Origin of the sequence: Solitalea koreensis (assembly GCF_900182575.1) — a bacterium.
Taxonomy (GTDB): domain Bacteria; phylum Bacteroidota; class Bacteroidia; order Sphingobacteriales; family Sphingobacteriaceae; genus Solitalea; species Solitalea koreensis.
Genome location: NZ_FXSZ01000011.1, coordinates 1 through 57,671, shown reverse-complemented (window position 1 = coordinate 57,671; position 57,671 = coordinate 1). Strand labels below are relative to the sequence as shown.

Below are 57,671 nucleotides of genomic sequence, written 5' to 3'. Positions count from 1 at the left end.
AGAGACTGCAAAATAACCGGTTACCTGGTAACCCCATGAGCCGAAAAAAGGATGCTCCATAACCGGCATAAACTCTACATGCGTAAAGCCCATTTCTTTAACGTATGCACAGAGATCATCTGCAATTTCTCGGTAAGAAAGAAAGCGTTCAGGTTTTTGTGGGTCACGTTTCCATGATCCGAAATGAATTTCGTAAACTGAAATCGGACGATCAAGCGCATTTGTTTGCCAACGGTTTTGCATCCAGTTGGTATCGTCCCATTCAAAAAAAGTATCCCAAACAATAGATGAAGTACGTGGTGGCTCTTCCCAAAACAAGGCATATGGATCACCTTTTTCAAAGGATTCTCCAGAGGAAGAGTGAATAAAATACTTATAAACCTCTCCCCTTGCTACATTTGGAATAAATCCCTCCCAAATACCTGATGAGTCCCAACGGACCAATAAAGGATGTGCATCTCTGTTCCATGTATTAAAATTTCCTATTACGGAAACAAATGTTGCGTTTGGCGCCCATACTGAAAAGTAAGTTCCAATGACGCCATCAAGCTCCATTACATGTGAACCAAATTTTTCATACAATTTAAAATGCTTACCTGCTTTGAAAAGATCGACATCAAAATCACTGAAACGACTAAATGGCTTTACAGAAGTACTTAAGATAGACGGCATTTGAAAAGATTAGGTGCGTTCAACGTAAATATAATAAGAATGAGCATTGATTTTGAAAAAATCTATTCCGCTTATAATCAACAGCATTGAACGCACCCTATTTGCTATAGCTTCACACTTTCCAGGGTATGGGCAACTGTCTTCCTCTTTTCAGTTAAATACCTACGAATCGGATTATCGTAAACCGTCATTGTTAGATACGCCATGCCAATCAATAGAATCATTCCTACGCTAATAATGAGGGTCAGCTGAGTGGTGTTAGGTTTATTACTGGTAAAATAATTAAAAAACATCCACATTACGGCATAATGGGTCATGTACAGCGGATACGATATTTTTCCTGAAAAAACACAAAGCTTTTTAAGACCTTGTGATGGATCCGTGCCCGCACTAAATGCAATTAATAATGGAAAATAAAACAGTACAACGATTGGTTCTGTCAGCCAGTTCCATTTTTCAGAAAAAGGCATTACAAATGCTAAACTCAACAATATCGACAGCCCTGCAAAACCGATCTTACTTTTAATAATCCAATTAAAACGATAAATCAGCAGACCTGCTAAAAATGAATAGGCAACACGAATACTGCCATCCCAAAAGCTATCTTTACCCCATCCTCCCATTACGTTTCCTGAACGGTGAGCTACAAAACACAATGCTCCTGCCGACACTACTGCTAATAAAAACAAGGTACGACGACTTAGTCGGCAAAGTATAAGCGCGTAAACGATGTTCGCTATATATTCCCAAAATAATGACCAGGCTGGCGCATTCAAACTGAACAGGTTGAAAAAACGATCGGTCATTACCGGATAAGGAATAAGAAAAACAGAACAAAGAAAGATTAGTATCAATTGGCCTGCTCCGTATAATTCAGGATGACCGCCAAAAGGATCAAACAGAAAAGTTAATAAACCTAATACCGAACCAAAAATAACCAAGGGATGTAATCTTATTATCCTTGACTTAAAAAATTCCTTCACACCCATTTCCACAAGACGGTCATCATAGGCATATCCAATGACAAAGCCCGACAAACAGAAGAAAAAATCGACAGCCAAAAAACCATGCGCAATGAAATTCTTGCTAGGAACATAGGCAATCTCCATGAAATGAAAAAGCACAACGCCTATGGCAGCTATACCTCTTAATCCATCAAGGATATCAAAATGTTGTTTTGTCTTTAAAACGTCGGTGTTTATTTTATGCATAACTTAAATTTCCAAACTATCGCTTCTCAATGTACATTACAGCAGAGTCTTCGATGTATTTTTCAGGCTTGAAAGATGAATTAAAATTCTTTCTTACAGCACTTAATGACTTACCTAATCCTTTGGTCATTGTTGTAAATTCTGGAGTAAATTTACTGTCGTCAGAATACAGTTCGATTAGTTGTTCATATTGAGAAATATTAGTTAACATTCTGTTGGTTAATTGACCAAATCTTAACCTTAAGGATTGAACTTTATACATGTACGTTTCAACCTGCCCCATCCATTTTCCATTTGTCTTGGAGTCAGTATCAAGCGCTGCAAACTTATCGATAATTATTTTCCTGCACTCATTTTTATATTTATCTCTTTCATTATCAAGCGTCGCATTTAAATAACGGTTTTGGTATGATTCCAAGGTGATACCATAGTAGTTAAATTGTTCTTTTAACAATCCATCATTTTCAATTTGCAATTGGTCCAGTTCTTTGTTTATTAGGTTCCACTCATGGTCAATAATCGCTTTCTGATTATCAAACTGACTTGTTGCATTTAAAAGCCTTAACATTAAAGGTGTTTTGTTAACCAATTCTTTGTTCTTGCGCCCCATTGTTGAAATAATGGAGCTAATGCCATATGAGGCGGTCTGAGTTATTGATCCATATAACGGCACCTTACTTGCCGGATTGCATATAAGTGAAATTGAATTATTAATTAATTGTAACATCTGGTCATTTTTATCCTGAGCAGTATACCATTTATCGTACTCGGTTTTCCAGCTATTAAAACTTGAATACTTTTGAAGATTGCTTACATTACCAAGCTGATTAAAAAACTCTCGTGAACTAACAAATAATGCAGCCGGTTGCAGATCGCGTTGAATACTCAGCAGCTCGGTAAAGGCCAATTGTCCGTTAAGACTAAGCTTGGTTTTGGGAGCTTCTTCTAAAATTTTAAGCCTGCCACTCACTGCCGACTGTAGATCTTCTATAGTTTTTAATTTTTCTTTTGTTTTACTATCGTCAATTGATGAAAGTTTCTCCTTTAATCGTTTAACCTCATCTTCATTCAGTTTCAGCTTATCTCCAAGTTCCTTTAATTGCTTGTCTCTTTCAATTTTAATCTGATCAGAAATACTATTATTAGTTGAATCGGTTTGTCCAAAAGAGAGGTTCACTGCCAGTAATAACAGCGTGAAGGTGGTAAGTATTTTTGACATTTAAATTTGTTTTTTATTTAAAAAAGGAATCATTTTGAAAACTTTTAAAAGACTCTGTTTCTCTAAATCACCATGGAATGAACAGTCTTCATCCGCCGAGGTGAAAATATAGTAGTTATGTTGTATTTGCAAGTTGCATCTCGTCTCCAGAACAAGAATAGCATTCAACGGCTTTTGATTCAAGTTTTTGAGTAAATTGAGTTTCATTTATTCACCTTTAAACCCAAAGGAGGCAATTATGAAATTTATGTTAAGCTGGCGTGTTCACCCACCTATTTGTGAATCCGAGGATGCTCAGGCATTAGCAAATTGGGCACTTACTTGGAACCACGTGCTTGACATCAAAACTGTCCCTGTTTTGAACGATGAAGAAGCAAGAGTTGTGGGCAGAAATAAAATAACATCCATTTAAACAATTTAAACAATGATAAAAAATGGCACAAATACATAACCTTATGCTTGTGTCATTTTTTTATTCCCCTGGTTCGTCAACTCCTATTTAATGGAAAACTATTTTGAATTGAGTACAAATCTCGGCGTCTATCCGTAAGTGTTCGGACTGAACCCGTGTAATGTAAATCTTTTAGTAAATCAAGATCAACATCCACAATTAAAGTCATTTCGGTATTAGGAGTAGCTTCTGACTTAATAGAATCATGCGGAAATGCAAAATCTGAAGGAGTGAATACAGCTGACCGTGCATATTGAATATCCATATTATGAACCTTTGGAAGATTCCCGACACTGCCTGCAATGGCTACGAAACATTCGTTTTCAATAGCACGAGCCATAGAACAATGCCTTACACGGATATAGCCGCTTTGGGTATCGGTAGAAAAAGGAACAAATAAAATTTTCATACCTTCATCAGCAAGAATTCTGGAAAGCTCCGGAAATTCAACATCATAGCATATCAGAATTCCAATTTTACCACAATCTGTATCATACGTTTTAAGCAGATTCCCCCCTGACATTCCCCAGGAATTTTTTTCGTCGGGTGTTACATGGAGTTTTTCATATTGTTCTGTCATTCCATTTCTATGACATAGGAAACCGATATTTAAGAGTTTCCCATCGCGGATAGATGGCATACTGCCCGTAATAATATTAGCATTGTATTTTATTGCCAATTCAACAAATTTTTCCTTTAGGATTTCGGTATAATCAGCAAGTTTACGAACCGCATCAGCGGCAAGTAAATGGTTATATTCGGCCATCAGCGGAGCATGAAAATATTCGGGGAATAAAATAAAGTCACTTTCATATCCCGAAGCTGCATCAACGAAAAACTCTATTTGTTCGCAAACCGCATCAAAATCTTTAAAAGAACGCATTTGCCATTGGATTAATCCGAGGCGAACATTTGATTTTTTATTTCCTATGAGTTTTTGTTTTGGCTCGTAGTAAATATTGTTCCATTCAATGAGAGCTGCATAATCGAGCGATTCTTTATCGCCCGGCATGTAATCTTTAAGAATTTTCCTGACATGAAAACCATTTGATAACTGAAAGGTTAGCGTTGGGTCGTATATTTCTTTTGATTTTACCTTTTCTATATATTCTTTAGTTGAGTGTGTGGCTGCATACTGGATAAAGTTGGGGATTCGCCCTCCTGCAATGATGGCTTTAAGATTCAGTTGCTCACATAATTCCTTTCTTACATTGTAAAGCCGCCTTGCTAACCGTTTTCCTCGATAATCTGGTTGAATGAAAACTTCAATACCATAGAGCACATTCCCTTGTGGGTCATGTGTTGAAAAAGAATAGTTGCCTGTAATTTGTTCGTAACTGTGTTTGTCGCCAAAACGATCGTAATCAACAATAATTGATAACGCACAACCAACGACCTTATCATTTACCTTAACGCAAATCTGCCCTTCAGGGAAAATGGTCAGTAATTTTTTAATTCGTTCCTCTTTCCAGTATGAACCCCATTGCGCATACGCCTTGAGCATACTTTCTTTCAATTCGTAATAATCTTCAATGCGAAGATTAACAATTTCAATTTTTAAATTTTCCATAAGAATTATTTAATCAGCATGCCTTTTAAACGGGAATGAGAAAATAAAAAATTCAAAAACGTTTCAACTTTTTTTAATATTCAGAAACTTTGTCCACCTCAAAGTGTCTCATCGCTTCACCCTCCTTTAACTTATAGGAAATCTGTCTTGTTTTTCCTGTCTTTTGAGAACCGTTACTCGTTTCTTCAAAAAGCGGAAATCGTTGAACTAAGGATGTTTCAACGATGGTAAATTCATCTTGTCCACGATAACCTTTATTAAGCTTACTATTTTCAGCAATGGGAGGAAAATAGATTTGACTCATCGATTTTTTATTATTTACGGAAAATCCATAGACAGCACCCGATTGATGGTCATCCTCCATTTTAGTGAATACCAAAACTTCAGGAGAGCCATCTGCATTCAAGTCTTCCACCTCTGCATTAATAACTTGGCCCTTAGTTTCTAATGTCTCGGCACGATTAACTTTTTGCAAACCAAAAGGAGCAACAGTTAACAGATTTCTCCCATTCCTATTGACAGATGAAATATTAAATCCAATATCTTGTAACATTAGTATTTTACTAAAGAGCGTTTTGTCAACTTGGGTAGAATCTATAGCTTCATTAATCTTTTTGTAGTTTCCCCCTAAGGATGCACCTCCTGAGCAATAAAAGAATAGAATTCCGTCGTCCTCGGGAAATTCGGAGGCAATGGAAAGCATATTATTCTCTATTTTGAATAAAACGCCTTTTCCATTTGAAACTGATTTATATGTTTTATCATCTTGTTTTTGCGCAATGGCATCAAAGGTGCAAGTAGGTTTTTTTTTATCCACTCTAGAACGTACTTTTATTTTTATCATTTCATTGCCTAAATCACTCACCGATACGGCTACCCAATCGTATCCCTCATTCCTTTTCTCATAACCATCAGAAACGTAGTTCCCCAAAATGGTTGTCTCCGGCTTTACCGCCTTTTTAAGCTCAATTTCATTAGCGGTTTTGTTTTTTGAGGCATTTTTGCATCCAATTAAGATGCTTAATCCCAAAAGTGTTACCAACGAATATTTTTTAAGTAACAGCATAATTATTTTAGACCTTTTTATCACAAAAACGAATAAATTCTTAAATTTTCAGGTTAAAAAATGCAAACACCTCTTATAAAAATAAACAAAAAAGTGCGGTGTTTAAAGCTACACTTGCTTGTTCATCAATTCTCAAAAGCTTGTTTTTCCCTTTGATTAACTCATAAGTGATAAAACACGAAAGTGATTTTATTGCTTTTTATTTAAAAGATTACTTTTGCACGTATTATGATAATCCTACTCATTTTATGTCGATTGTCCGCATCAATTTATAGTCTTTAAAATCAAAGGATAATTCCTAAAAACATGATTTCTGTTTTTTTGAGGCTTTTTCTGTAGAAGGAACAGCTTCATAATTTTAATGTGTTTTCTCAGAGAAGCACTATTATTTATTTCAACTATGAAAAATATATTTAATTTATTCGATTTATCACAAAAAGTAAATTATAAAACTGAGGTTTTAGCGGGTTTAACCGTAGCTATGACCATGATACCGGAATCATTGTCTTTTGCAATTTTGGCAGGATTACCTCCTTTAGTGGGGTTGTATGGGGCTTTTATAATGGGATTAGTTACAGCTGTTTTTGGCGGCCGTCCTGGGTTAATATCAGGAGGAGCGGGTGCAACTGTAATTGTTTTAATAGCATTGATGAAATCTCATGGAATTGAATATGTTTTTGGAGCTATTGCCTTAGCCGGAATTATACAGATAGCTGTAGGATTGCTAAAACTTGGAAAATTCATTCGACTAGTTCCACAACCAGTCATGTATGGTTTTGTGAATGGATTGGCCATTATTGTTTTCATGTCTCAACTAGAGCAATTTAAAACTATAGTAAACGGCCAAGCCGAATGGCTCCAAGGTACCCCTCTTTTAATAATGGCTTGTTTAGTAGCATTGACCATCGCCATTGTGGTGTTATTACCTAAAATCACTAAGGTTATACCCTCTTCATTGGTTGCCATTATTATTGTTTTTGCAATTGTTTTATTTTTTAATATTGACACTAAACAAGTTAAAGACATTGCTTCTGTAAGTGGGGGCTTACCTCCGTTTCATATTCCTAATTTCCCGTTGAATTTAGAAACATTACAAGTCATCTTTCCTTTTGCTTTGATAATGGCAGCTGTAGGATTAACAGAAGGTTTATTAACATTGAACCTCGTTGATGAAATCACTGGAACTAAAGGAAACAGCAATAGAGAATGCCTTGCACAAGGTGGGGCAAACTTATTGAATGGCTTTTTCTTTGGAATGGGAGGATGCCCGATGATTGCACAAACTTTGGTAAATCTTTCCGCTGGTTCAAGAGCAAGGCTTGCAGGAATTGTGGCAGCCTTAACTATTTTATTAATCATTTTGATTGGCGCGCCTGTAATCGAAAAGCTTCCTATGGCTGCACTAACAGGGGTAATGATTATGGTTGCGATTGGTACTTTTGAATGGACAAGTTTAAGAATTTTTAAACGCATGCCTAAATCGGATATTTTTGTAATGATTGCGGTTACCTTGATTACGGTTTTTCTGCATAATCTGGCTTTAGCAGTACTAATTGGTGTTATTATATCGGCATTAGTTTTTGCCTGGGATAATGCTAAACGTATTAGAGCAAGAAAGTATACTGATGAGAATGGCGTAAAACATTATGAGATTTATGGACCCTTATTTTTTGGTTCTACAGCTGGTTTTTCCGAAAAATTTGACGTTTTAAACGATCCTAATGTAGTTATTATTGATTTTGCTGAAAGTCGTGTTGTTGATATGTCGGCTATTGAGGCTTTAAATGCAATAACCCACCGTTATCATAAAATAGGCAAGAAAGTTCATTTGAAACATTTAAGTAAGGATTGTGTTGGGTTGCTTAAAAATGCTGAAGCGATTATAGATGTAAATATTATAGAAGATCCAACTTATAAATTAGTTGTAAATGAAGTTTAATAAAAATGGCATTTGAGTTCACAATGCTATATTTTTAAAACTCTAAGTTTTCAACAACATTCATCAAATTAAAAATCCTCTGAGCATTGTACGAACAATTTTCAGAGGATTTTTATTAAAATGATCAGTGTAACAACCTACCTATTTTAGCTGCATATTTGTACTCTTCAGTTAAATAAAGAATTCCTCTTATCAATTAACGAAGAAATGTCAATATTAAATTGCGTAAGCTGTCTTTTCTGCAGGTAAACCGTATTTAACTCAGTAATGAACTTGTCCATTTCTTCTGCAATCAGATGCAGTTTTGAAGAAATCTCTTTAATTTCTGTCTCACTAAGCGCATTATCGTTAATGAGATTGGTCATACCCATCATGGAAGAAATAGGTCGGCGAAGAACATGCCCAATATCAAAAATGATCTGCTCAATGGAAGCAATATAATCTACCAGAGGGGTTATATCGCTTGTTGCTCCGTACCAAATCACTTTTCCATTTTTATCTTTTTCCGGAACAGCTTGCATCCACCGCCATCTGATGTGCCCGTCAACAATTATCCTATATTGACAACTAATTATAGACTGAGTCCGATAGGCCTCTTTCATGGCATCATTAAATTTAGCTTTATCATCCTCATGAAATATTTCTCTTAATTTCTCAGGCTGTTCGGAAAGATCCTCTAAATTATAAGGATGATTAAAGGTATCTGTCCCTCGGTTCATAAAGAGTATTTTGGTATATCCGCTTTCTTCTATTTCAAACATGTAAGTATTACCTGGAACCTGACTGGTAATTTTTTTTATTAATCGTTCGCTTTGTTTAATTTTTTCCTCTGCCGCTTTGCGCTCCGTAATATCATAGTTAATAGAAAGGTGCTGATAAACGTTTCCATCATCATCCAAAAATGGAATAACGGAAGTGTCTACCCAATATAAGGTACCATCCTTGGCTTTATTGCAGAATTCTCCTCGGTATGGTTTACCATTTTGCATGGCAATATGTAACGATGCGAAATATTCTGGGGAGTGAATTCCAGAATCAGTAATACTCCAATTCTGGCTTAATAATTCTTCAGGGCTGTACTTACTAGCTTTACAAAAATTATCGTTTACAAAGGTAAAAGTATCATCGGCCCCAGTAATGCTTACACCAGAAGCAATATCTAATGCATATTTATAGTCTTTAAGTTCAGCACTGCGCTCCCTCCGCTCCAGATCAATTTTGAGCATTTCTACTAACATATTGATAAGGCTGCGCTCCTCTTGCAAAAACGGGCCTTCATCAAGTTCAGCCATTGGTTGCAGATACACCACCTCAATACCCACTTTTGTTCCGTTAGTGGTTTTCATTTCGGCACTCTGGGAGTATTCAGAGGGCTCATAGTTATGTGTAACGTATTCTGTTTCAGCAATCCATACGCGGGCCGCCGTAATATCAGGATACTGCCAACCCGCAGGAAGAACTTCCGCTATTTCACGAAACAGTTTTTTAGGCGGAGTATCTTCATCTTGCAAAATACGGCTTATCGCATAGAGCGTTTTCAATTCTTTTACCCGCTCACCAAGGTCGTAAAGTGTTTTGTCTTTTACCTTTTCAGCTTCCTCTCGTTTTAACATTTCACGTTGCATAGCAAGTAAGCCGGTACGCAGGTGATTAGTCGCATAGTATTGTAAGGCAAGGATAGTACCGAAAGGAATAACTGCTCCTATCCATCGGGTTATAGGGTTGTGTATAACTGAAGGAGCTGGTAATTGCCCAATTAACTGCATGTAAGCCATCCAAAAATCTACTCCCATCGTCAATAAACCGATAGCCAGTCCTCCTCTCCAACCCAATAAAAATCCGGCGGTGAGTATTACACTCATTTGCGACATAATTCCCGGCGCAAATATGCCACCGGCAGAATAATTTGGGATGGTGATATATAACCACAGCATTATTATGAACGACCAGCTGGCCAGACGTGTGTAGCCAAAACGGTTTAAGCTAATGTTAAAAACAGCTATGAAAATTGAAAGGCTAAGAAAGGTGAGCCACCGCAACCATGCTTGAGGGAGAAAGTAGAATCCTGCAGCAACTATTAACCCTGTTACGACTGACCATATGATGGTCAGCATATATGCCATGTAGCGTTGGAAGTCTTTTTCCTTGTCAGGCAGAGAGAAGAAATTGCTCATAAAAGTCGTTTTAACAAGCGGCGCTTGCTAAGGCGCGAAGAAGATCACGTTTCAGAGTCCGCGGCGATGAAATAGATTAATTAAGTTTAGGAACAAAGTTACATTTTACAGAGGCTTTATTCTTCATTTTCATCATTAATCCTTTTTTTCGAAAAAAAATTAGCCTATTGGAATTTTACTACTATTTAAAGAAAGCCATTTGTCAAAACTCTGCAATTCAGGATTTAGCTCTTTAGAATATTCAACATTGCGTATCCCATTAAAATCCTCATTAAAATCTCTTTTAAACTGAAACATATTCCCTAAATCATCGGCACCCGGGAATCCAAAGCTGCGGAACAATTCAGGAGTTATATTATTATACATAACATTTATGCCCAAGGCCTTGGAAAGCTTTGCCGCCATATCTTTTCCATTTAATTGTTCGCCAACGATGCCAATTGTTTTTCCAAGGGTTTCAGTTCCTTTTTTAAAAATACCATACGCACATTTGCCAATATCTTCAGCAGCCATCCCACTTAATTTTTTGTCGTCCATTGGAAAAGTGATATAGTAATTCCCATCTTCGGCTTTTTTGGGCTCCATTCCAAAATGGATAAAATTATCCCAGTAGAAGGAGGTCCGTAAAAACGTTACTGGTAAGCCTGCCTCTTTAAAAACCACATCTGAAGCACCCTTACCATCAAAATGAGGCACTTTGTATTTACCCTGCAATGTTGGCATCCTGTCATCATCCAAGGGTACCCAATTTCTGGTATCTTCTAAAGTTGACCAAATGATATGTTGCAGATTTGAATCTTTAGCGGCATTTACAAAATTGACTACTTCCTGTTGTTCCTTTTCGGCAGAATAATGCTCCCAAAAAAAGGTAACAAAGTAAGCTCCGTAAGCACCTTCCAATGTTTTTTTGATACTTGCAACATCATCTATATCCGCTGCGACAACTTCTGCTCCTAATTGTTCCAATGCTTTTGCTTTTTCTGAATTAGTATTTCTGGTAACAGCCCGTACTTTGAAACCGCTGTTTTTATCCGCCAGAATTGCTCTGACAAGGCCGCCACCTTGTGCCCCGGTAGCCCCAAATACCGTGATTATTCTTTTATTTTCCATATTGATTTCAATTAAAGCTTTTAATAAAAAACCATTGCTATGGAGATAATACTTTCTCCTTAAACGAATAAAGTAAAATTGCTAAACAGAAATTAATAAGATTCAAGGTGCACACTTACTCACACTTAAGCCAATAACGCAAAAAGGCATTAATCTGTTTTTCAAATATTTGAGATAAAAACCATAAACCGATTGAACATAGAAAATATTTTTCCTTCAATCTATTATTCCTGTAGCATCTAGCTTTTAATATCGATCGTATGAAAATCTCTGGAGGTTTTAAAAGAGAGCCGGTTTTTGCTATCGACACTGTATTGTTTCAGTTCATTTCCATCTACCATAATTCTACCCGCTCTAAACGGTAAACCATAAATAAAATGATGATACTTATCGTATTGTGGGCTGTATAACCCTTCGATTCTTTGCTTCATTATAAAAGTAGAATTCGTACCGTTTACATTAAATCGTTTCTCCAAAAAAACTCCTTGTTGGTAGCCAAAACCATCGCCTTCGTCTTCGTATACTACCGATTCAGCCGGTTTGTCGCTGAAATAAGTTTTGAGTGTAAGTGCTTCAAAATCGATCTCATTTACATATTGCATCACCGGATACAAAGGAATCACTGAACCCGCTTTAATAAAAACAGGCATGGAATCAATTGGCGTTGGCACTACATGCTCCTTACCTCCATCCATTTTTTCATTTGTAAAGAAATTATACCAATTTCCTTTGGGCAGATACACTTTTCTTGAATTTACTCCCGGTTCAAGCACAGGACAGATCAATATTTTATCACCGAAAGAAAATTCATCTTCCCGAAAATGATTAATCTGATTGTCTTGTTCGAGCATTACCACCGGCCGTAAAACCGGAAGTTGATGGCGCTGATGTTGCCAAAATGCAGTATACAGGTAAGGTAATAACTGATAGCGAAGTTCAATAAATCGACGGCATATCTTTTCATATTCTTCGCCAAATGACCAAGGCTCACGTTCTTTGGTATCGCCTGCTGAATGAGCACGCATCAGAGGTGAAAAAACGCCCAGTTGAATCCAGCGTGTAAATAATTCACCATCCGGTTCGCCGGTAAAACCTCCTATATCGGCCCCACAAAACGAAATACCCGAAATACTCAAACGCTGACACATGATGTTATTCAGTTTCAAGTGTTCCCAGGTAGCTATATTATCACCAGTCCAAACTGAGGCATAGCGCTGAACACCTGAATATCCGGCACGTGTAATGGTAAATGGGCGCTTATTTCTCTGCTGCTTCTTAAGCCCTTGAAAAGTAGCGCGAACCATTTGCATTCCATAAATATTGTGTGCCTTACGGTGTGAACCCCGATAATGATCAAAATTATGACGAACATCATCAGGGAAAGTTCCACTGCCAAATACGGCAGGTTCGTTCATATCGTTCCAAATACCATCAACTCCTGCTTCTACCAACTCTTTAAACAAACCGCCCCACCAATCACGGACTTTGGGATTCGTAAAATCAGGGAATTGACAACGGCCAGGCCATACGTTTCCTTCCATAAAATAATCGTCGCATCGTCGGCAGAAGTAATTGTGTTCCTTCCCTTCTTTATATACCCAATAATTTTCATCCACCTTAATACCCGGATCAATGATGACTACAGTTTTAAATCCCATGGCTTCTAATTCCTGCATCATTCCTTTGGGATCAGGAAAGTAGCGCTTGTCCCAAGTGAAACAACGGTATCCATCCATATAATCAATATCCAGGTAGATGGCATCACATGGAATTTTTTTCTCACGGAAGGTATCGGCGAGGTTTTTCACTTTTGCTTCCGGATAATAACTCCACCTGCACTGATGATAACCCAATGCCCACATGGGGGGCATTTCGTGGGTACCGGTAAGACAATGATAACGCTTTACCACATCGATCATCTGCGGACCATGTATATAGTAGTAGTTCAACTCACCTCCATCGGCCCAAAAACTTACCCGATTGGATTTTTCATGTGCAAAATCAAAATGCGTACGAAAGGTATTATCGAAAAAAATACCATAGCTGATCCCTTCATTGAGTCCAATATAGAACGGAATACTTCGATATAATGGATCCTGGTTTCTGGAAAAAGCATAAGTATCGGTATTCCAAAGATTAAGTCGTTTGCCTCTTAAATTGAAATTTGTGGGTTTATCACCTAAGGCAAAGAAGTTTTCATGCGGATTACAGATTTTACTACAATACACGTAATACCCCCCAAAATCCGCATTTTCTTCATAATGCATGGATTTATCATCGGCACTGATTACACGATCCTGATTATCAACAAATGAGATTAAAAAATTTTCTTTGCAAACAACACAACTAACCATGGTAGTGGAAACCTTGTAAACCTCATTGTTTTCAAAAAAATCGATATGTGAAATCCGATGATCAAACGGACTTATTGCATAGGAGAAATCAGCTAGAAAAACACTTTGTGGAGCCATTCGCACACGAATGATTTCATCACTTAATACCTGAATTTGAACTGTTGCGGTTCCATCAGTAAAGTAAAAATTTTTACCTTCAACTTTATGATTTATTACTGCCTTTAAATATTGTTTGGTAATTGGAGGAGCTGAAATTATTGGATTATTTAGAAATTGAGGTTTCAAGTCGTCACTAACTTCGGGTTTGTTCCCCGATAAATTATTGCTTTGCTTTGCCAGGGTATCTTTTTCCTTTTTCATGTACATTCTCCTTAAATAACTGTTTTACAATTTAATAGTAAAAAATCATTATTTGTAATTTGTTTGAAATGGAAAGCAGAATCTTAAAACCACTTAGCGTAAATGCCAGAAACTTTTTTCTTTAGAAATGACAGAAGACAAAACCTAATTAAACGCAATTTGTTCATCCAATTTAGAAACCTCTTCCTAACTATGAATACTCAATCAATCCTACTAACCTCTTTTACTGGAAAACCGATCGCAACCGATCTTCGTTTTCTACCTAATAAAATCAAAAAGCCAATTTTGGTATTTTCGCATGGGTTCAAGGGTTTTAAAGACTGGGGGCATTTTCCCATTATAGCCGAACGTTTTGCCAGGGAAGGTTTTTTTGTGGTTTCGTTCAATTTTTCTCACAATGGCACCTCACCTTTACAACTACAAGATTTTGCCGATGCTGAAGCTTTCGGCAACAATAACTATTCAATCCAATTGGATGATCTTGGAGTTGTATTAAACTTTATACTCAACAGTAAAGATTATGAAGATGAAGTGGATGGGCAAAAACTTTACTTGTGGGGACACAGTATAGGTGCAGGTATTTCACTACTTAAAGCTGCAGAAGATTCACGGGTGAAGAAAGTGCTGGCTTGGGCATCCGTTGGAAATACGTTGAAACGGGTGACCATGTACGATCCACAAGAATGGAAAAGCAAAGGAGTGACTTATATTACCAATGCTCGTACCGGGCAGCAATTACCAATATATTACCAGTTTTATACTGATTTCTTTGAGCATCAGCAGCGATTGGATTTGGAGGAAGCTGCCTCAAGAATAAATGTGCCCGTGCAGTTTATTCATGGCAACGAGGATGAAGCGGTTAGCATTGCTGAAGTAACCGGTCTTCATGAAAAACTTCCAATGAGTAACCTAAAAATAATCACAGAAGCTGGTCATACATTCGGCGGCAAACATCCCTGGAATAGCGTAGCGCTCCCTAAGCATACGGAAGAAGCATTGGCTTTGAGTTTGGAATTTTTAAAAAAGTAATTAGGCATTTTTTAAAATCTCAATATCGAGTTTATCCATTTTGAGCATTGCTTGCATTACTCTTTTTGATTTCTCAGGATCTTTATGACGCATCAATTCACTGAGTGCGACAGGAACAATTTGCCATGATAAACCGAATTTATCTTTCAACCAACCACATCTTGATTTTTCTCCCCCTTCTGAAAGCTTATCCCAATACACATCAACTTCGGTTTGTGTTTCACAATTCACCACAAACGATATAGCCTCAGTAAACTTAAACATTGGACCACCATTAAGTGCGATATAATCTTGTCCGAACAGTTGAAAAGTAGCGGTCATTACTGAGCCTTTCGGCCCAGGACCTGCATCTCCATAGCGCGAAACGCTTACAATTTTTGCATCTTTAAAAATGGAGATATAAAAATTCACCGCTTCTTCGGCATTGTTAGCAAACCATAAGAATGGGGTGATTTTTTGCATACTTTTTTCCATGACTACAGAATTACTGATAAGTGAGATGTGTTTAACTTTAAATTGATTTATCAAAATCGATCAACAGGTCACTTAGTTAAGGCTTCGGAATTTCTTCAACGAGCATTACATCTCCAATTTTATCATAGTACGTGCAGGTCATTTGAATCATATCAACTATCCACTTATCAACTCCCAACGCTGCTGACTGCCTGCAAAAGGTAAAATAATCCGTTTCTCCTTGTTGATGATTTTTCAAATTGTCTTTGAATTTTTCAAGTTCACTCTTTTCAGCAATATTCAAAGTGGGGTAGCTGGAATTCGATTGAACCCTGTAATTATTTTCTCCAACATACTCGGTATGCCCATCTTCAACATGAGTACTGTAATGGATGACACCCAATTTGATAAGATTTTGAACATAGCTTGGAAAGTCAGCGCCCGTTTTAACTTTCGAATGCGCTTCTTTAATTTGATCAATTGTAAACATAGTATAACTCTCAAAGGCTTATGATAAAATTACTAAAAAAGGATCAATTGAACAGATATTAGCTATCGCAAAGAAACTTAAAAGTCTTCGACTCTCCGCTCAGACTGACAGCAATTAGGAAGATTATAGTAAATTAGCGAAAAGAATTTACAACAATATGCAACAGATTGCAACATTCTTAATGTTTAGTGGAAATGCAGAGGAGGCTATGAATTTTTACATCTCCCTATTCGAGAACTCTTCTATCAATAATATTTTACGTTATGGTGCTAATGAAATGGGTAAAGAAGGAAGTGTTAAGCTTGCTGCTTTCTCCTTAAACGGACAAGAATTCTTGTGTATAGATAGCATTATAAAACATGATTTTACCTTTACCCCGGCCATGTCTATCCATGTAACCTTTAATAAAGAAGCAGATCTTGACCATGTATTTAGTGAGCTGACAAAAGGCGGCCATATCTTGATGCCCTTAAATGTTTATCCGTTTAGCGAGAAATACGCTTGGTGCTCTGATAAATTCGGAGTTTCATGGCAATTGAATCTAAAAAAATCATAATATACTAATACAACTCTCCTAGGCATCAACAATATCTGGTATATTCTTCTCTTTAGTTTTATAAAACCAAATAAAAGAAGTTACGACCAATACGATATTGCTTACCAAAAGAATATTAAAAAAAGGCCTGTTTATAAATAAAAAGGTCCCGGCTATCCCGAATATCAACCTATAACATTCGAACTTAAGCAACGATTTTCGTTGTTCCAGAAGAGCGCCGCAGGTGGTTAATGTGAACAGCACAAATACACTGGCAAAAACCAATTGAGCAAGGGTTAATTTGCTATAGGTAAATAAAAGCGTGCTGGCTAAACCAAGGGCTAAAACAAACTGAAACAGAATATAAAACAGAGCCCTTTTATTATACTCCGGATTGTACTTTTTATAAGAAGCCAAATCAATTTCAGGGGCGTATTGCATACCACCCAAGTATTCGGGAAGCCATCCCGGAGGCTTAATAAATAGTGCCAATGTATCTTTTACATTTTTTGATTTCTTTGCCACAGTAAATAAATCAAACCAATAATGAAAATTTGCCCAGGTTGGATCCCAACTGGCTAATGGTTTGGTGATGCCATATACTACTTCCTCTTCTTCTTTTTGAAAGGTCCCAAACATACGATCCCAAATAATTAAGGAGCCGGCGTGATTTTTATCAATGTATTTTGGATTGGATCCATGATGAACACGGTGGTGTGATGGTGTATTAAAGATCCATTCCAAGGGTCCCATTTTATTGATCATGCGTGTATGTATCCAGAATTGATACAAGGTATTAAATGAACTTACTGTTAACATCATAATCGGTTCAAAACCAACAAAAGCCAATGGTAAAAAAAACACCCATGAAAATCCTCCCTGAAACCATGACTGCCGTAAGGCTACAGTAAGATTATATTCCTCTGATTGATGATGTACAATGTGCGCCGCCCAAAGCGCATTCACTTCATGGCTCATCCGATGAAACCAGTAGTAAAAGAAATCAACACTCAGAAAAAGTAAAATCCAGGTTAAGAATGAATTATGGAATACATAAACTTTCCAATGGTTGAAAATATAGAGGTATCCAAAAAAAGTTACTGTTTTCAAGAAAAGCCCTATCAACTGTGACCCTATTCCTTGACTTAGGTTGGCCAATGAATCATTCAACCGGTAATAAGCCAACTTTTTGTAGAATGTGTAAGCCAATTCAACTCCAATCAGAATGAAGAAAACGGGTATAGAAAGAGCGATATAATCTATCTTCATACAACAAAATTTTAAAGCGAAACATTGTAAAAAAAAAAGCACCATACAAACTGCATGGTGCTTTTACTAATTACTTTTCATCAGCAATTATTTCAAAAATTGATCAAATAAAATGCTCACGTAGTAAACCCCTCCCATTTGAGGGTTACCGAATGAGGTTCTGTAGTATTTGTTCATGATGTTTGAACCACCCATTTTAAACATGGTTTTCATGGAAGGAACTTTATAGCTAACCATTGCATCAACTGATCCAAAAGCGGGCACATCACCTGTTGCAAACGATGAAGACCAATTGAAAGCATCTTGCCAGCGGTAAGAAATGTTAAAGCCGGTATTTTTGAATACTTCTTTGCTGCCAAAATTCAAGTTATAACGAACTTTAGGTGTATTGTAGCTTGTTTCTAATGCGTCTTGGCCTCCCTTTAATTCATTAAATGAAACGTTGCCACCAATTGAATATTTAGAAATCATATAGTCCAAACCTAAGGCCCATCCTTGTGAATTAACTTTAGCCGGATTATTTACTACGGTTGAGAAGGTTTTACCTGTAGCAATACCAGCAGGAGTTCCATCTGACGATTGAACCAAATTCAAAGTGGAAATAAAGTTTTTGTATGAATTGTAATAGTAATAGAAATCAACCAATAGTTTTCTGTTGATTAGACCCTTGTAGCCAATTTCATATGCTTTTACACTTTCCGGGCTAAACTCAGTGAAAGTATATTTTTGTAATACTGCAGGATCACCCGTTTTTTGGAATTCAATTAAACTTGCTTGCGTGTATCCCTTATTGGTTCTCAAGTTATATTTATCAAGAATCACCGGTAAACCACCAATTAAACGTGTATTTGCACGAATTAACAGATCAATAAATTGATTTTGTGTAGTTGGGTTACGGAAACCTGTTTGATAAGAAACACGGAAATTATGATCATTGGCAACAGTATAGACTGCTGAAACTCGCGGCGTAAAGCTTCCTTTAAAGTTTTCGTTTTTATCATACCTGATGCCTGCCGTAAGTTTCAACTTATCATTTAACACCTTTTTACCCATCTGAGCAAAAGCACCATACTCTTTAATGTCAATACTTTGGGCAGCATCGTCGAAAATAGTACCGTCAGAATTAAGATCATATACCTTGTAAGAAGCACCTGTCAACAATTCAGCAAACTTAACTTGCTCAGTAAAGTTGTACATCCCTTCCGTCTGGTATAAGTTGGTTTTATCGTTGAATTTAGCACCAAAAGCAGGCCCAATGGTTCTTGCGGTAATTTGATCTTTTAAGGTATTGAATGTTTCAGAACCAGGGGCCGGACGATTTTTATCAGCCGTTGCTCTTGCTATATTAAATGCATCCTCATCAGATTTACCTGCTAATTTTGCTTGAAAAAAAGCTCCTGTATAAGTTGGGAACCAAGGTGCCACTGATGGTCGTTCCGGATCTGGTGCACTTGGACTCCATGATTCGTTAATAATTGAGGCCAAAGCAGTGGCATTGTAAGCCTCTCCTGAACGTTCTTGGGTAGTGTATCCTCTCAAATAAAAATTAGAACCTTTTAATTCCAGTTTATATTGACCAAGGCTGAAATTTCTTAATGAATAACGGTCAGAGCCTGTATATACAGATGTACCTGTTCCCCAGTTTGCCTGTGCAATCGCCTCAACCGAGCTATTGAGTCTGTAATGTAATGCGCCGCTGAACTTGTAACTCTTGGTATCAAAATCTACTAAATCACTTTCCTGATATCCTGTTCTTGAAACTGATTGATTAGGAAAAAAGTTAATCGTTGGAACCGGACCTCCCGGAGTAGAAATTGTGGCAGGCAATACATTTGCGGCAATCATGCCTTTTGCCACATCTTTCAAATTTGCATTGATCTCATCTCCATACACATTTACACCATCATAGTTAGGATCAGAATTTCTATCACCAGATTTCATGGTTTCAGTTAAACGGTCAATATTTCTATTATCTTGAGCTTTCCAATCGGTAGCTTGAAGTAACGAAGCGTTGATTTTAAAAGCCAACTTATTATTAAATGCTTTTGCATAACGTACGTTCATCTCATAAAGAGGACTGCGGTCATTTTCATATCCATCAGTATGATTCATACCCAATTTAGCTGAGTAACTTAATCCTTGAGATGTGAATGGGCTTTTACTAGTCATCAACAACGTACCATTGGTACCTCCCGATCCATAAAGTGCTGATGATGCCCCCGGCAATAATTCAACACTTTGTACATCAAGCTCAGAAACACCCACGATGTTACCGACAGAAAAATTTAAACCAGGAGCCTGGTTATCCATACCATCAATAAATTGGTTGAAACGCTCATTACCGTTTGCATTGAAACCTCGTGTGTTAATCGATTTAAAAGTTAAGGATTGTGCACTCATCTCCACACCTTTCATATTAGCTAAAGCATCGTAGAATGAAGGACCTGCAGTAGCTTGAACCGCAGCCGCTCCCATTTTCTCAATTGAAACCGGTGATTCAAGGATTTTTTCTTCCACCCTTGATGCAGCAACAACTACCTCCTGACCAAGAATAGCCTCTGCTTCCATTGCAATACTCAGACCAATTTGGCTACCACTAATTACGATTTCTTGAGGTTTATAACCTATATAGGCAACTGTAATGGTAAATGCACTCGTCGTATTCGTTTTTAAGCTAAAATTACCTTTTATATCAGTAGTGGTTCCTGTCACCTTCCCTTTCACATTGATACTCACTCCCGGGAGTGGCTCATTTGTCAACTTGTCTTTCACATTACCACTAATCGTCACAGCGTTTTGTGCGAAAGCTGAAAACTGAAAAACAATCATCAGCAAAAGTACTGCTGTCCATAATTTGGAGTAAAATTGTTTCATACATTGTTAAGTTTAGTAATAAATTAATTGGTTCCTGAAATCCAAGTTATTTAAAAATATCCTAATTAGTTTTTTTTCTGCACGCATAAAACATTTCTTTTTTTCCACATTTGAACATCTGTTTTAAAACATACTTATGCAATGAATTGAATAGATATAATTCAATCTTTATTGTTTTTTGGAACAAAAAAGCATACTTATTTAGTTCCTTAAAAAAATCATATTATTAATTACATTAGTAATATAAACCTAAAACGCATGAAGATATTTAGAGTACTTTTTACTTTCATTTTAAGTGCTGCTGCTTTTTATGCCCTCAACAATAAACAGGGTGTGATACCTCCTCTTGGCAAGTTTCTAAGTCCTTATCAGGGTTACCTGCAAAATGCCGAAAGGAAAAAAGTAACAGCCGAAGCAACGCTACAAATAGATGGTCTTACTTCAGAAGTTACCATTTTGTATGATAACAACATGGTTCCCCACATTTTTGCACAGAATGATCACGATGCTTATTATGCTCAAGGATACGTAACGGCCAAGGATCGATTATGGCAAATGGATTTTCAAACTCGTTTTGCATCAGGACGTATTTCTGAAGTTATTGGCGGTCGCGCCATCGAACTCGATCGTTACAAACGCAGAATTGGAATGGGGTACGGGGCTGAACATTCTTTAAAAGGGATGATGAAAGATCCTAAAATCAAAGCTGAAGTAGAAGCCTATACCGAAGGAATTAATGCTTATATCAAAAGTTTGAACCGCAATACTTATCCTCTTGAATTCAAAATTCTGGATTATAAACCTGAACCATGGACAAACTTAAAATGTGCACTGCTACTAAAACAAATGACAGCAACTCTTGCGGGCAGTTCAGAGGATTTCTACATGACTAACATTTTAAGAAAATATGGCCCACAGGTGGTTAAAGATCTTTTCAGAGATTATCCATTTCGAGAAGATCCAATTATACCTGTAGGCACCCAATGGGCTTTTAATCCTATTAAAGCTCCCGAAGTTCCACAAAGCTTTATTGCCCAAATGACCGATACGCTTACAGCACAAGAGAAAATTGAAGGAATAGGTAGTAACAACTGGGCGGTTTCCGGAAAAAAAACGGCTACCGGTATGCCGATTTTAGCAAATGACCCTCACCTTGATCTTACCTTACCTTCTATTTGGTATCAAGTTCAACTGGTTACTCCTCAATTAAATGTATATGGTGTTTCATTACCTGGAGCTCCCGGTGTTATTGTTGGTTTTAATAGAGATGTAAGCTGGGGTGTAACAAATGTGGATGCCGATGTTCTCGACTTCTACCAGATTAAATTTAAAGACAATAAAAAAAATGAGTATTGGTGGAATAACAGATGGAACCCCGTAAAAAAACGCATTGAAACAATTGCGGTTCGCGATGGAAAAACCATTACAGACACGGTTATTTATACCCATCACGGCCCGGTTGTCTATGTAGAGAATGCGCAAAAACCAGGTGCTTCATTTGCTGAACAAGTTCCAGTTGGCCATGCTATGCGTTGGGTGGCTCATGATGAATCGGATGAGTTGGCTACATTTTACACTTTAAATCGTGCAAAAAACTATGCTGATTATCGTGAAGCGTTAACACATTATAGCGCACCGGCTCAAAACTTTGTTTTTGCCAGCAATCAAAACGATATTGCTATTACCCCCAATGGCAAGTTTCCGCTTAAATGGAAAGAGCAAGGTAAATTTGTAATGGATGGAACGGATCCTGCAAATGACTGGCAAGGCTGGATTCCCGCTAATCAAAACCCAACTATTAAAAACCCTGAACGTGGTTTTGTAAGTTCAGCTAATCAATCAAGCACGGATACGAGTTATCCCTACTATTTAAACTGGGAGTTTGCTCCTTATGAACGAGCGGCCCGTATAAATCGACGTTTGTCGGAAATGACAAAAATCACAGTTGATAGCATGCGTTTGCTCCAATATGATAACTACAGTGTGAATGCAGAAAACATATTGCCAACCCTCATTTCACTTGTCGACCAACACAAATTAGATACTGAACAGAAAAAAGCATTTGACGTGGTAAGCCAATGGAATAAATTCTATAATGCCACTGAAATTGGCGCTACAATATTTGACCTTTGGTACTTGAATCTTCGTGATGCAATATGGGCCGATGATTTTGGAGGCCAAGAACCTCTAATGCGTTATCCATCTCGTGATAGAACTGTAGAGATTATTCTTCACGAGCAAAATTCAAAATGGATTGACAATGTTAATACTTCGAAAAAAGAAACTTTGACCGATTTAGTTAATCAATCTTTTAAATCAACTATTGATAGTTTGACCCATCAAAACGGTGCTCAAGGAAAAAAATGGGAATGGGGTTATATTAAAAACACAACAGTTCCGCACTTAGCAAAAATTAACGGTTTTGGAAGCAAGCATTTGTTTAATGGCGGAAGCAAAGGTTCCATAGATGCAATGAACCAGCATAACGGCCCTTCATGGCGCATGGTTGTACAGTTAGGGCAAAAAGTAAAAGCATACGGTGTGTACCCCGGTGGTCAATCAGGTAATCCCGGCAGTTACTACTATGACAACATGATCAACACCTGGTCAGAAGGCAAACTAAATGAACTTGTATTCTTACAAAATGCAGGTGAAGCCGACAGCCGTATTATTTCCAAATTGAAACTAAAAAAATAGTCCCTGGTCAATAATTAAAATAGAGATACTGCTTATTTTTTTAACTCTTAACTCTTAAAACATGTTATTCATACTCATATTAATCATCGCAACTATAGCCCAATTTTTTCTGCCTTGGTGGGTAATTATGCTGGTTCCTTTCTTACTTACCCTTTGGAAAGGGGAAAAAGGGAATCATTCGTTTTTTGCAGGATTTGTGGCCATTTTTATAAGTTGGCTTATTTACAGTTTAATTTTACACTTTAGAACCGATGGCATTTTAACAGGCAAAATAGCCGAAATGATGATGATCAAATCTCCCATGCTGCTGATTTTTGCAGGTTCACTTATTGGCGGTTTAGCAGGAGGAATAGCCGCTATCACCGGAACTTACCTGAAACAACTTTTGCTGGAGCGAATATAAACTCAGGATTCAATACTAAGAATAGCTAATTCCATTTGCAGGAATTAGCTATTTTTGTTTTTATAGATAATCGAACCGTTTTTTAATTTCAACTTTTTGATAACTAAATTAAATACTACCAATAACTATTCACCAATAACTAATAACCAATATTGAAACCCTCGGCAGAACACATCTTTTCAATACGTACTGAACAAGAATTTGAACAAATGGCTTTAGCTATTTTTAGGTATCAGGCTAAAAACAACTTGGTTTACAAGGAATACCTTGAGCATCTGCGTAAAGATGCAAACACAATACTTTCGATTTATGAAATACCTTTTCTGCCGATCAGTCTGTTCAAATCACATAAAATTATTTCAGGAGAAGATAAAGCGGAAATCATTTTTACGAGTTCGGGTACAACCGGCATGGTTCAAAGCCGCCATTATGTTACTGATCAACAGGTTTACTTAGATAGTTTCGTTAAGGCATTTGAGTTTTTTTATGGAGATCCTAAAGAATTTTGCTTTCTAGCCTTACTCCCATCGTATTTGGAACGCGAAGGTTCTTCACTTATTTTGATGGTTGAAGAATTGATTAAACTTTCAAATCATCCTAAAAGTGGCTTTTTTCTGTATGAACATGAACAGCTAAAACAAACCCTTGAAGAACTGGAAAGCAAACAGCAAAAAACCATTTTAATTGGAGTAACCTATGCCCTTCTTGATTTCATAGAAGAATTCAATATGCAGTTGAAACACACCACTGTAATGGAAACTGGCGGAATGAAAGGTAAACGAAAAGAAATGGTGCGTGAAGAGCTTCATCAGCAGTTAAAATCAGGACTGGGTGTTGATGCTATCCATTCAGAGTATGGAATGACCGAACTTCTTTCTCAAGCTTATTCAAAAGGAGAGGGTGTTTTTGAATGCCCTCCTTGGATGAAAATTATTACTCGCGATACGAATGACCCGTTAAGCCTAATTCTAACTCAACAATCTGGCGGAATAAATATCATCGATTTGGCAAATATTAATTCATGCTCATTTCTTGCCACTCAAGATTTGGGAAGAGTCTTTGAAAACAGATCTTTTGAAATTTTAGGTCGATTCGATAACAGTGATATCAGAGGATGTAACTTATTGGTTCAATAATTCCTCATAATAAACTCTTGGGCATTTAACGACATAAAACGATTTACAATTTCTTCAGGACGCGTTTTATTGAATTCATTTTTAAGACTTCGCATTCCATCTGCTGCATAATTATAAACGTGCATTAACAAATGAGCCTCCATGTATCGAAACTCCTCTGCAGTCCAATAACCTTTAATTGGATCAACTACCCCATCATAGTCAGAACCTATACACTGCACATCCCATGCGAATAATCCATGACCATCCAATACTTCAGCAATGTGTTCAATTTGCCTCCACACTAAGCGGGCACAATTATAAAGATTTTCTTTCCTTGAAATTCTCCTGCTGTTAGCATCTATTTCTGATTTGCTTGCAATTCGTCTCCCATCAAATTGAACTCCAAACAACCCACGACTTTTGGCTATTGCAACTAACTCATCATCATAAAAATTGATTTCGTCATTATAAAATAAGTGTTTATTTCGTTCATTTCCGCAAACCGCACCATGACTTACCACAATCGGAATATTTTCAGTTTCATATTCGGTTTCTAGCAAATGGAAATATTCCCTTCTAGATTGTGGACTCATATGCTTTACATCCACGACAATACGTTTACCTTTTCTATTATCAAGCAACTCTCGCAATACTTTATGCCCCAATTCTGAAATACCTGCACCCAGCATATAACTCTGATCGCAAATTTTCCCGGCTATTCCATTAAAACTCCTGGCATGGCCGCAGAGTTCATTATAAAAATGGTGGGCAAAGGTGATATACAGAGGGCGATGAGGCCAATTTTTTACGTCTTGTACGCGTTGCAAAACTTTAACTTCATCGCATTTATTTACCTGAGGGTCAATTCCACATCCAAAAGAATGGCCGCCTTCAAACGTAATTAAAACTACAATCGTAAAAATATCTGAATCTTCCTGGTTCAAGAGACTTTCCACTTCCGATGAAGAACCTGCAATAATATATCGGTATTTTCGTCCGGCTATACACACGATCTGGCCATCCAATTGGCGCAAAAACTCATACTCGCCTTTTAAGTCGTCGTAGTAATCTGTAACATTTTGAACGAAGTTTACCCGCTCTTGACTAACACCAGTCAGAAGTTTACTAATTAAATCGGCTATTACTTTTTTCAACCTATTTTTAAAAAGATATTTCTCCATTGGATATAAGGAAACGAAAATCAATCCTACTTTACCATGGACTAATGAGGAGAAATTGGTTTGTGAAAAGGGAGTAAGACCGATGAGAATATTCAAAAATTTGCTAAATAAATTCGGCGGATCGTAGTACCAAATACTGTTTTTATGATTATGATTAATGCTGTTTCCTCCATTAGCAAGACCGAAGCTACGACCGTATGGTTTTAGAGTGGGATGACAATGTATATCAACATAAAAGTTTCTCATAGCATAGATTTAAAAACATACTAATTTACTGAAAATCAAAAACTTTATCCAGATCACAAGCCCAATCAGATCTAAAAAAAGTAAAAAAAAACGCCGAATGAGATACTCATTCGGCGTTATATATTTTGGAACTATTTGAATTATTCAGCAATAATCAGGTAGTAATTTTTCTTTCCTTTTTGTGCCACTATAAATTTATCATTGATCAAATAATCAGCATTTATAGTATCTTCTATTGCTCCGACTTTAGCTTTATTTATACTTACCCCACCACCTTGGATCATCTTCTTGGCTTCGCTTTTTGAAGGAAAGACCCGTGTACGTTCGCCTAACAAATCAACTACATTAATTCCGTTTCCTACTTCAGCTTTTGCAACCTGAAAATGTTCTACTCCGTCAAAAATTTCTAACAAATCATTTTCGGCCATTCCATTTAAAAATTCAACCGATCCATTTCCAAATAAAAACTCAGAGCTTTTAACTGCTGTTTCGTATTCAGCTTCAGAGTGTACGCGAATGGTAATGTCTTTAGCCAATGCTTTTTGAAGAACACGTAAATGAGGAGCCTGATCATGTTCAACTTCCAAGGCCTCTATCTCTTCTTTTGTTTTTAATGTAAAAATTCTGATCCAGGTTTTGGCATCCGCATCGCTGGTGTTTAACCAAAACTGGTAAAACTTATAAGGAGAAGTGCGAGCCGGATCTAACCAAACTGCACCGCTTTCAGTTTTTCCAAATTTAGTACCGTCGGCTTTTTTTATTAATTGTGTGGTTAATGCAAATGCAGTTCCGCCATCTTTCCTGCGAATCAGTTCAGTACCGGTAACAATATTGCCCCATTGATCAGAACCTCCCATTTGCAAAAAGCATCCTTTATGTTTCCATAAATAGTAAAAGTCATAACCTTGCACCAATTGATAACTGAATTCAGTAAACGACATACCGGTGTCTCCTTCTAGCCGTCTTCTCACTGAATCCTTAGCCATCATATAGTTAACTGTAAGGTGTTTACCTACATCACGAATAAAATCAAGGAAACTGAACTGTTTGAACCAATCATAGTTGTTAACCATTTCAGCACTGTTCGCACCACAGTCGAAATCAAGAAACTTCTCCAACTGCCTTTTGATACATTCCTGGTTATGCGTTAATATATCCGATGAAAGTAAATTACGTTCTTCTGATTTGCCAGAAGGATCACCAACCATTCCGGTAGCACCACCAACCAAAGCATACGGTTTATGGCCAGCTGCTTGAAAATGGATGAGTGTCATGATTTGGGTTAAATGACCAACATGCAATGAATCGGCAGTGGGGTCAAAACCAATATAACCTGCAATCACACCTTCATTGAGTTTCTCTTCAGTACCGGGCATAATATCATGCAACATGCCACGCCAGCGTAATTCTTCTACGAAATTCATTCTTTTTTATAGTAAACTGTTAACTTGCCTAGTATTGTATTCAAATGTGAATTTCAAAGATAGAAAAATTAAGGGTTTTGAGTTAAGTTCGTTGTAGCTGATCCGTATGCTTTCAACAGAAATAATTATCTTTTGTGTAATCTTTTAAATTAATCTACGTTATCCTATTTAATGAATTTTCTCTCTCACTTTTACTTTGACCAACAATCGGCCGATCCAAACTTTGTTTTAGGACTCGTCCTTCCTGATCTTGCAAAAAATTTTGACAAAACCTGGAACATTCACCCACATCTCGTTGAAGATCAGTTACTAAAAAATAAAAAATTAAAATCTGTTTATTTAGGTTGGCAACGACATTTATTGGTCGACAAGCTGTTTCACTCCTCCCCTTTTTTTGAAGAAAAGACAGCGGAACTCAAGAAGTTGATAACTCCATTAATGGAAGATTCACCGGTTAGACCTTTCATTCTTGCACATATTGCATTGGAGCTGTTGCTCGATAATTTATTAATTGATACGGAAAAAGTAGAAGTAGCTGATTTTTACCGCAATCTTGAATCGGCTGACCGGGATAATATTGTTCAATTTCTTGCTATCAATTCAATTGAACAGCCTCAAACCTTTTTTAACTTCTTCGATAAATTTAATGAACATAAATATTTGTATAGCTACACTGATCTCGATAAACTGGTGTATGCCCTAAACCGAATTTGCTATCGAATATGGAAAAGTGATTTTTCAGAAGAAGCCACCATACACCTGCAAAAAACTCTAAATCAATATAAAAATACTCTTAAACCTGACTTTATGAGCATTTTCAAAAATATCCAATCACAACTTTAGTGGGTATTTCACTAATTTAGCCCTCTATGTCGCCACAAGAAGCAAAAAAACTTATAGAAAGTTTAACCTCCGAACTTCAACAGCACAACTACAATTATTATGTGCTGGCCATGCCTAGTATTTCTGATTTGGAGTTCGATCAAATGCTAAAACAGCTTTCTGAACTTGAAAAAGAATTCCCTGAGTATCAAGACCCCAATTCACCTACGTTAAAAGTAGGAGGCGAAATCACCAAGTCGTTCAAAACCGTGAAGCATAAATATCCAATGCTTTCACTCGGAAATACTTATTCAGAACAAGATCTTATTGATTTTGACACCAGGGTGCGCAAAGCTATAGGTGATGATTTTGAATATGTATGTGAGCTTAAATTTGATGGGCTTTCCATGAGTTTAACTTACAACAACGGTAAACTATCGCAAGCTGTAACCAGAGGTGACGGAACAAAAGGAGATGATGTAACGACCAATATTAAAACCATTAAAACCATTCCGCATAAGCTTAAAGGAATGGGCTACCCTGAAGAATTTGAAATTCGTGGAGAAGTTTTCATGCATCGCGCTGCTTTTGAAAAGCTCAATGCCGAACGCGAAGAAAACGGAGAGCAACCATTTGCCAATCCACGAAATTTTGCATCGGGAACCGTAAAAATGCAAGATTCAGGCGAAGTTGCCAAACGTCCGTTGGATTGCTTTCTTTATTTTCTTTACGGAAATAATCTACCATTTAAAACTCACTGGGAAAGTTTACAAGCTGTCAAAAGCTGGGGTTTTAAAGTTTCTGAACACATAAGGCTCTGCTCCAATATCAACGAGGTTTTAGATTTCATTCATGATTTCGACAATGAACGCTTCAAGCTTTCGTTCGATATCGACGGAATTGTAATTAAAGTAAATAACTACGCCCAGCAACAGGAATTAGGTTTTACGGCTAAATCGCCACGCTGGGCAATATCATATAAATACAAAGCTCAGGAAGTTGAAACCCGATTACTTTCGATTACCTATCAGGTTGGAAGAACCGGGGCGGTAACCCCTGTTGCCAATCTTCAGCCTGTTCAACTTGCCGGAACTACTGTAAAGCGTGCTACACTACATAATGCTAATGAAATAGAACGTTTGGATGTGCGCGAAGGCGACACCGTATTGGTAGAAAAAGGCGGGGAAATCATACCGAAAATCATAAGTGTAAATTTAGATAAGCGCCCGGCTGGTTTACATAAAACCGTTTACATTCAAAATTGCCCTGAATGCGGAACGGAATTAATCCGTAAAGCAGGAGAAGTAGCCTGGTATTGCCCGAATGATATTAGTTGTCCTCCCCAAATTGTGGGTAAAATGCAGCATTTCACAAGTCGCAAGGCTATGAATATTGACAGCCTTGGTGATGAAACCATTGTTCAATTATTTAATTCAGGCTTGCTTCGTACCATAGCCGATATTTATTCTTTAAGCGATAAAAAAACTGAACTACTGCTGCTTGACCGAATGGGCCAACGATCTGTAAACAACCTAATTGCAGGAATTGAAGCATCAAAAAATAATCCTTTTGAAAAAGTGTTATTTGGATTAGGGATACGATATGTTGGTGAAACGGTTGCCAAAAAGTTAGTTCAACATTTTAAAAACATTGACCGTCTTATTGCCGCAAATACAGAAGAATTAGTTGCTGTAAATGAAATTGGAACCAGAATTGCCGAGAGTGTTATTGACTATTTTGCAGAACCCGCTCATATTTATCAAATTGAACAATTAAAAGCTGCAGGCTTACAATTTGAAATAGAAGAAAAAGAAATTGTTTTTGAAAGTGATAAACTGGAGGGCAAAACATTTCTTATTTCTGGTGTATTTGCTCAATTCGGGCGAGCAGAACTAAAAGACTTAATAGAGGCTAATGGTGGAAAAATAGTAAGCAGTATTTCTGCTAAACTAAATTTTCTTGTTGCAGGAGATAATATGGGTCCGGCTAAACTCAAAAAAGCTACGGACCTGAGTATTCCTATTATTACCGACAATGAATTACTTGAAATGTTAAAATGAATTTAATCTATAACACTCGCATCAGCTTTGGGCGAAGAAATTTACAAAAGCTTACAGTAAAGCATAGAATCAATACTCAAATTGTTCCATTTAATGAGGCGAAAAACATTATTCTTCTTTTTAGTACCGAGCAGGTTCATGAAATCAAACAAATCAAAAATTTGGTAAATGAACTCACTGCACAAAATAAGAATGTAAAAACAATCGGGTTTGTTGATCAAAACAATTTAGCGGAGTTTAAAGCCGAAGCCCATAATTTAAACTATATCACTATTGAGCATTTGAACTTTAACTTAACTATTAAAGAAGAGGTATTAAAGGCATATAAACAAGAATACGATATCCTTATTAACCTTTCTGCTAAAAACGAACTACAACTTAGCTTAATCGCTGCCAAACTAGACGCTAAATTTAAAATAGGAAGGTATGATTCGGAACGAAGTTTTGTTTACGATTTTATGATTGATAGCAAAAAAGACTCAAGTATTTATAATTTTGTAACCGAACTGAAACATTATCTTTCAGTATTAGAACATGATTGAAAATTTAAAAGGAACGGGAGTTGCATTAGTAACCCCTTTTAATGCTGATAACAGCATTGATTTTAATGGTTTAAAAAAAGTAGTTGAACACGTAATTGACGGCGGTGTTGAATACCTTGTTCCGCTGGGAACCACTGGAGAGACAGCAACTCTTAATAAAGAAGAAAAGAAAAAAGTATTTGATTTTATACTTGAAACCAATGCCGGCCGCACTCCTGTAGTGGCAGGAATTGGAGGCAATAATACTTACGAAACAATTGAAACACTGAAAAACTTTAATCCAGACGGTTTTTCTGCCATTCTTTCAGTAAGTCCATATTATAATAAACCTAATCAGGAAGGAATTTATCAGCATTATACCGCGCTTGCCGACAATTCACCACTTCCAGTTATTCTTTATAATGTTCCTGGACGCACTGGTTCCAACCTAACTGCTGAAACAACTCTTCGTTTAGCAGAACACAAAAACATTATTGGTATAAAAGAAGCTTCCGGCAATTTTGATCAGTTTATGCAGATCATTAAACACAAGCCCAATGACTTTCTTTTCATATCAGGTGATGATGGCATTACATTACCAATGATTGCAGCTGGAGCTAACGGAGTAATATCTGTAATTGGTAACGCATTCCCTAAAGATTTTTCAGCAATGGTTCGTTTGTGTTTAAAAGGTGATTTTGCAACAGCACGTCCGCTACATTATAAATTGATCGACATTGTAAATATGTTATTTACAGAAGGTAGCCCGGGAGGAGTTAAAGCCTTTTTAAAAGAACTGGGTATTTGTGGTGATACAGTTCGGTTACCACTTGCCAATGTAAGCAATAATCTTTACCAGCAAATTGCCGAAACGGTGAAAGCTTATTAAAACAAAGCGGCCATTTTCATAAAGAAAATGGCCGCTTTGTTTAATGTTCTACTGATTACTTTTGAACAGCATTATTTTTAGCCTCTTGAATTTCAAGACGAATTTCTTGAGCAAGAGTTTTTAAATCTTGCATGCCTTTACGTACACGAGTACCCGCTGCATTGTTTCCTTTGTTGTAAAACTTGTCAGCATCTTCTTGTAAGTCTGCTAACATAGCTTTGAATTCATTAAATTTTTTCATTTTGAAATACTCCTTCTAATATTATTTAATAAACGATTAGGTTAATTACATAGCTAATGTAAATTCTTTTTCATCTAAAAGCAAACTTTTAAATCACAAAAAACAGGGTTAAAACACTATTTTATCCACATTTTAACATCAACTTCTCATTTTAAAAACATATTCTATCTAATTTTTTAGTGTAAAAGATACACTATACACTTATTTATCAGTACATTTTAACTAACTGATTTAAAATAAATTAAATAATTAGTATACTAATAAAACTATGGGTAAAGTGTCAAAAAAAGGTCATTTATACCTCAGGTTAAGTATATTCCTGATTGAGCACTTAACTTTGCACACCATATTTTATTAAAAATGAACCGAAAATCTCTTCAAAATATTGACGATATAAAACTTCTTGTTGACACTTTTTACGGTCGAATCCAGAACAATAAGCTTCTGGGGCCCATTTTCAACGAGAAAATTCAAGACCGATGGCCTTCACACATGAATACCATGTATTCATTTTGGAATACAGTACTCTTTTCAGAAATCGGTTATTCTGGAAGCCCGTTTCCCAAACATGCCTCTTTACCCATTACTAAAGAACATTTTGATGAGTGGACACTTCTATTCAAAAAAGTAGTAACAGAACTCTTTGAAGGTGAAAAAGCAGATGAAGCGATTTGGCGTGCTGAGCGAATGGCTGAAATGTTTAATTTCAAAATTGAAAGTATTCGTTCAAGTGGATTCCCCCCAATCGTTTAAAGCATGCAGAAAGCTAAAATTATTGCTCCAATCATTATAACCTTTGTTTGGATCGGATTTATCTGCTCAATTAGCTTTATGGAAGCGCCTGTGAAATTCACAGCTCCACATCTTAGCCTTCAGGTTGGCGTAGAAATAGGTCGTCAGGTTTTTAAAGCATTGAACAAAACTGAACTCATTTTCGCGCTATGTAGTCTTGGATTGATGCTAGGTAATCGCTTGAAAAGCCCAATTACCATTTCATTCGGAACTGTCCTACTTATTCTTTCACTACAAACGTTCTGGTTATTACCTCAATTGCATCAACGTGTTCAAATTATCATTAATGGAGGAAAACCAGAACCTTCGCAGTTACATATTATCTATATTATTTTAGATTTTATAAAAATAATTGCGCTCTTCTATCTTGGATGCTTTCAGTTAGCTCAATATAAGCGCAACTCTTTTAATTAAATTTTATCAGTCATCTCAAACTCTAAAGTTCCACCATTCATTATCTCAGCATAATTGATATAAAGTCGAGGCAAAACCTTTCCATTTAATTTAATTGATTTAATGTAAATATTTTTACCGCTTACATTACGAGCTTTAATTGTAAACGTCTTTCCATTTTCCAGATTAAGAGTCACTTGATCAAACAATGGACTTCCGAAATAAAACTTACCATCAGCAGGATTTACCGGATAAATCCCCATCGAACTTAATACATACCAACCCGACATTTGTCCGCAGTCTTCATTTCCACAAATTCCAGCAGGGGATGCATTATACATTTCACGCATAATTCGATTGGTTAACTCCTGTGTTTTCCAAGGTTTATCTACAAAATCATAGAGATAACTAGTATGATGACCGGGTTCATTTCCATGGGCATATTGACCTATCATACCTGAAATATCATTTGATGCATGCTCTCCGGTTACTTTTGAGTCTTCATTAAAAAACTTAGTTAATTTCTGATCAAAAGCTTCTTTTCCACCCAATAAATTCACTAAAGTATCTGCACTTTGAGGAACCAGCCATAAATACTGCCAAGCATTACCTTCAATATAATCGCCGTGCTCATGGTCAGAATATTTAGGGTCAAATGGGCCTTTTCCTGATCCTTTCCATTGGCCATTCGCCAGTTTTGCTCTAAAAAAACCTGTTTGTTTGTCAAATACATTTTTGTAACTCTGCTCCCGTAAGCTAAAGGTTTTATAATCATCCTCTTTCCCCAATTTCTTAGCCATCTGAGCAATACACCAGTCATCAATTGCATATTCCAACATTTTAGAAATTGAAAACACTTCCTGATCAGCAGGAATATAGTTAAGTTCACGCAATTGTTTTAAACCATTCTTATTTTGCAAAGCACTTTTCTTCATCGCTTCAAAAACATCATTCCAATTCACATCTTTTGCAAGGCCTTTGAAATAAGCATCTGCCAAAATTGGTACAGCATGATAACCAATCATGCAATTGGTTTCATTATTAGCAAGTGGCCAAACAGGCAACAATCCACTTTCTTTATAAAATGCTAAAAAAGAACGAACAAAGTCTTCCGTTCTTTCAGGTTGTGTAATGGTAAACAGCGGATGATTAGCTCGGTAAGTATCCCAAAGTGAAAAGGTAGAATGGTTAACAAAAGATTTATCAGTATGAGTCTTCCTATCGGCACCGCGATAACGACCATCAACATCGCTAAAAATGGTTGGTGCTAACATACTGTGGAAACACGCTGTATAAAAAATAGTTTTTAGACTATCTGTTGGCGTTTGAACTGAAATCTTTTGAAGCTGTTTTTCCCATTTATCATTAGCAGATTTTCTAACGGCTTCAAAATTCCAACCTTTAATTTCAGTTGTCAGATTTTTTAAAGCTCCATCCACATCAACCGAAGAAATACCAACCTTAACTAATAACTCATGGTGATCAGCAGTATTAAAAAATAACACCCCTTTTGCTTTTTGACCTTTAACCTCTTTTGCATTTGAGCTCAAAACATCACCTGCAAAAAGCATTGTTTTTATAATTGGTTTTGAAAATTTTGCAGCAAAAAACACTACTTGATTTTCAGCCCAGCCTTTTGAACGCCTATATCCCGTTATTAAGCTATCATTTTCAATTTTAAGATAAGTATCTGTAGGGCTATCCCAACCAATTCCATGAAACAGATCAATAATAACATGGGCACTATCGGTTTTAGGAAATGTATACTTTTGAAATCCTGCACGCTCAGTGGCAGTAAGTTCAACTTTAATATTATCATCCTTTAACAAAACCGAATAATAACCAGGTTTTGCGACCTCATCTTTATGTGAAAATCTGGCCCGATAGCCGCTTTCAGGATTTGCTTTCGAACCTTCAGTTATTTGTACTCTTCCTACCCCCGGCATGAACATTACATCACCCATATCGCCAATTCCAGTACCACTTAAATGTGTATGACTAAAGCCTACAATAGAACTATCACTATAATTATAACCGGAGCACCAATCCCAACCATCATTACCCGTATCAGGCCCCAATTGCACCATGCCAAAAGGAACAGTTGCATAAGGACTTGTATGCCCGTGTGCAGCTGTGCCAATAAAAGGATCAACAAATAGAGTTAGATTACTTTTTTTATTTGTTATTTTTTGACTATTACATCTGGTAACTGAAACTGAAACTAAACCAACTAATAGGATAAATATGCTTTTATTTGAACAGAACATTATTTTTTAATTAACTTTCAACAAATCAGGGTTTTCATTCATTAATTTGATGATCAATTCACCAAATAGGGTGTTTGCCCATGCAAACCATTTACGAGTAAATTTATTAGCGTTATCCTTATTAAAGGACTCATGCATAAATCCTGTTCCACCATCGGTATCTCGTAATGTTTTCACGCACCATCTTATTTCCTCATCGCTTGTACTTGTCAGCGCACGCATAATTATACTCATGGGCCAAATATAATCAGGACCAACATGAGGTCCACCTATACCTTCGGCAATTTTACCTTTAAAGAAGAAAGGATTATCCTCGCTCCAAATTAGCTTCCGGGTATTCAGGTAAATTGGATCATCGACTTTACAACATCCTAAATAAGGCAAAGCCAGTAAGCTAGGGACATTGGCATCATCCATACAAACAAAATTACCAAAACCATCTACTTCAAAAGCATACACTTTTCCATATTTAGGATGATTAACTATACCGTACTCATTAATTGCCGTTTCCACTTCATTGGCTAAGTTTTTACACTTTAATGCGAAAGCATCATCTTTATAAATAACTTCAGACATTTCAGCCAATTGTTTCAATGAAACTACAGCAAACAAGTTGGAAGGAATAAGGAATGGAAAAATAGTCGCATCATCAGATGGTCGGAAAATTGAAACGATTAACCCAACAGGTTTAATTGGAGCTCCATAACCAGCTCCTGCAACGGTATCACTTTGCCATCCGGTTACACGTTGAAACTTATAGGGTCCTTTGCTATGCTTTCGTTGTTGAGTGATCATTGTAGCATATACCAACTCCATCGCCTTTTTCCATTGAGCATCAAACGGTGTTGTGTCACCTGTAGTTTTCCAATATCCATAGGCTAAACGAATAGGATAACAAAGCGAATCAAGTTCATATTTACGTTCATGAAGCTCAGGCTTCATATCGGTTAGATCCTTCTCCCATTCACTTCCTTTCGGGCCATCATTAAAGGCATTTGCGTACGGATCAATCAACAAGCATTTTATTTGTCGGTTAATAACACCTGCTAATAACTCCTGCAGCTTTTTATCCTTCTTGGCCAAAGGTAAATATGGCCAAACCTGAGCAGAGGAATCACGTAACCACATCGCTTCAATATCTCCTGTAATAACAAATGTATCAGGTTTACCATCTATACTTTTAAACTGAACAGTAGTATCAAGTGTGTTGGGGAAACAGTTTTCGAAAAGCCACGCTAATTTCCGATCATTAAGTTTTGAACGCATGCTCTTAACCAACGATTCAACCGCATTACTTACAAAATGACGATTAGCAATTAATGGGCGCTTACTAATAAAATCGTCAGTAAATGCATACACTTTATTAACACCCAAACTTAATCCGGCTAATGCCATTCCAGAAACTTTGATAAACTCTCTTCGTGTTGACATACTTCTTTAGTCTACTAATATAACTGGGCTTATTCTATATTCCTATTCTGAACTAAATTTAAAGTAAAAGACAAGGAAAGTAAAAGCAAACCCGAATGAAGTATTATTGGTATTCTACCGAATTTACATCAACCTTAAATAACTTTCAAATGTATACTATTACTATATAAACAACTCTGAAGAAAATAAAAAAGTGCCTACTGTTAAGCAGACACTTTATGTTTAATTTAGGTAGATGATGAAGAGATCGAGAGTGGATTTGAACCACTATATAAAGTCTTGCGGACTTTTGCCTAACCGTTCGGCCACCCGATCATGTTTTTCAATTTTAGAAGGAGGTCGAGAGTGGATTGAACCACTATATAAAGTTTTGCTGAATTTTGCCTAACCGTTCGGCCACCCGATCGTATTTTGTTATATATCAACACATTTACAAATCTTAAGCCAAAAGCTTAAAACTAGTATAGCTCACTTCAAATACTAACCCTTTCAACATTCCATTAATAAATTGTCAAGTATTGTATACAAGATGCAGCATTAAAGTATACAAGCAAAAAGGCCCAGATTATTAACCCGGGCCTTTTTTTCTTGTATTTAATAGAATTTAACGAGGCGCAGCAAACTCTTCAGCTGAGGCATATTCACCAAGTGCTAATTTTTCTTTCACTTCACTGAATGCTTTTAATGTTCTTTCTACATCAGCCATACTATGTGCTGCAGTTGGAATCAAGCGTAACATCAAAACTCCTTTAGGAATCACAGGATAGGTTACAATAGAACAGAAAATCGAATAATTTTCACGTAAATCCATGATCATATTGGTTGCTTCTGTAAGTGATCCGTCCATAAATACAGGAGTTACAGGAGAATTTGTTTTACCAATATTAAAGCCTAACTCTTTAAGTCCACCTTGTAAAGCATTAACTACTTTCCAAAGGTTCTCCTTAAGTTCCGGCTGAGACTTAAGCAATTCCAAACGCTTACGTAAACCTATTACCATTGGCATTGGCAATGCCTTAGCAAAAGTTTGTGAACGCATATTGTAACGTAAGAACTCAACAATTTGCTCAGTTGAAGAAACAAATGCTCCAATACCTGCCAAAGATTTGGCAAACGTTCCAAAGTATACGTCAACGCCATCAATTACGTCTTGTTCTTCGTGAGTACCGGCTCCGGTTTTCCCCATAGTACCTAAACCATGTGCATCATCAACCAATAAACGGAAATTGTATTTTTTCTTCAGTTCAACGACACCTTTAAGATCACCTTGCACACCGGACATACCAAAAACACCTTCAGTAATTACTAAGATTGCACCTGGAGTACCTTCAATAAGTTTTTCAGCACGCTGCAATTGTTTCTCAAGACTTTCCATATCGTTATGAGTATACACATAACGTTTACCTTGATGCAAACGAACACCATCGATAATACATGCATGAGATTCAGCATCATAAACGATTACATCATGACGATCAACAAGCGTATCGATAATTGACACCATACCCTGATACCCATAGTTAAGTAAAAAGGTATCTTCTTTGCCAACGAACTCTGACAATTCTTTTTCTAATGCTTCATGATTACTTGAGTTACCCGACATCATACGTGCACCCATAGGTAATGCCAAACCGAAATCAGCTGCACCTTGAGCATCCGCTTTACGAACTTCAGGATGATTAGCCAAGCCCAGGTAATTATTTAAACTCCACACCAAATGTTCTTTGCCACGAAATTTCATGTACGGACCGATCTCTCCTTCCAATTTTGGGAAAGCAAAGTATCCATGCGCCCACTTTGAGTGCTGCCCTATCGGGCCACGTTTCTCCTTGATCTTTTCAAAAATATCCACAGTTTGTATCTTTTATGATTTATATTCTATTAGGACTAGCAAAATAAAGGTTAATTCGCGATTTATCAAAGATTAAGTTTTAACGACCTAAACATTTACCTAATTAATAGGATTAAAGCGCTGCTCCAGTACCGCCGCCTCCCTAAACATTTACCTAATTAATAGGGTGTTTCCAATAAACAAAAAAGGATTCTTCATATGTATTAGAGAATCCTTTTCTGTTTAATAAATAATAAATATCTAATCTACATTATCATGAAGAAATGAGTTATTAGCTCTTAATTCGGCACCATTTTCATCATTTGAAAGGGTGAAACGAGAGATATGAGATTCAGATGAATGTGGTGTTTCTTTCAGTTTCATATTCTTACGAACATAGGCAGGAACATTTTCCAACTCCTGAAGGCCATTCGTGCTATTGATACGAATACTTAAATCTTTTAATTTCATGATCCGCTCACGAGAACGCTGAAGCTGTTGTTTCATTTCTTCATCTTCATCAATCTCGTCAGAACCACCGATTAAGTTAGAAACAATTACTTCTTTCTCAGTTGGCTCTACAAAGGTTTTTTCTATTCGCGTCACCCTATTAGTTGGCTCAACTAACTTATTTTCACGCGTTTCAACGCCAAATAAATCAAAAATACTTACCTGATTCACAGGAGCAACAGACGCTGTTTTTGCAGGTTCAACAGTTGGTCCCACAATTTTTAATGTAGGTTCAACGGATGGTTTATTTTGAACATTTTCAACTGGCAATTCTTCTTGAACAGAAAGTACGGTTACCTTTTTTTCCGGATGAGTATTTTCCGGTTTTACCTCTACTGTTGGTTTAATTGATTCACGTTCTGAACGTGTTTGAAAACCTGTAGCAATTAAAGTAACAGCAATGCCGTCACCAAGAGATTCGTCAGTACAATTACCCCAAATAATATCGGCAGTAAGCCCAGCTTCATCCTGAATATAATCGGTAATTTCAGAAACTTCATCCATCAATACTTCTTTTTTCCCAGAAGTAATGTTTAACAGAATAAACCGTGCACCTTCAATTTCATTATCATTCAACAATGGAGAAGCAAGCGCTCCTACAACAGCTCTCCGCGCCCGATTTTCTCCTTCGGCAGCACATGAACCCATAATGGCTACACCGCTATCCTTCATCACCGTTTTAACATCTTCAAAATCCACGTTGATGTATCCAGGAACGGTAATAATTTCAGCAATACCTTTTGCGGCAGTTGTTAAAATATCATCGGCCTCACCAAATGCATTTGTCAAAGTAAGGTTACCGAATATTTGACGTAGTTTATCATTTGAAATCACCAATAAGGTATCTACATGGCGCTTTAACTCATTCAATCCTTCATCAGCCTGTAATTTACGGCGTTTACCTTCAAAAGCGAAAGGAGTAGTAACGATACCTACTGTAAGTATTCCCATTTCCTTTGCAGCTTTAGCAATTATAGGACTTGCACCAGTACCTGTACCGCCCCCCATACCTGCTGTAATGAACACCATTTTGGTAGTGCTGCCCAACATGTCTTTTATTTGCTCCACATTTTCAATGGCAGAGTTTTTTCCAACTTCAGGAAGTGAGCCAGCTCCGCGACCTTCCGTTAGGCTGGATCCAAGCTGTACTTTATTAGGAATAGGACTAAGCTCTAAAGCTTGAGCATCTGTATTGCAAATGATGAAGTCGACGCCTTTTATCCCTTGTTTATACATGTGATTCACGGCATTTCCACCTCCACCACCAACACCAATTACTTTGATAATTGATGATTTTTCTTTATACATTTCAAATTCCATCAGCTATATATTTAGATCGCTTTTAATTTTATTTAGCTTGTTACTTTTATACTTTTCGGCTGCTAAAAATACGCCGTTTTCTTCTTCAGAACAGCACATTGTTGATAAACCCCATCATTGTTGATAATTATTGACATTTTCCAACGCATTAGCAACAAAATGTTGCTCAAATTTCTATCTATTTAAGAAAATCTTTATCGTCAATGTCTTCTTTAATGAAGTCTTTTGCCTTATTTAAAAATTTATGAAACCACTTTTCACGCTCAGGTAATGACTGTTGGTGTCTTTCTACAGAAACTTCTTCACCCCTCACTTTTCTCTCTTCTAATGCTTGAATACCTTTTATCACCAAGCCAATACCGGTAGCAAACATTGGACTTTTAATATCAGCCGATTGCGACTTCGCGATATGTTCAGTTGGATAACCAATGCGAGCATCCATCCCTGTTACAAACTCAACAAGTTGAGGTAAATGTTTCAATTGAGCGCCACCACCGGTAAGAACAACACCTGTAGTCAATTTCTTTTCATAACCAGAGCATTTAATTTCATAATACACATGTTCCATGATTTCTTCCATACGTGCCTGAATGATGTACGCGAGGTTTTTCACCGAAACTTCTTTAGGTGCACGTCCTTTTAAACCAGGTATAGAGATGATCTCGTTATCAGCATTTTCATCTGCCAAGGTTGAACCGAACCGAACTTTCAATAGTTCAGCTTGAGCACGAAGAATTTGCAATCCTTCCACTATATCGTCAGTAATGATATTTCCACCGAATGGAATCACAGCAGTATGGCGAATAATTCCTTTATGAAAAATAGCCACATCAGTAGTTCCACCGCCTATATCAACTAGTACAACACCAGCATCTTTTTCATCCGGATCCAACACCGCTTCGGCTGAAGCAAGCGGCTCCAGAATTATATCATCATAACCTAAACTCGCTTTGGTTACGCATTTAATAATATTCTGAACAGAAGTTACCTGTCCGGTAATGATATGAAAGTTTGCCCCCATACGCACACCCGACATACCCACAGGATCAAAGATTCCAGGCTCATTATCAACCACATATTCTTGAGGAAGAACGTGGATAATTTCTTCTCCCGGATTCATTGCCAACTTATGCATATCAGCAATTAATCGATCAACATCAGCATGGCTTATCTCGTCATTATTATTATTACGAGTGAGCATCCCTTGGTGCTGATGACTTTTAATATGCTGACCAGCAATACCAACATTCACCACATTGATCTCGGCATTCGATTTTAATTCAGCCATTTCGATAGCTTCACGAATACCGCGAACCGTTTTTTCAATATTTGTCACAGTACCACGACTCACACCGGGTGAATCGGCTTTACCAACGCCTAAAACCTCAATTTTCCCGTGTTCGGTTTTACGACCTACAATGGCGCAGATTTTAGTAGTACCAATGTCTAATCCAACAACTATTTCTGAGTTTTCCATAACTAATTAATTCTATTGCCGACTGTTTTTATTGAATGGATGATGTTATTACTGTATTTGTTTGTTGTATTGTTGTATCACGTACACCAATAATTTGATTGGCGTATTTGATATTGATTATTTTATAAGTATCCCATCCCATCCTTGGGAGTGCTTTTTTATAAAAGGTAAGCAGATTATTTAATCTTGATTCTAAATCATCTACATTCCCTAATACTATTTTACTATCACCTACCCTGGGAATCAACACTATTTCATGAGCGTCATTTACATACATCTCAGCTATTTGCGATTTCCAGAATTCATCTTTATTATCTTCAACAAATTGAGTCAGAACGAAAAGTTCTTTAGCTACATTTGTTTTCAATGTATCATTTAAAGAAGGCATTTCAGTGATATTACCATTTGCGACTAACACACGCGGTGAAAAATTAGGCGAAAGTGGCATTTTAAATCCATTTTTATCTACATAAAAACTCTGATTTGCTGCATTTATAATGCGCAAAATTGGTTCACGCTGTACTACCTTCACATTCACTATTCCGTCCAGGTCGATAAAAATATCTGCTCGTTGTATATAAGGATTTCGTTCCAATGCCGTTTCTATCTGTTCAACCGGAATATCATTAATGGGCTTTGAAACAAATTTTGGAAGAATCCGATTCATTATGGCAAGCACTTCACCCTTTTCTACCAAAAAATTCCTTTTGCCATCAATGCTTATCTTAACACCTTTGCAACGAACCTTTTCTTGTTTGGCAGAAACAAAACTCAATAGCACAATGACTCCTAGAAGACACGTTGCCCATGTCGCCACTATTAAAATTCGTTTCCAATTAATTCGTTTTAAAAAGTTCATCATTTAACAGTTTAAGGATTTTACTTTTCCTCTAACATTTTTTTTAATGGTTGCACCAGTGTATCAATATCTCCTGCTCCCACGGTAACTAAAACTTCTATATTGGTTTTACTGATCAAATCAACCAGATTAGCTTTTGAGCATAATTGTTTATTGTTGATATTAATTTTATTCAGGATCATTGCTGAATCAACACCTTCTATTGGTAATTCACGAGCCGGATAAATATCCAAGAGGAACAACTCATCTGCTTTGCTTAAACTTTCAGCAAATCCGTCAGCAAAATCACGAGTGCGAGTAAACAAATGCGGCTGAAAAGCAACCGTTAGTTTTTTCCCGGGATACAACTGACGAACTGAGTTCAAACAAGCATTAAGTTCTTCAGGGTGATGTGCGTAATCATCGATAAAAACCAAATTATTCTGTTTGATAATGTATTCGAAACGGCGTTTCACTCCCAGAAATGAAGCCAAAGCCTTGCGAATTTTACCTTCTTCAATACCCAATTCAATTCCGATCGTGATTGCAGCAAGCGCATTTTCAACATTGTGTTGACCCGGTAAACCTAACATCATATCTTTCAATATTGAAGTACCATTCTCGTAATCGAAATAATAGTTACCATTTTCGATTCGAAGATTTGCTGCGTGTACTTTTGCCTTATCAATTACCGAATAACTAATTCCGGTACGATTTAACGGCAATCCATATTTGTGAATCAATACGCCATTTTCACTTAGCTGACCGGCAAATAAATTGAAAGAACCTTCCAAATGTGATTTATCACCGTAAATATCCAGGTGATCTGCATCCATAGAAGTAATCACGGCGATATCAGGATGAAGCGTGAGGAATGATCGGTCAAACTCATCGGCCTCAACAACCATAACATTGTTTTCACCCAATAATAAATTGGTATTATAATTAGAAGCTATTCCGCCCAAGAAAGCTGAACAATCATAGCCCGAATGCTTTAATAAATGAGCTACAATAGTCGAGGTTGTGGTTTTGCCATGTGTACCGGCAATGGCGATGCAAAAACTGCCTTCACTAATAATTCCCAACACCTGAGAACGTTTCTGTAAATCAAAACCAGCAAATTGGAAAAAATTAAGAATTTTACTGCTTTTAGGTATTGCTGGAGTATAGATAATCAACACCTCTTCTTCCTCTTTACCAGCGTTAAAAGGAGTAATGATCGCACTTACTTCGTCAGTGTACGTAACAGCGATTCCTTCAGAAACCAGTTCTTTAGTCAATTCGGTTTCGGTACGATCATAGCCAGCTACCTGACAGCCGCGATGTTTAAACCAACGCGCCAAACCGCTCATGCCGATACCGCCGATTCCAACTAAATAAACCTTATTAATTTTTTCCAGTTTCATTTATTTTATAGTATTGAGTATTGCGAATTGAGTATTGAGCCCCATATCTCAATCTATCTTTTTACTAACTTTAAAATTTCTTTTGCAATAACATCGGCTGAGTTCAGCAATGCAAGTTTGCCAAGATTTTCAGCTAATTTCTGTTTCTTATCTTCGTTATTCAACAACCTTAAGGTTACCGGTATGAGTTCACTTTTAGCAATTTCGTCTTTTACCAAAATTGCGGCTTGTTTGCTCACCAAGGCCATCGCATTTTTAGTTTGATGATCTTCGGCAACATTTGGAGAAGGAACCAGAACTGCCGGTTTTTTAACCAAACATAATTCAGAAATAGTACTTGCTCCTGCTCTTGCAATCATCACATCGGCGGCGGCATAAGCTAAATCAACTCTGGAAACGAATTCCAAAAGTTTAACATTTGGATAATCCTGTTCATTGAATTTCTCTTTCAATGAGTTGTAATAGAATTTGCCACACTGCCAAATCAGTTGCACATTGCCATCCTTGAATTCTTCAAGATGATTTAATACGCCTTCATTTAATGTTCTTGCACCTAAACTTCCACCTGTTAAAAAGATTGTTTTCTTTTCAGGGGAAAGATTAAAGTGAGCAAATGCTTCTTCACGTTTACCGCCAATTTCAAGTATATCCTGACGAACCGGATTACCCGTTAACATCAACTTATCGGCAGGAAAGAATTTCTCCATTCCTTCATAAGCGACACATATTTTTATTGCGCGTTTCGCCAATAATTTATTAGTGATTCCCGGATATGAATTCTGTTCCTGAACCACCGTAGGAATACCTTTCAAACTAGCAGCATATAACAAAGGCCCCGAAGCATACCCCCCAACACCTACAGCAACGTCTGGTTTAAAACTTCTGACAATGCTAAATGCTTTTAATAATGATTTAATCAAACGAACCGGAAACTTGAGATTATCAGTTGTAAAACTGCGCTGTAATCCTTTTATATCTAATCCAATAATTTTATAACCGGCAGCCGGCACTTTATCCATCTCGATTTTACCAAGCGCACCAACAAAAAGCAATTCAACAGCAGGATCAATCTTCTTCAACGCATCAGCAATAGCCAACGCAGGAAACAAGTGACCACCTGTCCCCCCCCCGCTAATTACGATCCGTGTATTTTTTTTGCTCATTTCTATTATAACTATGCTGTTTCACCTTGAACACCCTTTTCTGCTTCTTCCAAATCACGGCTCACACTCAGAATAATTCCAAAAGCAGCACTGGTAAACAAAATGGAAGTTCCTCCCATACTCACCAATGGTAATGCAACGCCCGTAACCGGAAACAAATTGGTGGCTACCGCCATATTTGCGAATGCCTGAATTACCAAACTAAAGCTTAATGCCGCTGCCAATAATGCGCCAAATGCCTTCGGACTTCGAGTCACGATCTTTACAGATCGATAAAGAAAGATGAGGTACAATGCAATTATGCCAACTCCACCCAACATCCCCCATTCTTCTATAATTATAGCAAACACAAAGTCGGCATATGGTGAGGGTAAGTAATTTCGCTGAGTACTATTACCCGGGCCTTTTCCGGTCAAACCTCCAGTTGCAATCGCAATTTTTGCCTGATCACTTTGATAGTTCTTATCAGAATGAACCATCTCAGGATGTAAGTAAGCCTGAACCCGAGCGCGGTAAACACCCCGGCGCGGACCGAAAAAAACGACTAAAGCAACCAATACTGCTCCAGCAATTCCAACGACGGCCATCTGTCTAAAACTTACCCTCCCAATCAATAACAATAGCATACTGGTGCCAAAAATCATTAATGAAGTAGAAAGGTTAGCAGGCGCAATTAATCCGCAAACACCTAAAACAGCGAAAAATATAGGCAAAAAGCCTTCTTTAAAACTTTTGATTCGTTCCTGACGCTTGGTTAATTCACGAGCCAAATACATAAACAAAGCCAACTTAGCCAAGTCAGACGACTGAAACGTTTGGTTAATGATTGGAAGTGTTATCCAACGACTAGCATCGTTAACTTTTGAACCAAAAACTAAGGTATATAACAACAGGGGTAATGACAGATACAACAGTATCTGAGCAATACGCGAATAATAACGATGATCGAGCAAATGAGCCAAATACATGATAACTAAACCGGCAACGATCATAGTTCCATGCTTAATCAAATAATGAACAGGATTTACATCATTTTTATAGGCCAACGTACCCGTTGAGCTATATACAGCCAGCACCGAAATCATTGATAATGCAAATACTACCAACCAGATCCATCGGTCACCACGCGTTTTTTGTAAAATCCAATTCATTTGTTTCTGTATTAATTAGTTGAACTAAAGCTCCTTTACAGCATCCTTAAATTGCTGGCCACGGTCTTCATAATTTTTAAACAAATCAAAGCTTGCACAAGCCGGAGAAAGTAAAACGGTATCACCTTTTTTTGAAAGATGATATGCTAAATTCACAGCTTCACTAGCTGAGGATGCATTAACAATGATCTCGATCGTATTTCCAAAAGCTTCATGAATCTTTTTATTATCCTTACCCAGGCAAACGATTGCTTTTACTTTCTCTTTAACTAAATCGTTCAACATAGAATAATCATTTCCTTTATCCACTCCGCCTACAATCCACACCACTTCAGTATTCATACTTTCAAGTGCATACCAAACCGAGTTAACATTGGTGGCTTTTGAATCATTAATAAATTCAATACCTTGTACCTTTGCTACATGCTCCAAACGATGCTCAACATTCTTAAAGTCTCCGAAACTGCCGCGTAAACTTTCATTTCTGATATCAAGCAGTTTGGCTGAGATTCCTGCAGCCATGGAATTATAAAGATTGTGCCTACCCTGCAATGCTAATTCGTTTAAATTCATGGTAAATTGGTTTTTAGTAGTATTGATGATTAGTTGGTTATCTTGTTGGAAAGCACCTTGTGCAACTTCTTTGGTCAGTGAAAAGGGATAAAGTTGCGCGGCAAATTCACGTTTTGCAATTTCTTTCATTGTTTCCTCATCGTCGAGACAATAAATGAAAGCGTCAGCAGATGTTTGGTTTTGGGTAATGCGAAACTTAGAATTTACATAATTCTGCATTTCATAATTATATCGATCAAGATGATCAGGTGTAATATTTAAAAGAATAGCAATATCAGCCTTAAACTCATACATATTATCGAGCTGGAAACTGCTAAGTTCCAATACATAATAATCGTAGTTATTTTCAGCTACTTGTTTGGCAAAACTCTGACCTACATTACCTGCCAAACCTACTTTCAACCCGGCATTTTGAAGGATATGATAAGTAAGCATGGTAGTGGTGGTTTTGCCATTACTGCCCGTTATACAGATTGTTTTTGCTGTAGAATAACGACTTGCGAATTCAATTTCAGATATAATAGGAATGTTCTTTTCTATCAGCTTTTTAACAATAGGAGCTTTATCTGGAATACCCGGGCTCTTAATCACTTCATCAGCCGAAAGAATTATAGCCTCTGTATGCTGTTGTTCTTCGAATGGCACATCAAGCTCAACAAGCTGTTTTTTATATTTTTCAGAAACTGAACCAAAATCAGATATAAATACGTCAAAACCATGCTTAAGCGCTAAAATAGCACTCCCCACCCCGCTCTCGCCAGCTCCCAAAATCACGATTTTCTTTTTATTTGACATCCTTTTTTTAGAATTAAGAATTATGACACAAGAATCAAGACCAGATTTTTATTAACTGATAATTATTAACTATTTTTTATCTCAGCTTTAATGTGACAATACACACTACCGCCAGAATTATTCCCAGAATCCAGAATCGGGTTACGATTTTAGATTCATGGTATCCTTTTTTCTGAAAATGATGATGCAACGGCGACATCAGGAAAATCCGCTTTCCTTCACCAAATCGTTTTTTAGTGTATTTGAAATACGAAACTTGCATGATGACTGAGAGATTTTCAACCAGAAAAATTCCGCAAAGAACTGGAATTAATAACTCCTTACGAATCATAATAGCGAAGGTGGCGATAATACCTCCTAAGGCTAAACTACCGGTATCTCCCATAAATACCTGAGCAGGAAATGCATTGTACCATAAAAAACCGATACAAGAACCAATAAAAGCTCCCGCAAAAACCATTAGTTCACCCGAGTTAGGAATGTAAACGATATTAAGGTAATCAGCGAATAATAAGTTACCCGATAAATAAGCCAAAACGCCGAGAGTCATACCTATAATAGCTGAGGTTCCGGTAGCTAGTCCATCAATACCATCGGTAATATTTGCTCCGTTAGAAACAGCTGTAATGATAATAATTACCGCCAAAATGAAAACAAATGGGGTATACTTTTGATAGTCAGGTAAAAACTTTAACACTTTACCATAATCAAACTCATTGTTTTTATAGAATGGCACATTGGTTTTTGTCGATTTCATATCACTGGTAAAATGGCTAACCAATGATGATTTACTTTGATCAGTTAAACCTGCAGCACTGGATTGATATACCGGTTGAGCAATTTTTTCACGTATTACAATATCTTTATGATAATACATCGTAACCCCCACTATCAGTCCTAATACAATTTGACCTAGTATTTTAAATCGTCCTGCTAAACCTTCTTTATCTTTTTTGAATACTTTAATGTAGTCATCAAGAAAACCAATAACACCCATCCAAACAGTGGTAATCATCATTAATATGATGTAGATATTATTGATTTTAGCAAATAATAAAGTGGGAATAAGAATACCTCCAAGAATAATCAAACCTCCCATTGTCGGAGTTCCCTGCTTCTCCTTTTGTCCTTCTAATCCTAAATCTCGAACGGTTTCGCCAACTTGCTTTCTTAACAGGATATGGATTAAACGACTGCCAAATACTGTAGTTATTACTAATGAAAGAATTACGGCCATAGCGGCACGGAACGATATATATTGGAACACTCCTGCTCCCGGAAAATCGTAATATTTATCAAGCCAAGTAAATAAGTAATATAACATACTTTGTTCTTTAGTTTTAAGCCAACCTCTATTTCAAATTCTCAAATTGTGCCATCAGTTGTTCTTTATCATCAAAATGATACTTTACACCGCGAATCTCTTGGTATTTTTCATGTCCCTTGCCTGCAAGTAAAATAACATCACCAGGCTGGGCGAGCATACAAGCGGCTTTAATAGCTTCCTTGCGATCAACAATGGAGATGGTTTTATATCGATCAGCAACAGGAACTCCCTTTTCCATTTCCTCAATAATGGCAGTAGGGTCTTCAGAACGAGGATTATCAGACGTTAAAATCACTTTATCACTCCATTCGCAAGCTACTTTTGCCATTAATGGACGCTTAGCGCGATCGCGATCTCCTCCACAACCTATAACTGTTATGATCTTCTCTTTTCCAGAGCGGATGTCATTAATTGTTTCCAACACATTTTGAACCGCATCTGGCGTATGCGCATAATCAACAATTCCGACAGTTTTGTTAGGCGCAGTCATATGATCAAATCTACCTTCAGCTCCTTTAATGTTGCTTAAAATACTTAACACTTCTTGCTTATCTTGCCCCAACATTTTGGCAGTAGCATATACCGCCAGAAGATTATAAGCATTGAATTGTCCGACAAGTTTAAACCAAACTTCCTCCCCTTCAATATTTAACAGCATCCCGTTAAAATGATTTTCAACTAGTTTGGCCTTGAAATCGGCAAGCGTTTGCAAACTGTAAGTTTTACGATGTGCTCTAGTATTTTGAAGCATAACAAAGCCTCGTTTATCATCAATATTGGTGATGGCGAACGCTTTATCAACCAAATTGTCGAAAAATGATTTCTTTGCTTTAAGATATTCTTCAAAAGTTTTATGAAAATCCAGGTGATCATGAGTGATGTTGGTAAACAAACCACCAGTAAATGTTAAGCCTTCAATGCGTTTTTGAGCAAGTGCATGTGAGCTCACTTCCATAAATGCATAATCGCAACCCTTTTCTACCATTTTAGCTAATAGCGCATTGAGCGATACAGCATCAGGTGTAGTGTGAGTAGCAGGAATGACCTCATCCTGAATTTGGTTTTGAACTGTGGATAGCAACCCACAGGTATAACCTAATTGCCGAAATAATTGAAAAAGTAATGTTGCGCAGGTAGTTTTTCCGTTAGTACCGGTAATACCCACAAGTTTTAATTTGGTAGAAGGATGGTCATAAAAATTACCACCTAATAAACCCAATGAAGCATGACTGTCAGCCACACGAATGTAAGTAATGCCATCAATTAATGTTTTCGGCAAATCTTCACATAAAATTGCATTCGCACCATTTTCGATAGATTGTTCAATAAATTTATGCCCATCTACTAAAGTGCCTTTTATAGCCACGAAAAGCGTGCTTGCCCTTACTACTCTTGAATCGAACGTAATGGCATTAATATCCTTATCTGATGAACCTATTAGCTCAAGAACCGGAATATCTTTTAATATGTTATTCAGCTTTTGCATGCTTATTTAAGTTCTAAAAAAATTGTACTTCCTTTTTGAATTGCAGCTCCAGGAGTGATTGATTGATTTACAACTTTACCGTTTCCTCTTACAGCAGTATGCATCCCTGCATTTTCAAGTACATAAATGGCATCTTGTAAACCCATTCCCTTTACATTCGGAACAATATTTTGACTTAATGGAACTTCATTAATTGCCACTGAGTTATCATATTGTTCAGTATGTATCCAATTGCTACTTTTTTTAACATTCGCGCTTATTGATACACCAAGTTTATTGTACACGTATTCAATTGACGGACGATAACCAACCTTTGCCACCGGTACCGATTTATCGTTAATTGAATATTGCTTATCGATACCAGGATGAATATCCAAACAGGTAGCATAAACTTTATCAGCAACTTCTTTGAAAACAGGACCTGCTACAGCCCCTCCATAATACAATTGATTTGAGGGCTCATTAATCACTACAATCATGGAATACTTTGGATTATCAGCCGGAAAATATCCACAGAAAGAACCTTGATAACGCAGATTACCGCGATAACCTGCCTTTCCGTTAGCAATCTGTGCGGTACCTGTTTTTCCTGCAATAGCAAAAACGGAAGTACTAAGCGCCTTAGCCGTACCTTCTTTCACAACAGATTCTAACATCAAACGGGCTTGAGTCAAAGTGGCATCCGAAGCAATCTTTTCTACTAATACTTTTGTATCAACCATTTTAATGGTTTTACCCATTTGACGAATTTCTTTAACAAATTTAGGAGCCACCAACTTTCCATTATTTGCTACAGCATTATAAAAAGCCAATATTTGCATCGGAGATACCGTTTGTTCGTAGCCTATTGACAACCATGGCAAGGTAGTTCCAGACCAACCTTTATCCCCCGGATGTTTAAATTGCGGCTTAGCTTCACCGGGAATTTGAAGCCCCATTTGTTTGCCAAAACCCATTCGTTCCAAACCTTCCACAAATTTAGCAGGATCATTCTTATAGGCCTTCCAAATTGCTACAGAAGTTCCCACATTTGATGATTCTTCGAACACTTTCAGCATAGTAGCACGAGGCTCTTTCATCGGATGCGCATCTCTCATAATGCGGTTACGAAAAGCTCTCGGACGACTTACATCAACAGTATCTTCTAAATTAAACTTACCATCTTCGAGAGCTACCATGAACGAAGCAAGTTTAAAAGTTGAACCCGGCTCAGTAGCAGCACCAATTGCTGTATTATATTGCTCTTGATAAACACCTTCTGAAACACGATTCAGATTGGCTATTGCACGAATTTCTCCTGTTGCAACTTCCATCAAGATAACAGTACCACTTGAGGCATTTTGAGCGATCAATTGTTTTTCTAAAGCATTTTGTGCTACGTCCTGGATGTTAATATTAAGTGTTGAGATAATATCACAGCCATCAACAGGGGCAATTTCTGCGTCATCATTAATTGGCATCCACACATTCCCTGCTAAACGTTGCATTAAACGCTTTCCGCTTTGACCTGAAATATAACTATCATATGCTCCCTCTAATCCTACTGGCTGCACGGTTGCAGTTTTATAACCGATGGTACGTGCTGCTAATTCTTTAAAAGGCAACACACGCTTATTCTTTTGAATAATTACTAATCCACCTTTGTATTTTCCAAGATTAAAAATCGGAAAGGCTTTTAGCTCCTTTAATTGAGAGAAGCTCACTTTACGATGTATCAGGTAATAACGCTCACCTTCGGCACGCGCCATTTTCAAACCCTTTGTATATTCAGCCGCCGATCGGTCAGCAAAAAGATTGGCTAAACAACGACCTAAGGAATCTACTTTATCAGCAAAGATATCATCAGTAAGCGGATCAGTATTTACATCCATGTGAACTTCGTATTCAGGCATTGATGTAGCGATAAGACTTCCGTCTTCGGAGTAAATACTTCCCCGCATAGCGTCTACATTTACAAATCCTGTAGTTAAACTATCGGCTAGCTTTCTCCATTTTTTACCCTGCACAAACTGCAGATCCCAAATCCTACCGGTTATGGCAATAGCAAATACAAGAAGGATGGCATAAGCCAGATAGACACGTAGTACTATGTCGGTCTTAATTTTCATCCTTTTTAATCACTATTTTTTTAGGTGGTTGAACAGATTCTTTTAAACCATATTGGGCTACTCTTGCCGCAACTTCGGTTTGTTTGCTCAAAAACATTAGCTGAGCCTTGTTAGTCATGTATTCCCAGCGCAGCTCTTTAAGTTCTTTATTGGCTTTATTAATAGCGCGAACATTACGCTCTGCAAAATGCCTATTGGTGATATAAATCATAGCAATAACACCCAAAAAAAGAAAGAATGGAAGCATTTGAGTAGCCTTTTCTTCAGAAACAACCTCTGTTTTAAACAATAAATCAAAGAACCCGCGAGAAGAAGCTTTGGGCTGCTTTTCAGGCTGCTCCTTGAGGCGAGGCTCCATTTCTTCTTTGAGACTGTTTTGCATTTTAATTTTATTGCTCGGTTATCTTTGAACTTTCACTCCGATTCGAAGCTTGGCGCTCCGGGCTCGATTATTCTCTTTTATTTCTTCTTCGGTGGGCGATATGGCCTTTCTGGTAAAGGATTCAAAAGGCTTAAGTTCATTTCCGTAGAAATCCTTTTCTACTTCTCCTCTAAACTTGCCCTTGTTAATAAAGTTCTTTACCAATCGATCTTCTAATGAATGATAAGACATCACAACCAATCTCCCCCCTGGCTTAATCAGCTCTGCCGTTTGTTCAAGCATTTCTTTTAATGCCTCCAACTCTTGATTAACCTCTATACGTAAAGCCTGGAACAACTGTGCGTGGTATTGATTTTCTTTTCCACGTTTAACAACCGGCTTTATGATATCTTTTAATTCCTGAATTGTATTGATGGATTTATTCAATCGACCTAAAACAATGGTTTTGGCGAGTGTTTTAGAGTTAATTATCTCCCCATACATACCAAATATTTGATGCAGCTCCTCTTCACTGTATTCATTGATCACCTTTTTAGCGGTCAACTCGCCTTGCTGATCCATTCGCATATCCAACTCTGCATCGAAACGAATTGAAAAACCTCGCTCAGCACTGTCAAACTGATGTGAAGAGACTCCCAAATCAGCAAGTATTCCGTCCACCTCTTTCACACCATGCAAACGACAAAACTTCTTGATGTATCTAAAATTTTGTGGAACAAACGTAAACCGTTCGTCATCGATTACATTATTTGCGGCATCCGGATCCTGATCAAATGAAATTAATTTACCTTCAGGTCCAAGCTTTTCAAGAATGGCTTTTGAATGACCTCCTCCCCCGAATGTTACATCGACATAAACTCCTTTCGGATCGATATTTAATCCATCCAGACATTCAGCCAACATTACAGGTTTATGATATACCATTAAACTCTCCTCCTCCGCTATTTATTCCACCCATAACTTTCTCAGCTAATGCTGCAAAGTCTGCAGGCTCATTTGTTGAATCAATACTTAAATTATAATTAGCCGGCGACCAAATCTCCATGTGATCCATCAGCCCGGTTATTACTAACTCTGAATCTATTTTAGCATATTCTAAAAGCGACTTAGAAATCAGCATTCTACCACTGCTATCTAATTGTATTTCAGTGGCACCACGTAAAAAATAACGCGCAAACTCTCTATTTTCTTTCACATACATGTTTAAACCTTTTACCCTTTCGGCTATCTGCAGCCAAACCTTATACGGATACAAAGCTAAACATTGTTCAAAACCTCTGTTCAAAATAAATCGACCCTGCTCATCAGAAGGCAATTGCTTTTTCAACCCCACAGGAATCATAACCCTTCCCTTGGGATCAATTTTGCATTCATATTCGCCTATCAAGTATGTCATCGGGATGTTTATTATCCAATTGGTTACGTAAAGATAAAACTATTTCCACTTTCCCCCACAAATCCCCACAAAAAGTTTTCCACAAATTACATCATAGCTACTGAGTCTCAAAAAGTTAATTTTTCCACATATAAAAGCCATTCTGGAATCGCCTTAACTCCTATTTGTTTTTTTTAAAGAGGACATACTAAATAAAAAAGCCTACAATTTCAATAAATAAGACGTCGAGGTGGGAAAAAGTGGAGAAGAGTTAATCTTTTATTCAATAAACAAAACCTATCAAAAAAGTAAAGGGTAAAAAACTCCTTACTAAACTATTAATGACTACCGACTGGACGCGAACCAACTTGTTCAATAATCACTGATCCTATATTATTATTAAAAACGGAATCCAAGCAAGCAACACTTTTTGTATATATAGCTGTAGTACCATTAAAATCATCACCTGTAAAAACCTTTACGATAAAACCAGGTGGAATTTTAATAGAAGAAACTTTTTTATACATGGTTGAATTAAATTGACTTTGTCCATAAACTCCAGGTTTTAAATTAAATTGCTTTCCCGAGTAATTGCACTTATCGTAAACCGTTATGTATTTACCTGGCAGGTGATTATCAATCATTAAAAAGAAGAGAGAAAATGAAAGGAGAATAAATTTCACAGCAACCTGATTTTCATTAAGTTAATAAAAATCAATCATTCATCAATCCAACTAATAAAATAAAAAGAGCCACTGCTAAATAGCAGTGGCTCTTTTTATTTTGGCAAGAAATTACATAGCAAAATGAGCTAATTTCAGAATCCAGTAGAACAATGCAGCAAGTGCGCCCGACACAGGAATAGTTAGCACCCATGCCCAAAGCAGGCTCCTGGTAATACCCCAACGAACTGCTGAAATACGTTTAGTTAAACCCACACCCATAATCGCGCCTGTGATTGTATGCGTGGTACTAACAGGAATACCAAATTTTTCGGTTCCGAATAGCAATAATGCGCCGGCTGTTTCGGCAGCAACCCCTTCAAAAGGGGTAATTTTAGTAATTTTACTTCCCATTGTTTTCACGATGCGCCATCCACCTGAAAGCGTTCCAGCAGCAATAGCAGTATAACAACCCAAGCTTACCCATATAGGAATATGATGAATTTTACCGCCAACCAATTGGATTTGTGCCCAATGCGGAACAACTGAAGGATCCACTCCTTTATAAAAGACCATCAATGCCGCCGCAATAATACCCATTACCTTTTGAGCGTCATTTCCTCCATGACCTAAACTGAATAAGGCTGATGAAATAAGTTGAAATCCTTTAAATTGCTTATCAAGTTTATTCGGATGTCCATTTTTGGATAAATGAAGTAGTATTACTGATAAAAAGTAAGAGATGACCATTCCTAATACCGGAGCAAGAAAAATAAAGGCAATAATTTTGATAATAGGAGCAGAATTAACCACAGCAAAACCTGCATGAGCAACAGCAGCACCAGCAAAACCACCCACGAGTGTGTGCGATGAACTTGAAGGAATACCTAACCACCAGGTCAATAGGTTCCAAATTATCGCAGCACAAAGCCCGGCAAAGATTACCTCAAGAGATATGGCATCTGTACGAACAATTTTGGCGATTGAATCGGCTACATGCAGCTCAAAAATCAAATAGGCCATAAAATTGAAAAAAGCGGCCCAAAGTACTGCTTGTAAAGGAGTAAGCACTTTTGTAGAAACAATAGTAGCAATAGAATTGGCTGCATCGTGAAATCCGTTGATGAAATCAAAGGCAAACGCAAGTATGATAATTATAATAAGAAGCGTCATGAAAAATGGGGCTTATTAATAAGATGATTAAGCATGTTTTAACACGATCGATTCAATGACATTGGCTGCATCTTCGCATTTATCGGTAGCCAATTCAAGCATCGAAAGCACTTCTTTCATTTTGATCAATTCAATTGCATTTTTTTCATTTGCAAAAAGATCAGCTAAAGAAGCATCCAGAACGGCATCCGCCTGGTTTTCTACGCTGTGAATTTTCACCAAAGCTTGATTAATCTCCTTAATATTTTTCATATTAGACAGATTTTTCACGGCTTTATCTAATTCAACAGCTCCTTCCTTAATCAACACGGCCATTTTGCGCATAGGCTCAGTGAACTGTGTAATATTATAAAGAATTATATCCTTTGCCGAACCATTTAAATAATCAGCTACATCATCAATTGCTGAGGCCAGGTAATGAATATCTTCCCGATCAAATGGTGTGATGAAGTTTTGACTCAACTCTATAAATACTTCATGCGTAATTTCATCACCTATATTCTCCAAAGCATCAATTCGATTGATCAATGCATTACGTTCAGCAATGTCTGTGGTATTCATAACCTGAATCATTGCATCTGCCATCACAACGAGGTTCTCTGTTGATTTAATAAATAAAGGGAAGAATTTCTTATCCTTAGGAACGAGAAATTGAAAAATAGAGTTCAATGACATATCTTACTGATTTTCTTAGCGGTTGCAAAAGTATTAATTCAATGTTAATTTAATGTTAATTTTCAGTAGTGTCCGATAAAAAATAAACGAGGCAACCAAAGTCACCCCGTTTGTTTCTACTTTTAAGTTACGACACTTTCAAGTATGAACAAATCTAA

At 37.1% G+C, this 57,671-nt stretch carries 47 protein-coding genes (1 of these 47 running past the window's edge); 13 read left to right on the top strand and 34 right to left on the bottom strand.

Annotated features, from left to right (window positions below; translation table 11 throughout):
• The 3 genes from glgB to FN756_RS13215 form a co-directional block, all read right to left on the bottom strand.
• Nucleotides 1-672, bottom strand: the start of a protein-coding gene (gene glgB / locus FN756_RS13225; protein WP_142604588.1) for a 1,4-alpha-glucan branching protein GlgB. The gene continues 1,266 nt to the left of window position 1, outside the view; the window shows 672 of its 1,938 coding nt (coding positions 1-672); its start codon is at nucleotides 670-672; its stop codon lies beyond the left edge, outside the window.
• 104 nt (nucleotides 673-776) lie between these two features.
• A complete protein-coding gene (locus tag FN756_RS13220) occupies nucleotides 777-1,883 on the bottom strand; it encodes an acyltransferase family protein (RefSeq protein WP_142604587.1) in 1,107 nt (368 codons plus the stop codon).
• A 16-nt stretch (nucleotides 1,884-1,899) separates the two neighbouring features.
• Nucleotides 1,900-3,102: a hypothetical protein gene (locus FN756_RS13215; protein WP_142604586.1), complete on the bottom strand. Its 1,203-nt coding sequence runs from the start codon at nucleotides 3,100-3,102 to the stop codon at nucleotides 1,900-1,902.
• A 238-nt stretch (nucleotides 3,103-3,340) separates the two neighbouring features.
• Between FN756_RS13215 and FN756_RS13210 the strand changes: the two genes are divergently transcribed.
• Nucleotides 3,341-3,514 carry a DUF3303 domain-containing protein gene (locus FN756_RS13210; protein ID WP_142604585.1) on the top strand — a complete coding sequence of 58 codons (174 nt, stop codon included), beginning with the start codon at nucleotides 3,341-3,343 and terminating at the stop codon, nucleotides 3,512-3,514.
• 76 nt (nucleotides 3,515-3,590) lie between these two features.
• Here the strand turns inward: FN756_RS13210 and FN756_RS13205 are convergent, their stop codons facing one another.
• Together FN756_RS13205 and FN756_RS13200 are read right to left on the bottom strand one after the other, a co-directional pair.
• Entirely contained in the window at nucleotides 3,591-5,123 is a 1,533-nt protein-coding gene (locus FN756_RS13205; protein ID WP_142604584.1) for a bifunctional GNAT family N-acetyltransferase/carbon-nitrogen hydrolase family protein, read from the bottom strand.
• Nucleotides 5,124-5,196: 73 nt separating this feature from the next.
• Nucleotides 5,197-6,189, bottom strand: coding sequence for a hypothetical protein (locus FN756_RS13200; RefSeq protein WP_142604583.1), 993 nt, complete (start codon nucleotides 6,187-6,189; stop codon nucleotides 5,197-5,199).
• Between the two features lie 400 nt (nucleotides 6,190-6,589).
• Between FN756_RS13200 and FN756_RS13195 the strand changes: the two genes are divergently transcribed.
• Nucleotides 6,590-8,128: a SulP family inorganic anion transporter gene (locus tag FN756_RS13195; RefSeq protein ID WP_142604582.1), complete on the top strand. Its 1,539-nt coding sequence runs from the start codon at nucleotides 6,590-6,592 to the stop codon at nucleotides 8,126-8,128.
• 167 nt (nucleotides 8,129-8,295) lie between these two features.
• On the opposite strand, the gene FN756_RS13190 is transcribed toward FN756_RS13195, so the two are convergent.
• The 3 genes from FN756_RS13190 to FN756_RS13180 form a co-directional block, all read right to left on the bottom strand.
• Complete coding sequence (locus FN756_RS13190) at nucleotides 8,296-10,302, bottom strand: PAS domain-containing protein (RefSeq protein WP_142604581.1); 2,007 nt, start codon at nucleotides 10,300-10,302, stop codon at nucleotides 8,296-8,298.
• 159 nt (nucleotides 10,303-10,461) lie between these two features.
• Entirely contained in the window at nucleotides 10,462-11,412 is a 951-nt protein-coding gene (locus FN756_RS13185; protein WP_142604580.1) for an NmrA/HSCARG family protein, read from the bottom strand.
• A gap of 239 nt (nucleotides 11,413-11,651) precedes the next feature.
• Nucleotides 11,652-14,126 carry a glycoside hydrolase family 31 protein gene (locus FN756_RS13180; RefSeq protein ID WP_142604579.1) on the bottom strand — a complete coding sequence of 825 codons (2,475 nt, stop codon included), beginning with the start codon at nucleotides 14,124-14,126 and terminating at the stop codon, nucleotides 11,652-11,654.
• 192 nt (nucleotides 14,127-14,318) lie between these two features.
• On the opposite strand from FN756_RS13180, the gene FN756_RS13175 reads away from it, so the two are divergent.
• Nucleotides 14,319-15,155 (top strand): alpha/beta hydrolase family protein, encoded by an 837-nt coding sequence (locus FN756_RS13175; RefSeq protein WP_185955287.1) that lies wholly within the window; start codon nucleotides 14,319-14,321, stop codon nucleotides 15,153-15,155.
• Here FN756_RS13175 and FN756_RS13170 read toward each other — a convergent pair whose 3' ends face one another.
• Nucleotides 15,156-15,617 carry a VOC family protein gene (locus FN756_RS13170; protein ID WP_142604577.1) on the bottom strand — a complete coding sequence of 154 codons (462 nt, stop codon included), beginning with the start codon at nucleotides 15,615-15,617 and terminating at the stop codon, nucleotides 15,156-15,158.
• Between the two features lie 88 nt (nucleotides 15,618-15,705).
• Entirely contained in the window at nucleotides 15,706-16,098 is a 393-nt protein-coding gene (locus tag FN756_RS13165) for a DUF1398 domain-containing protein (RefSeq protein WP_142604576.1), read from the bottom strand.
• A 157-nt stretch (nucleotides 16,099-16,255) separates the two neighbouring features.
• On the opposite strand from FN756_RS13165, the gene FN756_RS13160 reads away from it, so the two are divergent.
• Nucleotides 16,256-16,654, top strand: coding sequence for a VOC family protein (locus FN756_RS13160; protein ID WP_221929065.1), 399 nt, complete (start codon nucleotides 16,256-16,258; stop codon nucleotides 16,652-16,654).
• An 18-nt stretch (nucleotides 16,655-16,672) separates the two neighbouring features.
• Here FN756_RS13160 and FN756_RS13155 read toward each other — a convergent pair whose 3' ends face one another.
• A complete protein-coding gene (locus tag FN756_RS13155; RefSeq protein WP_142604574.1) occupies nucleotides 16,673-17,902 on the bottom strand; it encodes a sterol desaturase family protein in 1,230 nt (409 codons plus the stop codon).
• A gap of 87 nt (nucleotides 17,903-17,989) precedes the next feature.
• On the bottom strand, nucleotides 17,990-20,776 hold the full coding sequence (locus FN756_RS13150) for a TonB-dependent receptor (protein ID WP_142604573.1): 2,787 nt from the start codon (nucleotides 20,774-20,776) through the stop codon (nucleotides 17,990-17,992).
• 258 nt (nucleotides 20,777-21,034) lie between these two features.
• On the opposite strand from FN756_RS13150, the gene FN756_RS13145 reads away from it, so the two are divergent.
• The 3 genes from FN756_RS13145 to FN756_RS13135 all read left to right on the top strand — a co-directional run bounded on the left by FN756_RS13145 (nucleotide 21,035) and on the right by FN756_RS13135 (nucleotide 25,012).
• Complete coding sequence (locus FN756_RS13145) at nucleotides 21,035-23,473, top strand: penicillin acylase family protein (RefSeq protein WP_142604572.1); 2,439 nt, start codon at nucleotides 21,035-21,037, stop codon at nucleotides 23,471-23,473.
• Between the two features lie 61 nt (nucleotides 23,474-23,534).
• A complete protein-coding gene (locus FN756_RS13140) occupies nucleotides 23,535-23,876 on the top strand; it encodes a hypothetical protein (protein WP_142604571.1) in 342 nt (113 codons plus the stop codon).
• Nucleotides 23,877-24,025: 149 nt separating this feature from the next.
• A complete protein-coding gene (locus FN756_RS13135) occupies nucleotides 24,026-25,012 on the top strand; it encodes a LuxE/PaaK family acyltransferase (protein ID WP_246085475.1) in 987 nt (328 codons plus the stop codon).
• Here the strand turns inward: FN756_RS13135 and FN756_RS13130 are convergent.
• Together FN756_RS13130 and tyrS are read right to left on the bottom strand one after the other, a co-directional pair.
• A complete protein-coding gene (locus tag FN756_RS13130; RefSeq protein WP_142604570.1) occupies nucleotides 25,006-26,421 on the bottom strand; it encodes a membrane dipeptidase in 1,416 nt (471 codons plus the stop codon). The two genes, FN756_RS13135 and FN756_RS13130, sit on opposite strands and share 7 nt — an antisense overlap.
• 140 nt (nucleotides 26,422-26,561) lie before the next feature.
• Nucleotides 26,562-27,845 (bottom strand): tyrosine--tRNA ligase, encoded by a 1,284-nt coding sequence (gene tyrS / locus FN756_RS13125; RefSeq protein ID WP_142604569.1) that lies wholly within the window; start codon nucleotides 27,843-27,845, stop codon nucleotides 26,562-26,564.
• A gap of 171 nt (nucleotides 27,846-28,016) precedes the next feature.
• Here tyrS and FN756_RS13120 point away from each other — a divergent pair, with 171 nt between their 5' ends.
• The 4 genes from FN756_RS13120 to dapA are packed head-to-tail and all read left to right on the top strand — an operon-like array spanning nucleotide 28,017 to nucleotide 32,137.
• Complete coding sequence (locus tag FN756_RS13120) at nucleotides 28,017-28,688, top strand: ACP phosphodiesterase (protein WP_142604568.1); 672 nt, start codon at nucleotides 28,017-28,019, stop codon at nucleotides 28,686-28,688.
• A 26-nt stretch (nucleotides 28,689-28,714) separates the two neighbouring features.
• Nucleotides 28,715-30,727, top strand: coding sequence for an NAD-dependent DNA ligase LigA (gene ligA, locus FN756_RS13115; protein WP_142604567.1), 2,013 nt, complete (start codon nucleotides 28,715-28,717; stop codon nucleotides 30,725-30,727).
• Nucleotides 30,724-31,269, top strand: a complete 546-nt coding sequence (locus FN756_RS13110; protein WP_142604566.1) for a DUF6913 domain-containing protein — start codon at nucleotides 30,724-30,726, stop codon at nucleotides 31,267-31,269. Before ligA ends, FN756_RS13110 begins: the two co-directional genes overlap by 4 nt.
• Entirely contained in the window at nucleotides 31,265-32,137 is an 873-nt protein-coding gene (gene dapA, locus FN756_RS13105; protein ID WP_394344424.1) for a 4-hydroxy-tetrahydrodipicolinate synthase, read from the top strand. The genes FN756_RS13110 and dapA overlap by 5 nt, the downstream gene beginning before the upstream one ends.
• A 55-nt stretch (nucleotides 32,138-32,192) precedes the next feature.
• Here the strand turns inward: dapA and FN756_RS13100 are convergent, their stop codons facing one another.
• Nucleotides 32,193-32,378 carry a histone H1 gene (locus FN756_RS13100; protein ID WP_142604564.1) on the bottom strand — a complete coding sequence of 62 codons (186 nt, stop codon included), beginning with the start codon at nucleotides 32,376-32,378 and terminating at the stop codon, nucleotides 32,193-32,195.
• 360 nt (nucleotides 32,379-32,738) lie between these two features.
• Here FN756_RS13100 and FN756_RS13095 point away from each other — a divergent pair, with 360 nt between their 5' ends.
• Together FN756_RS13095 and FN756_RS13090 are read left to right on the top strand one after the other, a co-directional pair.
• Nucleotides 32,739-33,131, top strand: a complete 393-nt coding sequence (locus FN756_RS13095) for a group III truncated hemoglobin (protein ID WP_142604563.1) — start codon at nucleotides 32,739-32,741, stop codon at nucleotides 33,129-33,131.
• Between the two features lie 3 nt (nucleotides 33,132-33,134).
• Nucleotides 33,135-33,584, top strand: coding sequence for a hypothetical protein (locus tag FN756_RS13090; protein ID WP_142604562.1), 450 nt, complete (start codon nucleotides 33,135-33,137; stop codon nucleotides 33,582-33,584).
• Here FN756_RS13090 and FN756_RS13085 read toward each other — a convergent pair.
• From FN756_RS13085 to FN756_RS12995, 19 genes are all read right to left on the bottom strand, one after another.
• Nucleotides 33,581-35,830 carry a GH92 family glycosyl hydrolase gene (locus tag FN756_RS13085; protein ID WP_142604561.1) on the bottom strand — a complete coding sequence of 750 codons (2,250 nt, stop codon included), beginning with the start codon at nucleotides 35,828-35,830 and terminating at the stop codon, nucleotides 33,581-33,583. The two genes, FN756_RS13090 and FN756_RS13085, sit on opposite strands and share 4 nt — an antisense overlap.
• 6 nt (nucleotides 35,831-35,836) lie before the next feature.
• Entirely contained in the window at nucleotides 35,837-37,261 is a 1,425-nt protein-coding gene (locus FN756_RS13080) for a glycoside hydrolase family 125 protein (RefSeq protein WP_142604560.1), read from the bottom strand.
• A 604-nt stretch (nucleotides 37,262-37,865) separates the two neighbouring features.
• Nucleotides 37,866-39,113, bottom strand: a complete 1,248-nt coding sequence (locus FN756_RS13075; RefSeq protein WP_142604559.1) for an aminotransferase class I/II-fold pyridoxal phosphate-dependent enzyme — start codon at nucleotides 39,111-39,113, stop codon at nucleotides 37,866-37,868.
• A 240-nt stretch (nucleotides 39,114-39,353) separates the two neighbouring features.
• A complete protein-coding gene (gene ftsZ, locus FN756_RS13070) occupies nucleotides 39,354-40,922 on the bottom strand; it encodes a cell division protein FtsZ (RefSeq protein ID WP_142604558.1) in 1,569 nt (522 codons plus the stop codon).
• Between the two features lie 178 nt (nucleotides 40,923-41,100).
• Entirely contained in the window at nucleotides 41,101-42,399 is a 1,299-nt protein-coding gene (gene ftsA / locus FN756_RS13065; RefSeq protein WP_142604557.1) for a cell division protein FtsA, read from the bottom strand.
• Between the two features lie 28 nt (nucleotides 42,400-42,427).
• Entirely contained in the window at nucleotides 42,428-43,258 is an 831-nt protein-coding gene (locus tag FN756_RS13060; protein WP_142604556.1) for a cell division protein FtsQ/DivIB, read from the bottom strand.
• Nucleotides 43,259-43,278: 20 nt separating this feature from the next.
• Nucleotides 43,279-44,643, bottom strand: a complete 1,365-nt coding sequence (gene murC / locus FN756_RS13055) for a UDP-N-acetylmuramate--L-alanine ligase (RefSeq protein ID WP_142604555.1) — start codon at nucleotides 44,641-44,643, stop codon at nucleotides 43,279-43,281.
• A gap of 53 nt (nucleotides 44,644-44,696) precedes the next feature.
• Nucleotides 44,697-45,806, bottom strand: coding sequence for an undecaprenyldiphospho-muramoylpentapeptide beta-N-acetylglucosaminyltransferase (murG, locus tag FN756_RS13050; protein ID WP_185955286.1), 1,110 nt, complete (start codon nucleotides 45,804-45,806; stop codon nucleotides 44,697-44,699).
• Nucleotides 45,807-45,817: 11 nt separating this feature from the next.
• Complete coding sequence (locus FN756_RS13045; protein ID WP_142604553.1) at nucleotides 45,818-46,957, bottom strand: FtsW/RodA/SpoVE family cell cycle protein; 1,140 nt, start codon at nucleotides 46,955-46,957, stop codon at nucleotides 45,818-45,820.
• 24 nt (nucleotides 46,958-46,981) lie between these two features.
• Nucleotides 46,982-48,325, bottom strand: coding sequence for a UDP-N-acetylmuramoyl-L-alanine--D-glutamate ligase (gene murD, locus FN756_RS13040; RefSeq protein WP_142604552.1), 1,344 nt, complete (start codon nucleotides 48,323-48,325; stop codon nucleotides 46,982-46,984).
• A gap of 76 nt (nucleotides 48,326-48,401) precedes the next feature.
• Nucleotides 48,402-49,649 (bottom strand): phospho-N-acetylmuramoyl-pentapeptide-transferase, encoded by a 1,248-nt coding sequence (gene mraY / locus FN756_RS13035; protein ID WP_142604551.1) that lies wholly within the window; start codon nucleotides 49,647-49,649, stop codon nucleotides 48,402-48,404.
• A 28-nt stretch (nucleotides 49,650-49,677) separates the two neighbouring features.
• The gene (locus FN756_RS13030; RefSeq protein WP_142604550.1) at nucleotides 49,678-51,138 is read right to left on the bottom strand and encodes a UDP-N-acetylmuramoyl-L-alanyl-D-glutamate--2,6-diaminopimelate ligase; all 1,461 of its coding nucleotides are present in this window, start codon (nucleotides 51,136-51,138) and stop codon (nucleotides 49,678-49,680) included.
• Nucleotides 51,139-51,140: 2 nt separating this feature from the next.
• Nucleotides 51,141-53,246, bottom strand: a complete 2,106-nt coding sequence (locus FN756_RS13025; protein WP_142604549.1) for a penicillin-binding protein — start codon at nucleotides 53,244-53,246, stop codon at nucleotides 51,141-51,143.
• Nucleotides 53,236-53,628, bottom strand: coding sequence for an FtsL-like putative cell division protein (locus FN756_RS13020; RefSeq protein WP_142604548.1), 393 nt, complete (start codon nucleotides 53,626-53,628; stop codon nucleotides 53,236-53,238). The genes FN756_RS13025 and FN756_RS13020 overlap by 11 nt, the downstream gene beginning before the upstream one ends.
• Nucleotides 53,629-53,646: 18 nt before the next feature.
• Nucleotides 53,647-54,552, bottom strand: coding sequence for a 16S rRNA (cytosine(1402)-N(4))-methyltransferase RsmH (rsmH, locus tag FN756_RS13015; protein ID WP_142604547.1), 906 nt, complete (start codon nucleotides 54,550-54,552; stop codon nucleotides 53,647-53,649).
• Nucleotides 54,539-55,024, bottom strand: a complete 486-nt coding sequence (gene mraZ / locus FN756_RS13010) for a division/cell wall cluster transcriptional repressor MraZ (RefSeq protein WP_142604546.1) — start codon at nucleotides 55,022-55,024, stop codon at nucleotides 54,539-54,541. The genes rsmH and mraZ overlap by 14 nt, the downstream gene beginning before the upstream one ends.
• 317 nt (nucleotides 55,025-55,341) lie before the next feature.
• The gene (locus FN756_RS13005) at nucleotides 55,342-55,686 is read right to left on the bottom strand and encodes a hypothetical protein (protein ID WP_142604545.1); all 345 of its coding nucleotides are present in this window, start codon (nucleotides 55,684-55,686) and stop codon (nucleotides 55,342-55,344) included.
• Between the two features lie 111 nt (nucleotides 55,687-55,797).
• Nucleotides 55,798-56,838 carry an inorganic phosphate transporter gene (locus FN756_RS13000; protein WP_142604544.1) on the bottom strand — a complete coding sequence of 347 codons (1,041 nt, stop codon included), beginning with the start codon at nucleotides 56,836-56,838 and terminating at the stop codon, nucleotides 55,798-55,800.
• 27 nt (nucleotides 56,839-56,865) lie between these two features.
• Nucleotides 56,866-57,513, bottom strand: coding sequence for a DUF47 domain-containing protein (locus FN756_RS12995; protein ID WP_142604543.1), 648 nt, complete (start codon nucleotides 57,511-57,513; stop codon nucleotides 56,866-56,868).
• Nucleotides 57,514-57,671: the final 158 nt, after the last annotated feature.

Coding starts and splice junctions, on each gene's coding strand:
- FN756_RS13220 (WP_142604587.1), bottom strand. CDS start 1,883: ATGCATAAAATAAACACCGACGTTTTAAAGACAAAACAACATTTTGAT.
- FN756_RS13215 (WP_142604586.1), bottom strand. CDS start 3,102: ATGTCAAAAATACTTACCACCTTCACGCTGTTATTACTGGCAGTGAAC.
- FN756_RS13210 (WP_142604585.1), top strand. CDS start 3,341: ATGAAATTTATGTTAAGCTGGCGTGTTCACCCACCTATTTGTGAATCC.
- FN756_RS13205 (WP_142604584.1), bottom strand. CDS start 5,123: ATGGAAAATTTAAAAATTGAAATTGTTAATCTTCGCATTGAAGATTAT.
- FN756_RS13200 (WP_142604583.1), bottom strand. CDS start 6,189: ATGCTGTTACTTAAAAAATATTCGTTGGTAACACTTTTGGGATTAAGC.
- FN756_RS13195 (WP_142604582.1), top strand. CDS start 6,590: ATGAAAAATATATTTAATTTATTCGATTTATCACAAAAAGTAAATTAT.
- FN756_RS13190 (WP_142604581.1), bottom strand. CDS start 10,302: ATGAGCAATTTCTTCTCTCTGCCTGACAAGGAAAAAGACTTCCAACGC.
- FN756_RS13185 (WP_142604580.1), bottom strand. CDS start 11,412: ATGGAAAATAAAAGAATAATCACGGTATTTGGGGCTACCGGGGCACAA.
- FN756_RS13180 (WP_142604579.1), bottom strand. CDS start 14,126: ATGAAAAAGGAAAAAGATACCCTGGCAAAGCAAAGCAATAATTTATCG.
- FN756_RS13175 (WP_185955287.1), top strand. CDS start 14,319: ATGAATACTCAATCAATCCTACTAACCTCTTTTACTGGAAAACCGATC.
- FN756_RS13170 (WP_142604577.1), bottom strand. CDS start 15,617: ATGCAAAAAATCACCCCATTCTTATGGTTTGCTAACAATGCCGAAGAA.
- FN756_RS13165 (WP_142604576.1), bottom strand. CDS start 16,098: ATGTTTACAATTGATCAAATTAAAGAAGCGCATTCGAAAGTTAAAACG.
- FN756_RS13160 (WP_221929065.1), top strand. CDS start 16,256: ATGCAACAGATTGCAACATTCTTAATGTTTAGTGGAAATGCAGAGGAG.
- FN756_RS13155 (WP_142604574.1), bottom strand. CDS start 17,902: ATGAAGATAGATTATATCGCTCTTTCTATACCCGTTTTCTTCATTCTG.
- FN756_RS13150 (WP_142604573.1), bottom strand. CDS start 20,776: ATGAAACAATTTTACTCCAAATTATGGACAGCAGTACTTTTGCTGATG.
- FN756_RS13145 (WP_142604572.1), top strand. CDS start 21,035: ATGAAGATATTTAGAGTACTTTTTACTTTCATTTTAAGTGCTGCTGCT.
- FN756_RS13140 (WP_142604571.1), top strand. CDS start 23,535: ATGTTATTCATACTCATATTAATCATCGCAACTATAGCCCAATTTTTT.
- FN756_RS13130 (WP_142604570.1), bottom strand. CDS start 26,421: ATGAGAAACTTTTATGTTGATATACATTGTCATCCCACTCTAAAACCA.
- tyrS (WP_142604569.1), bottom strand. CDS start 27,845: ATGAATTTCGTAGAAGAATTACGCTGGCGTGGCATGTTGCATGATATT.
- FN756_RS13120 (WP_142604568.1), top strand. CDS start 28,017: ATGAATTTTCTCTCTCACTTTTACTTTGACCAACAATCGGCCGATCCA.
- ligA (WP_142604567.1), top strand. CDS start 28,715: ATGTCGCCACAAGAAGCAAAAAAACTTATAGAAAGTTTAACCTCCGAA.
- FN756_RS13110 (WP_142604566.1), top strand. CDS start 30,724: ATGAATTTAATCTATAACACTCGCATCAGCTTTGGGCGAAGAAATTTA.
- FN756_RS13100 (WP_142604564.1), bottom strand. CDS start 32,378: ATGAAAAAATTTAATGAATTCAAAGCTATGTTAGCAGACTTACAAGAA.
- FN756_RS13095 (WP_142604563.1), top strand. CDS start 32,739: ATGAACCGAAAATCTCTTCAAAATATTGACGATATAAAACTTCTTGTT.
- FN756_RS13090 (WP_142604562.1), top strand. CDS start 33,135: ATGCAGAAAGCTAAAATTATTGCTCCAATCATTATAACCTTTGTTTGG.
- FN756_RS13085 (WP_142604561.1), bottom strand. CDS start 35,830: ATGTTCTGTTCAAATAAAAGCATATTTATCCTATTAGTTGGTTTAGTT.
- FN756_RS13080 (WP_142604560.1), bottom strand. CDS start 37,261: ATGTCAACACGAAGAGAGTTTATCAAAGTTTCTGGAATGGCATTAGCC.
- ftsZ (WP_142604558.1), bottom strand. CDS start 40,922: ATGGAATTTGAAATGTATAAAGAAAAATCATCAATTATCAAAGTAATT.
- ftsA (WP_142604557.1), bottom strand. CDS start 42,399: ATGGAAAACTCAGAAATAGTTGTTGGATTAGACATTGGTACTACTAAA.
- FN756_RS13060 (WP_142604556.1), bottom strand. CDS start 43,258: ATGAACTTTTTAAAACGAATTAATTGGAAACGAATTTTAATAGTGGCG.
- murC (WP_142604555.1), bottom strand. CDS start 44,643: ATGAAACTGGAAAAAATTAATAAGGTTTATTTAGTTGGAATCGGCGGT.
- murG (WP_185955286.1), bottom strand. CDS start 45,806: ATGAGCAAAAAAAATACACGGATCGTAATTAGCGGGGGGGGGACAGGT.
- FN756_RS13045 (WP_142604553.1), bottom strand. CDS start 46,957: ATGAATTGGATTTTACAAAAAACGCGTGGTGACCGATGGATCTGGTTG.
- murD (WP_142604552.1), bottom strand. CDS start 48,325: ATGTCAAATAAAAAGAAAATCGTGATTTTGGGAGCTGGCGAGAGCGGG.
- mraY (WP_142604551.1), bottom strand. CDS start 49,649: ATGTTATATTACTTATTTACTTGGCTTGATAAATATTACGATTTTCCG.
- FN756_RS13030 (WP_142604550.1), bottom strand. CDS start 51,138: ATGCAAAAGCTGAATAACATATTAAAAGATATTCCGGTTCTTGAGCTA.
- FN756_RS13025 (WP_142604549.1), bottom strand. CDS start 53,246: ATGAAAATTAAGACCGACATAGTACTACGTGTCTATCTGGCTTATGCC.
- FN756_RS13020 (WP_142604548.1), bottom strand. CDS start 53,628: ATGCAAAACAGTCTCAAAGAAGAAATGGAGCCTCGCCTCAAGGAGCAG.
- rsmH (WP_142604547.1), bottom strand. CDS start 54,552: ATGGTATATCATAAACCTGTAATGTTGGCTGAATGTCTGGATGGATTA.
- mraZ (WP_142604546.1), bottom strand. CDS start 55,024: ATGACATACTTGATAGGCGAATATGAATGCAAAATTGATCCCAAGGGA.
- FN756_RS13000 (WP_142604544.1), bottom strand. CDS start 56,838: ATGACGCTTCTTATTATAATTATCATACTTGCGTTTGCCTTTGATTTC.
- FN756_RS12995 (WP_142604543.1), bottom strand. CDS start 57,513: ATGTCATTGAACTCTATTTTTCAATTTCTCGTTCCTAAGGATAAGAAA.